Raw genomic sequence first — 40,701 nt, forward strand, 5'->3', positions numbered from 1 at the left:
CGATTTAGCAAAATCTCTTGAGTCAGACTTGTGATCAAGAGACAGCTTACTAAGCGCCTTTTTTGTTTATTTAGTTCTTTTATTTAGTCTTCGTGTTTGTTTTGCATGTTCACTAAGTTCAGTTAAACCTAATTGGTCGTAACTTTTTTCCATCATTTCAAGCGCTGGATCTAAGTAACTGCTTTGTGAGTAATGTTCAACAACAAATTTACCTCTATTAGCAGCAGCTAAATAAGCTTCACGCTCATAATAGTAAGTGGCTACTTTCAATTCATAACGAGCCATACGATTTAAAAGCCACACTAAACGACGCTTAGCTTCAGGTGCGTAATCACTTTTTGGAAAGCGTTTTACTAGTGTCGATAAATCGGTAAATGCAACACGAGTACGGTTAGCATCACGGTCAGCTCTATCTACACCAAAGTATTCTTGGAACGCATTTTTATCTGCTTTAATGTTCACTAAACCACGCATGTAATACATGTAATCAAGGTCTTTATGATTTGGGTTTAAGCGAATAAAGCGGTCAATGGTTGCAAGTGCTTGTTCGGTATTACCTGATTGGTAATGCGCATACACTAAGTCCATTTGTACTTGTTTAGAGAATGGGCCAAACGGGTAGCGAGAATCTATTGCGCTCAAAAGTTCAATTGCGCGAGCATATAAACCAGAATCTAATGTTTCTTTTGCATCTTCATATAAAGCGTGTGCAGACTTATTAGGTACACGTTGAATGTCTTCTTGGTCTGGAGCAGACGAACAAGCACCTAAACTAAGTACAGAAACTGAAAAAACAATGGCAAATGCACGTTTCCCTATTTTATTTATCATTTTATTTGTTACCTTCGATGTCTTCGGCTAGGCCAAGTCGGTAAAACCGAGTAAACTATGCGTATTATATTATGCTTTTATTAAAAGCGATTCTAACCCAGTCGAGCAAAGCTTGCACTGGTAAATTGGGTAAAGTTACTAATGTCAGAGCAAATTTCTCTTCAAGCCGACGTTCCAACCGAACTAGGTGGTAAACGTCTAGACCAAGTATTAGCACAATTGTTCCCTGATTATTCACGTTCTCGTATAAAAACGTGGATATTGGATGATAAAATCACCGTAGATGGTGAAATTTTCAACACTCCACGCGAAAAGCTACTAGGTGGTGAAGTTGTAAGTGTTGAGACAACAATTGAAGCTCCACGCGAATACGAAGCACAAGATATCAAATTAAACATTGTTTATGAAGACGATGATATTTTGGTAATTAATAAACCAATGGGCCTAGTGGTTCACCCTGGAGCGGGCAATCCTAATGGAACAGTGCTAAACGCATTACTACATTACTACCCTGAAATAATTAACGTGCCACGCGCAGGTATTGTGCATCGTTTAGATAAAGACACGACCGGTTTAATGGTTGTAGCTAAAACGATTCCAGCACAAACGCATTTAGTAACAGCGCTACAAAAGCGTGAAAACTTCACGCGTGAATATGAAGCACTGTGTAATGGTACTATGACTGCAGGTGGTATGGTTGAAAAAGCGATTGGCCGTCATCCTACTCAGCGTACGCATATGGCCGTACATGAACTGGGTAAACCGGCAATTACACATTATCGTGTTGCTGAAAAATTCCGTGCTCATACTCGTTTACGTCTGCGCTTAGAAACAGGTCGTACTCACCAGATTCGTGTGCATATGGCACATTTAAATCATCCGCTAATTGGCGACCAATCTTATGGCGGCCGTCCGCGTCCACCTAAAGGTGCAACACCTGAATTATTTGAGTTACTTCGTAGCTTTAGACGCCAAGCACTGCATGCTGTAAAATTGAGTATTGCGCACCCAATCACCGGTGAAATGATGACATGGCAAGCACCTATCCCAGACGATATGGTCGCGATGACACATGCACTACGTGAAGATACTAAAGCTAATCCTGATATCGATAGATAATGCACTTATTGTCAGCGACATGGCAAAACCTTCATAAAGTAGGAACGTTAAGTACTACTTGTGGAGGTGGTGTTTCAAAAATCCCATTTAAAAGTTTTAATTTGGGATTCCATGTTGGTGATAATCAAAATCATGTATCAAAAAACCGCTCATTATTAACAAACCTCCTACCTAAACCTGCCGTGTGGCTAAATCAAGTTCATAGCTCTAATGTTGTTATTGTTGATGAACATTTTGATTTTAATGAGTTACACGATGCTGATGCGCTTTATACTCAGTTATTAAATCAGCCTTTGGCTATCATGACCGCCGATTGCTTACCTATTTTATTAGTGAGTGATGATGAAAAAGAAGTTGCAGCTATACATGGCGGTTGGCGAGGGCTTGAACAGGGAATTATTAAAAATACTTTGGAATGTTTTAGCTCAAAGTATGAAAATATAAATGCGTGGCTAGGGCCTGCAATTGGGCCAACTCGATTTGAGGTTGGGGCTGAAGTGTTTGAGTTATTTCAAAAAAGATCCCCTTCATTTATTCAAGCATTTACACCACAAGCTAATGGCAAATATCTTGCTGATATTTATGGTATTGCGCGTACTTTACTTACCCAGCGAGGAGTTAAAGATATTACGGGTGGAAACTACTGCACAGTTTCCCAAAGTGACTTATTCTTTTCTTATCGACGAGATGGACAAACTGGGCGTATGGCTAGTTTGATCTGGCGCAAGTAATTAGTATCTTTAATCATTATATTTCCCCCTACACCTTGAACAAACACCTAAAGATACCCATTAATTAAGCAATTAGATTATTTAATAGGTAACACCATGCGTTTAGATAGATTTACAAGTAAATTTCAATCTGCGCTTTCTGATGCGCAATCGCTAGCCCTTGGTCGCGATCATCAATTTATTGAACCCGTACATTTAATGTATTCATTGCTAAAGCAAAGTGGCTCTAGTGTACGTGCATTATTTGCACAAACGGGTGTCAGCGTTGACGAACTCAACACCAAGCTTTCACAAGAAATAGAAAAATTATTTAAAGTCGAAGGTGTAGGTGGCGATGTCCAGCTATCAAACAATATGGCATCACTTATTAACCTATGTGATAAGTACGCGCAAAAACGCAAAGACAAATATATTTCAAGTGAATTATTTGTACTGGCGGCATGCGATGATAAAGGTCCACTAGGCGATATATTTAGGTCGTTAAATATTACCTCGACTAAAATTGAAACCGCAATTAAAGCGATTCGCGGTGGTCAAAAAGTTGATGACCCAAATGCCGAAGAAACACGTCAAGCGCTTGAAAAATTCACGATTGATCTAACTGAGCGAGCAGAGCAAGGTAAGCTTGACCCCGTTATTGGTCGCGATGACGAAATTCGCCGCACGATTCAGGTACTACAACGCCGCACTAAAAATAACCCTGTATTAATCGGTGAGCCAGGTGTTGGTAAAACAGCAATCGCCGAGGGGTTAGCACAGCGTATTATTAATGGTGAAGTACCTGAAGGATTAAAAAATAAACGCGTACTATCACTTGATTTAGGTGCGTTAGTTGCGGGTGCTAAATACCGTGGCGAATTTGAAGAACGTTTAAAATCAGTATTAAACGAATTGGCTAAAGAAGAAGGCCAAGTCATTTTATTTATTGATGAAATACATACTATTGTGGGGGCGGGCAAAAGTGACGGCGCCATGGATGCAGGCAATATGTTAAAGCCAGCATTAGCACGCGGTGAGTTACACTGCGTTGGCGCAACCACGCTTGATGAATATCGTAAATACATAGAAAAAGACGCAGCTCTTGAGCGTCGATTTCAAAAGGTGCTTATTGAAGAGCCATCTGTTGAAGATACCATCGCAATATTGCGAGGCTTAAAAGAGCGATATGAGCTACACCATTCAGTAGAAATTACTGATCCTGCGATTGTTGCTGCAGCGCAGTTATCCCACCGTTATATTAGCGATCGTCAGTTACCTGATAAAGCGATTGATTTAATAGACGAAGCAGGCTCTTCAATTCGATTACAAATTGATTCAAAACCAGAATCGTTAGATAAGCTTGAACGCCGTATTATCCAACTTAAGTTAGAAGATAACGCGCTAGCGAAAGAAAAAGACGAAGCAAGCCAAAAACGCCGAGCTGAAATGCAAGAGTTGATCACCGATCTTGATGGGCAATACCGTGAGCTAGACGAGATATGGAATGCTGAAAAAGCATCACTTCAAGGCACGCAAGTAATTAAAGCCGAGCTTGAACAGGCAAGATTAGATTTAGATGTAGCGCGAAGAGCAAGTGATTTACAGCGTATGTCAGAGTTGCAATATGGACGAATTCCTGAGCTTGAGCGCAAGCTCGATTTAGCCTCACAAGCCGAAATGCAAGAAATGACTCTGCTTAAAAACCAAGTAGGTGAGGATGAAATTGCTGAAATACTGTCTCGCTGGACAGGTATTCCTGTGGCAAGAATGCTACAAGGTGAGCGTGAAAAGCTGCTGCAAATGGAAGATAAGTTACATAGTAAAGTAATAGGGCAAGATGAGGCGGTTGTTGCTGTTTCTAACGCAATACGACGCTCACGTGCCGGGCTTGCAGATCCTAACCGTCCTATTGGTTCTTTCTTATTTTTAGGCCCAACAGGTGTGGGTAAAACAGAGCTGACAAAAGCACTGGCTGGTTTTATGTTTGATACCGAAGATGCCATGGTGCGTATCGACATGTCTGAGTTTATGGAAAAACATTCAGTTGCACGCTTAGTAGGGGCACCTCCAGGCTATGTAGGTTACGAAGAGGGCGGGTATTTAACAGAGGCCGTACGTCGTAAACCTTACTCAGTGATATTGCTTGATGAAATAGAAAAAGCACATCCTGATGTGTTTAATATTTTACTGCAAGTATTAGATGATGGCCGATTAACTGACGGACAAGGTAGAACGGTTGATTTTAAAAATACCGTTATTATTATGACCTCAAATTTAGGTTCAGATATTATCCAAGAGCAAGCGGGTAATAATGACTATACGACTCTTAAAGCTAAAGTAATGGAAGTATTAATTAATGAGTTTAGGCCTGAGTTTATTAACCGTATAGACGAGACGGTCGTGTTCCATCCATTAGCTAACGAGCACATAAAAGAAATAGCTGATATTCAGTTAATGAAATTACGTGAGCGTTTAACAGAGATGGGGTATCTGCTTGAAATAAGTGATGCGGCTCTTGAGCGAATTGCAGAAAGTGGGTTTGATCCTGTGTACGGTGCACGTCCGCTTAAGCGGGCTATCCAACAAACGATAGAAAACCCACTGGCTCAAAAGCTACTTAATGGGGACTACATACCTGGTTGCGTGATTGTTATTGATGCAAATGACGACGCTTTGGTATTTACCAAACGCTAATTGTAAATAATTAAACTCTAAAGCCGCTAAAATAGCGGCTTTTTTATGTTTGTTAAACTTTAAAAGTTAGTAATAAATCGTTCACTCTACGTGAGCCTTCAACAAGCTCAGCTGCACCTTTTGCCACATTAAAGCTTAAACTTAAGTTGTTATCGCCAAAGTCTTTAATTTGCGAAACATTATTACTAATGTCGTTACTAACCATTTGTTGCTCTTCTGCAGCGGATGATATTTGTATTGCTAAGTGAGATATTTCACTGATTTGGATAAAAATCCCCTCAAGTTCAACTTGGGTTTTATCGGTTGTCAAAACACAGTTATCGGCTTGTGCTTTAGTGCTTTGCATTACTTTGGACCAGCTAAATAAAGTGTCTTGTATTTCTTTAATAGAACTGTGGATTTGTGTTGTAGCATTTTGAGTACGTGACGAAAGAGTCCTTACCTCATCGGCGACTACAGCAAAGCCTCGCCCATGTTCTCCCGCTCTAGCTGCTTCAATCGCTGCATTAAGAGCAAGTAAGTTAGTTTGATCGGCAATTCCTTCTATTTCACTCATTACCTTACCAATTTTATCTGCTTCAGAGGCTAAGCTGGTGGCTGTATTTGCTGCTTGTTCCACTTGAAAAGCTAAATCAGATACCATTTTACTATTATCTGCAATGTGGTCTTTTATCTCTGAGCAACTTTGATGGGTGTTATTCACTTTATCAGCTGTTTGAGCTGTATTTACTGATATTTCACCAATGGTAGAACTCATTTGAGTCATCGCTGATGCAATTTGTTCTAAACGCTCACCTTGAGAAGAAATCCCTTTTTCGGTGAGTGTTGATTGTTTGTCTAAATCAGTTGCGATGCCATTAAAGCTTAATGTTGAGTCTTTCATACGGCCAAGGACTGTGCGCAATTTTGCACTTAGCATTTGCTCTCTATAATCACTTACACTGTGCGGTGTATGGCCGCTGTAAATATAACGAGAGATTGAATCGGCTTTTGCTTTTTGTTCGCGTAATATTTTAGGGGTAACAATGAGTTCGTCATAATTTAGCACAATAACTAAAGCACAAATAAATAGGCTAATTGCAGCAATGGTGATTGATGCCGCAACAGCAATAAAAATCAGCCAAAATAATAGGCTTATAAAAGTAAGGCTTTGTCGTATTGTGGTGTGTTCTCGTAGTTTAAATAATGACTTGTTGGTATTTATTTTGTTGTAAAGTGTTTGTGCACGTTGCTTAAGTTGAGAGCTTGCTTTGGTTCTTACAGATTGATAACCAACAAGTCGGCCATGTTCAAAAATGGGGGTTACAAAGGCATCTACCCAGTAATAGCGGCCATCTTTACAGCGGTTTTTAACCATACCGCGCCACGAGTGTTCTTGTTTTAATGTTGCCCACATTTCTTTAAAGGCTGCTTTTGGCATATCAGGGTGGCGCACGATATTATGATGCTGACCGATAAGCTCTTGTGCGCTATATCCGGCTATAGAACAAAACGCTTGATTGACGTATGTTATTACACCTTTAAGATCAGTAGTGGAAACCAGCTCTTGTGATTCATCAAAGTATACTTCTTCATTTTTTAAGCTTTTATCATTGTGCATTGTATTTATTATCATCCTTTATTGTTGCAGTCATTATATTGCTTACACACTACAAAGCAAAAAATAGCGTCTTTCCTTCTATGCTCATAAGACAAATGATTGTATTTATTGATCTAGATCAAGTTTAAATACCAGACAGCTAAATTGAACTGATTTTGTATAAGTTCCGGTCTATTACTATAGGCTGATATTTTACTTATTTGATTTATAATTAAATACGTATATAAAGCATTTGTATAATGCACATAGCAATGGCAATATTACGACTTAATATAATGATGTTGGTCATATTAAGCGCATGTATAAAGTGGGCAAATAATTATTAGATTTGAAAAGTTATATTGTTCTTAGCAATTTATTCCAGTTGCATTAAATGAATGATCTATTATAGCGCCAAGAAAATAGCACAATAACAAGGCGAAAATTATGACATATAGTTGTTCTATATGAATAATTTTTAACGCAGTGAGGGCGTTATTTAACGCGATATAATGATCATATTTTCAATAAAATTGGTATTCATCTTGAGTCTAAGTAATTAGCCCCCATAACCTTATGATTAAGCCACGTGGCCCGAGGAAAGATTTTTTGACAACACATGATTTAGCTAACGCACTTGAAGCGTTATCAGTAGATGAGCACCAACATGCAGTTAAAGGCATTAAACGTGGCATAGAGCGAGAGTCACTAAGAATACAAGAGAATGGTGCTATATCACCTAAAGGCCATCCAAAAGGGGTGGGCAGTGCGTTAACTAATGGCCATATCACAACTGATTTTTCTGAATCTTTACTTGAATTTATTACTCCAGTTAGTGAGTCGTCAACGCAAACTCTTAAACAATTAAAGGACCTTCAAAAGTTCACTCTAGAAAAGATGGACGATGAAGTGCTTTGGCCTATCAGTATGCCATGCTTTATTGAACACCAAGATGATATTGTTTTAGCTCAATTTGGTAGTTCTAATACAGGCAAAATGAAAACACTATACCGTGAAGGATTAAAAAATCGCTACGGTAGTATGATGCAAGCAATTGCAGGCGTTCACTTTAATATTTCATTTCCAGATACGCTTTGGCAGTCGCTTCACTCGTTACAACAAAGTAATGCAAGCCTTCAAGATTTTATTTCAGAGGGTTATTTAGCGCTTATTCGTAACTTTAAACGCGAACTATGGCTAATAAGTTACATGTTTGGTGCATCACCAGCATTATGTAACTCATTTTTACAAGGTCGAAAAACCGATTTACCATTTAAAAAACTAGGTAAAGGTACGCTTTACTTAGAAGTTGGTACGGCACTGCGTTTAGGCAATTTAGGTTATACAAATAGCGCCCAGTCGTCACTACGCGTAATGTATAACTCGTTAGATGAATATGTAGCAGGCCTTAAAAAAGCAATCAACACACCATCAGAAATTTATGGTGATCTTGATGACTATAAGAGTGAAAACCCTAAGCAGTTAAATAAAAATATTCTGCAGATTGAAAACGAATTTTACTCGCCAATTCGTCCTAAGCGTAATGCTAAAAGTGGCGAAACGCCAACGGATGCACTGCTTCGAGCAGGCATTGAATACGTAGAAATTCGCGCATTAGACGTTAATCCGTTTAGCGAAGTTGGTATTGATATTGAGCAAATTCACTTTTTAGATGTGTTTTTAACGTATTGTTTATTAAAAGATTCAGCTCCAATGGATTGGAAAGAACAAGCGCGTAGTACTGAAAATCTCGACACAGTAGTAAACCAAGGTCGAGAAGAAGGGCTAATGCTTAACTTTAATAACACACAACGTAGTCTTCAGTTGTGGGGCGATGAAATATTTACCCAGCTTACTGATGTCGCTAAATGGATGGATAATGCTTATGGTGTTAACTATTACTCAGATACTATAAAGCGCATGGCAACGTGGATACATAATCCAGAGCTTACTTACTCTGGACGTTACGTGTCACAGTTAAAAGAGTCTGGCTTAGACAACGGCCACTTTGCACTAGCACTGGCTAATAAATACAAACAAAGTCACGCAGACACTGATTACAGTGAGTTTTTAAAACCTTGGCTGGAACAACAAGTTGTAGAGTCTAACGAAGCACAAGCTGCAATTGAGCAAGCAGATACCCAGTCATTTACCGCATTTTTAGATGCGTATTTTGACGGTAAATAATCTTAATACTTAGTAAAATTTAAGCAAAAAAAACGCAGCCTAAGTTGGCTGCGTAAATATATTCAGGGATGAATTAATGCTGTACTGCTGCATTCATTGAGTCAGACCCACACTTTTTAAAAAAGTTCTGTGAGATCTTAGAAAAATGAAAAAAAATGCAATTATCCTATCTCTCGCCATTACTTTAGCTGGTTGTGCTACAGCGCCTCCAAAGCAACCTAACGATCTATGTAAAATCTTTGAAGAAAAACCTGATTGGTATTTTGACGCAAAAGATGCGCAAGAAAAATGGGGTTCTCCTAAGCATGTACTCATGAGTATGATGTACCAGGAAAGCTCCTTTAAGCATGATGCCGCTCCGCCTATGGAGTACTTCTTATGGATAATTCCAACCGGTCGCGCAAGTGATGCTTATGGTTACTCACAGGCTAAAACACCAACATGGTCAGATTATATTCGTGAAACAGGCAACAATGGTGCTGATAGAGACGACTTTGACGATGCAATCGACTTTATGGCGTGGTTTGTTTATAAAACGCATAAAGTAAATAAAATCTCTAAATGGGATGCTTACGCACAATACCTTAATTATCATGAAGGTTGGGGTGGCTATAAGCGTGGCACGTATAAAAAGAAAAAATGGTTAATGGGTGTAGCAAACAAAGTTAAACACAGAGCGAGCCGTTATGGCGCACAATTAAAGCGCTGTGAAGACGAGCTTGATAAAGGTTGGTTTGAACGTCTTATATTTGGCTAGAGAGTTATTAATGGATGTATAAAAGGAGCCAATCGGCTCCTTTTTTACTTAGCGAGAACGCTTATTAGGCAGTATCTTCACTTGTTTTATCATATTTTCTTTTACTTCGAGTACTTCAATAGGGTAGCCCGCAATACGTAGACTAATATTTGCATCGGGAATATCTTCTAAGTATTCAACAATTAAACCACTCAAAGTTTTTGGGCCGTCTAGTGGGAAATCCCAACCCATCTCTTTATTTAAATCGCGTACGTTAGCGCCGCCATCTACAATGCAAGAGCCATCAGTTTGAGTTTCTACTTCTTCGCTTGGCGTACGAGTTTGTGTAGTTGTAAAATCGCCAACAACTTCTTCTAAAATATCTTCAAGCGTTACTAAACCTTGAATATCGCCATACTCGTCTACTACTAAGCCAATACGCTCTTTAGACTGCTGAAACTTTAACAGCTGAGTGTTAAGTGATGTTCCCTCTGGGATAAAGTAAATTTCGCGTACAGCACGCAGCAAAGATGGTTTATCAAATTGCTCTTTTGTAAGTAGACGTAGTGCATCTCGAGAGTGAATAAAGCCTACTGCGTCATCTATATTGTCGCGATACAACAACACGCGAGTATGTTGTGCATGGGTAAGCTGGCGACTAATTAGTTTCCAATCATCATTAATATCAATAGCCACAATTTCGTTACGTGGGATCATGATATCTTCAACGGTTACTTGCTCTAAATCTAAAATTGAGGTCAGCATACTTTGATGGCGAGCAGGGATAAGTGCGCCTGACTCATTGAGCACTGTTTTTAATTCTTCTTTGCTCATGCTGTGCTCGTCGATTTGAGCGGCACTAATACCAAATAATCGCAATATCCCGTTGGTCATCCAGTTAACGATAACAACAAAAGGAAAAAGAATTTTTAGTAACCCTTTAAGTATTATTGAGCTTGGAAAAGCAACTTTTTCAGGATAAAGGGCAGCAAGAGTTTTAGGTGTTACTTCGGCAAATATAAGCACGACTAAAGTTAACACACCCGTAGCGATAGCAATACCAAGGTCACCGTAAAGGCGAATACCTATAATGGTAGCAACTTGAGCAGCAGCTATATTGACAAGATTATTGCCAATTAAGATTAAACCGATGAGCCTATCTGGACGGCTAAGTAATTTACTGACTCGTTTAGCTGCACGATGATCCTCTTTAGCGAGGTGTCGCAGGCGTATACGATTGATTGACATAATTCCGGTTTCTGAACCAGAAAAATAAGCAGAAAAAAGCACCAAAAAACCTAAAATGATAAATAGGGTACTTGTCGATATGTCGTCCAACGATGGATCCTTTTCTTATAAATCAATGCGTATTAAGCTAGAGTGAGCAAGCAGAGTCAAGTTAAAACTTATTTAGTATCACTTCTTGTATGAAACGGCTGCCAAAATATGCGAGTGTGAGGACAAATGCAGCGACCATGATCGTAATAACCACAGGTTTACCGCGCCAACCCTTTTTCATATGCCCGATGGCTACAATGGCAAAAATAGCCCACGCAACTAACGACAATATCGTTTTATGAATGAACTCTTTAGCAAACATCCCATCAAGAAATACAAACCCCGAGAGTAATGCGAACGTGAGTAATATGGTGCCTAAATTAAGGAGTTGGTAAAGCTGGCGCTCAACAACCATTAAAGGCGGAAGGTGACTATGCACAATTGCTAAATCTTTACGTTTTAAACGTTTATCAATAAAGTAGAACTGTACACCATATAAAGTAGCAATAATTAAAACACAGTAGGCCAATAGGGATAAGGAAATGTGTGTTACTAAGCCAACCTCAATATTAATGCTTTGCAGTAAAATATGATGAGGAATAAATAAACTGGCAATTGTAAGTAAAGCACCAAAACCATAAACAACGGGCAATAATAAAGTGGCAGGGAACTTTAGCGACACAGCTGTTACTGAAACTACAATAACCCAGCATGTTAAAAGGGAGACGTTTACAATACTTAAGTCTTGACCGTCGGATCTAAAAACAGAGTTAACTAACAGCAGCATATGCGCCACTATAGCAACCGTGCTCAATATGACGGTTACCTTTTGGCTAGGGCCTTGTTGATGAAACAGGCGTGAGAGCACGTGAGACGTTGCTAACACATAAAATAAACTGGCAATAATAGTTAAACTAATAATCAGCATTGTGCTTGGGCCACTTAATTTGAGACAAAATAATCCTTGTTGTTATGTAGCCATTGTATTTTATAGCAAAGCAAATGCATAGACCTTAAAAAAAGAAACTCAACAAGGTGCACTTGAACACTGTATTGTAAGACGCCATATACGGTATACTACTTTTAATTGAAACTTAATAAGTCAATCCTGGTTAATTGAAAATCAAACTAACCGTAAAATTTTAATGGATTGATATAAACGTCTTATCGGAACCGTTACATGTTTGAGAACCTCCAAGAACGATTAGGTAAAACCTTAAAAAATATCAGTGGCCGTGGCCGTCTGACTGAAGACAACATAAAAGACACACTTCGCGAAGTGCGTATGGCATTTTTAGAAGCCGATGTGGCATTGCCTGTTGTTCGCGAGTTTGTAAAACAAGTTAAAGAACGTGCAGTTGGGGTTGAAGTTACAAAAAGCTTAAGCCCGGGCCAAGTATTTATAAAAATAGTGCGTGAAGAACTAGAAAAAGCAATGGGTGAGGCTAATGAAGAGCTAAGTCTAAATGCGCAACCGCCAGCCGTTGTAATGGTAGCGGGTCTACAAGGTGCGGGTAAAACCACCAGTGTAGCTAAGCTTGCTAAGTTTTTAAAAGAGCGAAAAAAGAAATCAGTACTTGTAGTAAGTGCCGATGTTTATCGTCCTGCGGCTATTAAACAGCTAGAAACGCTTGCAGCAGAAGTTGATGTTGATTTTTTCCCAAGTGATATTTCGCAAAAACCAGTTGATATTGCAACCGCTGCAATTTCACATGCTAAAAAGAAATTTATAGATGTAGTACTTGTTGATACTGCAGGTCGTCTACATGTTGATAGCAACATGATGGATGAAATTAAAGATCTTCATAAAGCAATCAATCCAATTGAAACCTTGTTCGTTGTTGATGCAATGACAGGTCAAGATGCGGCGAATACAGCTAAAGCATTCGACGAAGCATTACCACTTACCGGTGTTATATTAACAAAAACCGATGGTGATGCACGTGGTGGCGCAGCTTTATCGATTCGTCATATCACTGGCAAGCCTATTAAGTTTATGGGTGTGGGTGAGCGAACTGACGCACTTGAGCCTTTCCATCCAGACCGTATAGCGTCGCGTATTTTAGGCATGGGTGATGTACTTTCATTAATCGAAGAAGTCGAAATGAAAGTAGATAAAGAGCAAGCTGCTAAAGTTGCTGAAAAAGTATTTAAAGGTGCCGGTTTTACCCTTGATGACTTTGCTGATCAATTAAAGCAAATGAAAAACATGGGTGGCATGATGTCGATGCTTGATAAGCTCCCTGGTATGTCTAACTTACCAGATGCTGTTAAAGGCCAAATGGGTGACAAAACATTTATCCAAATGGAAGCTATTATTAGCTCAATGACTAAAAAAGAGCGTGCACGTCCAGAAATCATCAAAGGTTCGCGTAAAAAACGTATAGCAGCAGGCTCTGGTACACAAGTACAAGAGATTAATAAGTTGCTTAAGCAGTTTACGCAAATGCAAAAAATGATGAAAAAGATGAAAGGTAAAGGCGGCATGACTAAAATGATGCGCGGTATGAAAGGCATGTTACCACCTGGGATGATGGGTGGCGGTGGTCCTAAGTTTTAAAAAATACTTTTGAGTTATTTTTTAAAACAATAGCGAATCATATTTAAAGGAGCAAATAGCTCCTTTTTTGTTGAATAAATTATGCATGTAATACACCTTTAACCCTAATTTGTCGTTGAGATCACGGTTTAACCTACTAAACTGTCTTTTTGCTTCACTTCTTACTTGCGTTATTGCCAAAAACTCGTACAATTCCCCAGCTCCCCATTCTGGGGAGTAAATCTTATTAATGAAAACAGTCAATCTTTATAGAGGACGGTATGGTAACTATTCGTTTGCAACGTGGTGGCGCTAAAAAACGCCCTTTCTATCAAATTGTGGTTGCGGATAGCCGTTTCTCGCGTGACGGTCGCTTCATCGAGAAAGTAGGCTTTTTTAACCCAATTGCTTCAGGTCAAGAAGAAAAAATTCGTTTAGATTTACCACGTGTTGAACACTGGGTAGGTCAGGGCGCATCTCTTTCAGATCGCGTAGCTAAGTTAGTAAAAGACGCTCGTAAAGCGGCTTAATAGGCGTAAGTGTAACCATGAGTCAAGAGAACACCTCATCAATAATTGTCGTAGGAAAGCTCGGTGCCCCATATGGTATAAAGGGCTGGCTTAAGGTACATTCATTTACTGATGATCCCGTAGGGATCTTCGATTTCAGCCCGTGGTTGATAGGGCAGCAAGGTAAATGGCAGTCCTTAGAAGTGGTCGACTGGCGTCGCCACAACAAAGGCTTTATCGCTAAATTTGCGCAGATAAACGACCGAGACGAAGCAATGGCTTATACCCATGCTGAAATCTCAATGGATGCAGCGCATTTACCAGAACTTCCGCAAGGTGAGTTCTATTGGCGAGATCTCATTGGCATGTCTGTTGTAACCGATAAAGGTTATAGCTTAGGCATTGTTGATGACCTTATGGAGACAGGGTCAAATGACGTACTAGTTGTGAAAGCAAACAGTAAAGACGCATTTGGTCAAGCTGAACGTTTGATTCCTTTTTTAACTGATTCAGTTATTAAAGAAGTTAAATACGACGCAAAAGAAATTACCGTAGATTGGGATCCAGGGTTTTAATGACGCAAACTAGTTCATTATGGGTAGGGGTGATAAGCCTTTTTCCAGACATGTTTGACGCTATTACAGACCAAGGTGTTACCGGTCGCGCAGTAAAAAATGGTTTAATTGATTTTAACTGTTGGAATCCGCGAGACTACGCTTTAGATAAGCATAGAACCGTAGATGACCGTCCTTACGGGGGCGGACCAGGTATGTTAATGATGGTTGAGCCATTAAAAAAAGCGATTGCCGAAGCTAAAAAAGCAGCTGGTGATGGCGCTAAAGTAATTTATATGTCTCCGCAAGGGCGCAAACTTGATCAGCAGGGCGCTAGCGAACTCGCTAACTCTAATAAACTGATTTTGATTGCCGGTCGCTATGAAGGTATAGATGAGAGAATAATAGAATCATATGTTGACGAAGAATGGTCAATTGGTGATTTTATTTTGAGTGGTGGTGAACTACCTGCCATGACATTAATTGACGCAGTAGCGCGATTAGTGCCAGGTGTGTTAGGTCATAACCAGTCAGCAGAACAAGATTCGTTTTCGGATGGCTTGTTAGATTGTCCACACTATACACGACCAGAAACATTGGACGACAAACAGGTTCCTGCTGTATTACTCAGCGGAAACCACCAAGAGATAGCAAAGTGGCGGCTTAAGCAGTCATTAGGTAGAACTTGGTTACGACGTCCTGACTTGTTGCATAACCTAGCTCTGACTGAGGAGCAAGCGGTATTACTCGCAGAATTTCAGCAAGAGTACCAAAAAGCTTGTGGCTAGAAGACAGTTACACCTAGGAAAGTGAGAAACATAATGGCAAAAGTAAACCAAAATATTATTAAAGCGCTTGAAGATGAGCAGCTTAAAACAGACGTACCTGCATTTGGCCCTGGTGATACAGTGGTTGTACAGGTAAAAGTAAAAGAAGGTGCTAAAGAGCGTCTACAGGCCTTTGAAGGTGTTGTAATCGCTAAGCGTAATCGTGGTCTTCACTCAGCATTCACAGTTCGTAAAATTTCGAACGGTGAAGGTGTTGAGCGTGTATTCCAAACGCACAGCCCTCTTATTGATAGCGTAGCAGTTAAGCGTCGCGGTGCAGTTCGCCGTGCTAAGCTTTACTACCTACGTGAGCGTTCTGGTAAATCTGCACGTATTAGAGAAAAACTTAACTAATACGCGCTGTTTATCAACGCAAAAAAACGGGTTGCATCCTTCGGGTTGCAACCCGTTTTGGTTTTAGAATATTATTTTCTCAATTCTCAATTCTCAATCCTCATTAGTAAAATTTAAGCTTTAGCCTTTTATCAGTTAGCTGATCCTGTTAGTATTTATCGTATTGATTAGTTTACTTTTATGTAAATTTATATTTACGTTATTTGTTTTTTAAGGTGGTATGAACGTGGCTGACATAAGTGATTTAGCACAGCTGAGAGAAGGTATAGATGAATGCGACGCACAACTTGTTGCCTTACTCGCTAAACGTAATGGTATTACGCAAAAAATTGGTGAGATAAAACAACAAACAGGCGCGCCTTTACATGCACCTAATCGTGAAGCAGAGCTATTAGCGGCAAGAAGACAAGAAGCAATAAATCAAAATGTAAGCCCCGATCTCGTTGAAGATATACTAAGACGCATGATGCGAGAAGCCTATCAAAACCAACAAGCAAAACTTGCATGTGCAGCGCCAGAACTTTCGCCAATTGTTATTGTAGGTGGCCAAGGTGCTATGGGGCAGCTATTTGCTCAGCAGTTTATTCGCTCAGGTTACGAAGTTAAAGTTTTAGATAAAGATCAGCAAAACGATGCGCAAAATATTTTAAAAGGTGCCAAGCTAGTAATGATTAGCGTACCAATTAATGCATTGGACGCAGTAGTTGCTAAGTTACCTAAACTAGATGATGACTGTTTACTAGTTGATATTACATCGGTAAAGCAATCGCCTATTAAAGCACTAAAAGCCGCGCATAGTGGCCCTGTGGTTGGTTTGCATCCTATGTTTGGCCCTGACATATCACACTGGGTAAAACAAACAGTCGTTGTATGTGAAGGGCGAGATCACCAAGCGGCAAAAGGCTTGTTACAGCAGTTACAAGTATGGGGTTGTCAGCTTGTTGAGCTTGATGCTAAAAAGCACGACGAAGCAATGCAAATTATTCAGGTAATGCGCCATTTAACAACATTTGTGTACGGACAGTTTTTAGCAAAACAAAGTCATACACTAGAAGAGTTACGTAGTTGCTCGTCACCTATATATCAACTAGAGCTAATGATGGTAGGGCGTTTATTTGCGCAGTCGCCGGAGTTGTACTCAGATATTATGTTAGCGCAATTCGATGATGTAGAGAGCCTACTCGCACAGTACCAAGACACTTTTGCAAGTACATTGGAAAAATTAAAAGCAGGAGATAAAGCAGCGCTTATTGATTCTTTTGCGCAGGCGAAAGTTTACTTTTCTGACTCAACAGAGCACTTTTTAACACAAAGCCGAAGCTTATTAAATAAAGCAAATGATTCAAAAGTGCTAGACTAATACTTATCACTTTTTACTAAAAAGGGCCGATATCGGCCCTTTTTAGTTTATGAAAGTGTGGATTAAGTATTAACGCTTACTGCCTGCAATGATTCGCTTTGGTAGCAGCCTAGAATACGCACATATTGAGTGTGTTCTTTAAGCTCTTCTAGCGCTTCTTTTACTTGGCTATCAGCTAAGTTTGCTTCAAGATCTACATAAAACACTTCTTCCCACGGATTGCCTGGAGTTGGGCGCGACTCAAGTTTTACTAAATTAATCTTATGTTGTTTAAAAATCATTAACGCATCGGCTAGTGAGCCCGCTTGCTGTTTTGTCGACATGATTAAACTAGTTTTAGTTGGAATTTGGTTAGACACTTGCAGAGGTTTACGCGCAACAACAATAAAGCGGCTATGGTTTTCGCTTTGATTAGCAAGATTTGATTTGATGACTTCGAGGCCGACATTTTTTCCTGCTTGAGCAGAGCCAATTGCAGCACTATTTGGTGTGTTCAGAGCTGATTGTAATGCACTTGATGTAGAGTCACATGTTTCGTGTTGTAAATCACCTAAGCCTTGTAAAAAGCGGCTGCACTGCGCAAATGGTTGTGGATGTGCAAATACTTTTGTCAGTTGGCTAAGTTCAGTATCAGGGTTTGCGAGTAAGCAATGCTCTACACTGTGAGTGACTTCTCCAACAATCGAGACTTGTGCGTGCTGTAATAAGTCAAATACCTCGTTAATACTACCAGAGCTTGTGTTTTCAATCGGTAATAAACCAAAATCAGCTTGGCCGTTTTCTACTTTACCTGTTATGTCGTCAAACGATGTACAGCCAATTTCAATTAATTTACCAGGGCGGCGACTAAAGTATTTATGACATGCAAGCTGGCTATAAGAACCCTGACCACCTAAGTAAGTAACACGATGTGTTTCACTCAGTGCATCTGGATTAAGGTTTTTTTGCAGCATTGCTTGTTGGTGTAAAACTGAATCTTCCAAAATAGTTTGAAACACATTATTTACGTAGTAAGCATCTAACCCCAGTGATTTACCATAACCAATCAATTTTTCTAGAAGCGCGAGTTCACGTGCTTCATCGCGAATTGGCTTATTGTTCGCGATTTTGTATTCAACCACGCCGTGGCTAATGCGACGGCGTTTAGCTAATAACACCAGTAAGTCGGAGTCTATTTCATTTATATCGTGTCTTAGTGCATTTAATACATCATTTGTCATTTTGGTATCCTCATTCCAAAAGTAGGCTGTTACTACACAGCAAAAACAAAAAAGCCTCCCAGTTGGGAGGCTTTACTATTCGATTGATTTTATCTCACAAACAGGGAAGCCTCTTTTATATAAAGAAGCTAAAAAACGAAAAAAAAGTGCGAGAGATAAATAGTTTCATGCAGTTAATGTATGGAGAGTTACTAACAATGTCAATAACGATACGTTGCTAAATAAGCGCAAAGCGCTATTTATTTGGTCATAATTAGTTTTTAGTGATATTTAACAAATAATTTATAAATATTAAGTCAGATCTGATATATTTCGTAAACTGGTTCAAATAATAACAATTATTAATAATTAAGGTTGACCTGTGGTTTACAGACGCCCTCCATCGCGTTTTGGATTTAATTCTTTAAGTGTAAAACTTTCACTACTTATATCTGCTATTTGTTTAATAGCAGGGGTGTGTGCGGCTGCTTTAATGCTTAAATCTGAAGAGAAGCAACTTGTTTTTGAAGAGCATGAGGTGTTAAAAAGCTCTACAGATTTATTAGTGAAGCAGTTTAATGAACGTATTAAAACAAAAATAAATATAGCTCAGCAAGCCAATAACGTAGTGACAGAGCAGCTATTTCAATCTAATTTACCAATTAATTTAAGTAATAAATCACAGTTACAGTTTAATAGCGATGGTACGATTCGAAGTGCCTCGGCTGATGGATTATCAGCAGCATTTTTACCACAGCAAAATTACTCTCCTTTTTATAAACGCCTATTTAATGATTCCGAAATGTTATGGCGTATAATTTCTCCGACTCTGGTACACGACTTTTTTAACTTTTATTTAATTACCGATGACGATTTCATTCGTGTTTCTCCTCCAAACTGGGCATTAAATGCGCCAGCCGAGTTTAGAGTTACTCAAGGGTCAACGTACAAATCTATTAAAAGTATGCTGGGGTCAGAGCGAGAGCCTGCATGGTCAAAAGTTTATTACGATACAGTATGGCGAAAGTGGGTTATTAGCTTACTAGTGCCGGTGTATGTTGATAACGAGTTTTTAGGTGTAACGGGAAGCGATATTTCCCTTAACAAACTTATTTCATTTTTACCTGTTGGCGATAAAGAAAAACACTTACTTGTATTTGATAGTAAAGGGCAATTGTTAGCCCATCCCAATCTAAACCCTGCATTATTAGCTGACTACGGTAGTGACAATAAAGCACTCGCTACTAACGAATTTGTAAACCCAGAACTGCAGTCAATTATTGACGATGCAATTGCGGTCAAGTTACCAGAGTATGCCAATTCATTTGAACAAAATGATGAAGCTCACATTATTAATATTCGTAAAATTGATGATTTAGATTGGTACATAGGGGTTTATAAAAAACGTTCATCAACGTTATCTGCGTTACAAGATTTAAAACTGAAGTTTTTTGGACTCTTTATTTTATACGCAATATTAGTTGCCTTATTGCTACATCAGGCGCTTTATCAACTAGTACTTCGCCGTTTACATACTTTAGTTTATGCAGTAACAAGCTTTGGTAAAGGTCAGTTAACAACTGAGTTTCCGCCAGAAAACAAAGATGAGATTGGTACCCTTAATGGCTCATTTAGAGACATGACGGTAGAAATCCGCAAGCTTATTGATGGTTTAAACCAAAGAATTACAGAAAAAGAAATTGCTGAAAAAGCAGCTAATCGTTTATCTAAAGCGGTAGCGTTCTCGGGCACTGGGGTTGTGATCACCGATGAAAATTTTGTCATTGAGTACGTAAACCCCAAAATGCTCGAAATGACTGGCTATCCAGAAAGTCATTTTAATAGAGCGCCATTACTTAGTATTATTGCCTCAGAAATGTCTATTTTAGTTGAAGATATAGACATAGATTTACGCAGTCGTAATTACTGGCGCGGGGACACATTAATAGCGGGTTTAAATAAAGAGCCAATTTGGGTGTCTTTAAGTGTTTCGCCAATTCGTGAAGAGGGCGGTGAAATAACCAGTTATGTAGCATCAGCACAAGATATTTCGTTTGTAAAAGAAAGCCAGCGTAAAATGGAACAACTAGCTTACTTTGACACCCTTACGGGCCTTGCCAACAGAACGTTTTTTAGAATGCAATTGCGTAAATCAATGGCATTAGCAGAGCGCGGGCATTATGCATTTTCTTTGTTTTATTTTGATTTAGACGAATTTAAGCGTATTAACGACACATTAGGCCACGATGCTGGCGATCAATTATTAATTGAAGTGGCAAACAGACTTAAAAAACGTTTACGAGCTGAGGACACCATAGCGCGCTTAGGTGGTGATGAATTTGCAGTATTGCTAAGTGGAATAGAAAGCCAAGCTCATGCGGCTGATGTTGCCAATACAATCCAAAAAACACTCAATGTGCCTATAAAATTAGGTAGTAATGAAGTTATTGTCAGTGCAAGTATTGGTATAACTATGGCTCCTTACGATAGCTTAGAGGAAGATCAGTTACTCAAACATGCTGATTTGGCAATGTATGAGGCAAAAGCAAAAGGGCGTAATACATTCCACTTTTATAGCCAAGAATTAAACGCAGCCGCAAATGAACGTTTATTTATCGAAAATGAGCTACGTATAGGGCTCAAAGAAAAGCAATTTGTAGTTTACTATCAACCTCAAGTTGATAGCCGTACTCATCAAGTTGTTGGCTATGAAGCGTTATTAAGATGGTTCCACCCAGCTGAAGGCGTAATCCCTCCAGATAAATTTATTCCTATTGCTGAGGCGACAGGCCTTATAGTTGAATTAGGCGAATGGGTGCTTCAAGAGTCCTGTGATTTTGCCGTAAGATTAGCAGAACAAGGTCTAGAAAATAATATATCGATAAACTTATCGGCCCGCCAGTTTAAAGACTCAAGCTTAGTTACAACGCTGAGCAAAATGATAATTAAGTCGGGTGTTTCAGCAAAGCGCCTTCACTTAGAGCTTACCGAAAGCATGCTAATGGGTAATGTAGAGGCAGCCATTACACAATTGCACGAGCTTAAAGCATTAGGTATATCTATTTCTATTGATGACTTTGGTACAGGTTATTCGTCGCTCAGTTACTTAAAACGATTCCCGGTTGATATATTGAAAATTGACCGTTCATTTGTAAAAGATATCCCAGAGGATACGAATGATATGGAAATCACTGCAGCTATTATTGCCATGGCGCAAAAGTTAAAGCTAGACGTGGTTGCAGAAGGGGTTGAGACAATAGAGCAGATGCAGTTTTTACAAAATAATAATTGCTTCATTGTGCAAGGTTATTATTTTAGTAAGCCAATTGCGGAACACGAACTACCGAATTTGTATGAAAGGTTAAATGAACTCGCAAATAGCGAAGTAATTAGTTAATAAAATTGCGGGTTAACCACCCGCAATTTTAACTTTAAATTTTAAAGCTTCTAAAATGCCTTTTAGTTTATCTCGGTCATCACCTTGTACTTCAATAATGCCTTCTTTTACTGCGCCGCCTTGGCCCATTTTGCTTTTTATAGTTTTAGCTAACTTTTTTAAATCGTGATCTTTTGGATCAATGCCAACAACTAGCATAACTCCTTTGCCTTTACGTCCTTTTGTTTGACGCTCAATGCGAATAAAACCATCTTTAAAAAGTTTAGCGTGTAACTCTTTTTCTGGTTTAGGCTGGTCAATGCGACCCGTACTAGTTGAATATACTAAGTGACTATCACTCATACCTTACCTTTGTGGATAAAAATGAATTAAATACTGGTGTAAATGATAGCAAATTTGAAGTTGTGTGTTTTTCTTTTTGCTAAATACTTTTAACAGGTTATATTTAGTTCAAAGGAAATATTATTGGAGTTTACTATGAGTTTAACTAAGAATGAATCTGTCGATGGCACTACATTAACAATACAAATTAAAGGTAAGTTTGATTTTAATTTAGTGCAATCTTTTCGCCAAGCCTATGCTCAAATGAGCGAAGAAACAGTAAAGGTAATTATCGATTTAAGAGAGACTGATTATATGGATAGTTCAGCACTTGGCATGTTACTTAATATGAAAAAAACCATTGATAGCCAAGTGCAAACCATCGAAATAAGTAATTGCCAACCTCAGCTTAGAAAAATCCTACAAATTTCACGTTTTGATAAAAAGTTTGATATTAGCTAATGATACATGTGTTGATTGTTGATGATCAGGCGCTCAATCGCATTTTACTAAGTAAAATGCTTGAGCAGGAAGGTTATAAAATCTCATTGGCTTACAATGGGCTAGATGCACTTAATGTACTTAAAAGAGAGCAAATAGACATTGTTCTACTTGATGTTTTAATGCCCGTAATGGATGGTTTTAAAACCGCTGAAAAGATAAAACAGCAGTATAGTGAAGTTTACTTACCGATTATTTTTATAACTTCCTTAGACGATCAAGCAAGTTTTGAGCGCTGCCTTGCGGTAGGTGGCGATGACTTTATTCATAAACCATTTGAAAAAGTTATTTTGTACGCAAAAATTAAAGCACATAGCCGCACCAGAGAGTTGAGTAAAAAATCAAATCAACAAAAAAAGCTGCTTGAATATCATCACAATCAAATTGAACGTGAACACGAAATAATTGAGCATATTTTTAATAACTCATTAGAGAATCAAGGCAAGTTTAAAGAGTACCTCGATTTTAATTTATCGCCGGCGTCTATGTTTAACGGCGATATGTTTTTAGTGGCACAAAGTCCAATAGGCAATCTGTATTGCATGTTGGGAGACTTTACCGGGCACGGTTTAGCGGCAGCTATTGGGGCATTACCTATCTCTCGTGTTTTTTATACTATGGTACAAAAAGGCATGGCGATTAATGACATTGCCTGTGAACTAAATACACTGCTTTACAACCTCCTGCCTGGACACATGTTTTGTGCTGCAACCATTATAGAGCTTAGTGCATCCGGTAAAAGTATTTCTGCATGGATGGGCGGCCTGCCAGATGCGTATCTAATAGATAAAGACGGTAATGTAAAACAAACATTAGAGTCGCAACATATGGCGCTGGGGATTTTAGACGACCAAGAGTTTGAATATGAAGTTATTCACTTTGAAACAAATAGTAATACACGCCTAGTACTAGCAACCGACGGTATTATAGAAACAGCAAACAAAGAAGATACATTTTTTGGGGAAGAGCGTTTTTTACAAACCTTAAAAAGTAAATCGATGATTAGTAGCGAAGATATAGTGGCTGACGTTACTAAGTTTGCTGATGGCACTAAACAGCAAGATGATTTAAGTATTGTTTTACTAAACTGTCTGCCTTTAGTTCCTGAGGAGCAAGAGCGAGAAGCATTCTCTACTTTAGCGTTTAATTTATCTTTGAGTTTAAACTCAGAACAAATAAAAAAAACAGACCCCGTTTACGACGTTGTTAATATTTTAAGCAGTGTTGAGGGGTTAAATGCTCACCGCTCTAATATATTTTTACTGTTGTCTGAGGCGTATAACAATGCGCTTGATCATGGTGTACTAGGGCTAGACTCAGAGATTAAAAAACAAGAAGACGGTTTTTTTCGATATTACGAATTAAGAGAGGCAGCTCTTGCTAAACTTACAGATGCTATGATTATTATTGATATGCGCTATTGCCCTGATACGCTCAGTTTATATTTCATTATTTGTGATTCAGGCCGAGGGTTTAGTAGTAAGCACGATGAGCTGGCAAAGGTTAATAATGAATTTGGTAGAGGGGTGTCTTTATTAGAAGAAATAGCCGAAAAAGTAACTTATAACGCCAGCGGTAACCAAGTTGAAATGTGCTACAAGTTGAGCTAGCTCTGCAAAAATATCCATGCTATTATTCTCGAAACTTTAGATGTATGGATGGCCAAATGATTTCTTCTTACCTAAAACAAGCACAACTAAGTGCTAATCCAGCTTTGATTTCAACAGAGCTTGAAAAGCTTGAGCTACATTTAGCAAACACAACTTTGCCTGATGTATGTTGGGAGTATCAAATACCTGAGCTTGGCGAGGGCGGTGCGTGTAGTTTATTTGGTTACCTACAAGATGAGCCATTCAAATTAACTGATTATCTTAAAAATGATGAGCAAACACAGTTCAAGCTAGCTAATTTACGAAGTATTGTGAGCTACATTGAGCAACAAACAAGTGTTGATTGGTATGGTATTTATCAATCAACTAATACTAGTGAAGGTAAGCAACTATTAAAATTAGCTTATCATGGTGCGCCTAGTCGTCCGTTGTTCCCTTTAACGCAAGCATTTGCGGCAGGTAGTAATAACGTGCAGGTTGCGCTATCTCACAAGGGCCGTATTATTAATAACGTTGAAGCGTATTTATCACAAGGTGGTGAATACTACACATGCGATCCTAAAGTTAAATCAGAAACCTGCTTACCTTTATTTAATACACAAAATGAATGTGTTGGTATTGTAGATGCTGAAGCCTTTAAAAATGATTTTTTTGATGAAAAGACGCTTGCCGTTTTAATTGCATGTTGTATTAAAATTCCTCACTTTCTAGTGTAAATAACGCTAGTCAACATGATGTGCTTTTATGTTAAGCTTAGCTTAACAGCTAACCCCTAAATAACGATAAGAGATAGCCAATGTTCTCAGTATTAAAACCATTACCAACAGATCCTATTCTTGGCCTTATGGCGGCCTATAAACAAGATACAAACCCTAATAAAATTGATTTAGGTGTAGGTGTCTACAAAGATGAGCAAGGCAATACACCGGTTCTTAAAGCGGTTAAAAAAGCTGAAGCGTTTCGTCTTGAAAACGAAATGAGCAAATCTTACATTGGTTTAGCGGGTAACTTAGATTACTGCCAAAAGATGGAGCAGTTACTACTAGGCGAACATCAAGCATTGCTAGCAAATCGCGTACGTACTGCGCAAGCGCCAGGTGGTACGGGCGCACTTCGCGTTGCAGCTGAATTTATTAAGCGTTGCAATGCAGATGCAACAGTATGGGTAACTAACCCAACATGGGCAAACCATATTAGCTTGTTTGAAGCTGCAGGCTTAACAGTAAAAGAATACCCGTATTACGATTACGAAAATAAAGACTTACTGTTTGATGAAATGATCAATACACTTAAACAAGTGCCTAAAGGTGATGTGGTTTTAGTGCATGCATGTTGTCATAACCCAAGCGGTATGGACTTAAACGAAACACAGTGGAACACAGTTGCCGAACTTGCAAAAGAAGTTGGCTTTACACCACTTGTTGATATTGCATACCAAGGCTTTGGTGCTTCACTTGAAGAAGATGCACGTGGCTTACGTATTTTAGCTGATGCAGTAGAAGAGCTAATTATTTGTTCTTCATGTTCTAAAAACTTTGGCTTATACCGCGAGCGTATTGGTGCATGTTCACTAATTGCAAAAGATAGCGCAACAGCAGATATTTCAAACTCTGTAATGCTAAGCGTTGTACGTAGTATTTACTCAATGCCGCCAGCGCATGGTGCTGATATTGTTAATACTATTTTAAGCAGTACAGAGCTTACACAATTATGGCACTCTGAGCTTGATGAAATGCGTAGCCGCATAAATGGCTTACGTAGCTTAATTAAGGAAAGCTTAGCAACTAAAGATATTGCGCAAGACTTCTCATTTATTGAACGCCAAAACGGTATGTTTTCTTTCTTAGGTATTAATAAAGAGCAAATTGCTCGCCTACAAAAAGAATATGGTATTTACATTGTTGGTTCTAGCCGTGTAAATGTTGCAGGTGTTAGCCAGTCAAATATTGAATACTTTTCAAATGCTGTAGCTGACGTTTGTAAATAAACGCAGTTAATATAAAAAAACCGCACATCTAATGATGTGCGGTTTTTTTATTATCTAAATTAAAACAAAAAGATTTAACCGATAGCAGGGATTAGCCCCGCCATTTGCATAAACTGCGCAGCAATAATCGTTATGCCACATATAGCTGCTATGCCAAGCCCAACATTCCCACTTTTAACTTTATAGCCTGTTTTACTTGATGTTGTACGCTGTTTATAAACCATTGCTACAGGCAAAAATATTGCAAGTACGACAAGTGCTATTGCAGCGTAACCTAAAGCCATAATAAAGCCTTGAGGATAAAATAATGCAAAGCCAAGCGGCGGAATAAACGTAATTAAGGCCGTTTTAATTCGGTCCGTTTTATTGTCACCTTTTTTAAATGTATCAGCAAAAAAATCAAATAACCCTAAACTCACCCCTAAAAATGATGTCGCAAGTGCTAAATCAGCAAATAACTTAACGGCCGTTGCTACACTTGGGTTATGCGCAATACTTGCCACGCTTGATACAAAGCCACTAAGGCCTTGGCTGTTGAGTAAGTCAGCTTGGCTCATAATACCTTGGCTAAGTAGTTGCCAAAAAATATAAATGACTAAAGGCAGGGCGGCTCCAGCAATCATTACTTTGCGCAGTACTTTTATTTCTACACCAACATATTTAACAATAGAAGGAATAGAGCCATGAAAGCCAAACGAAGTAAATATAACCGGTATAGCCGAAAGGATTAACCCTTGCTCTACAGGCATTTCTAATAAGTGCTTACCTTGTACATAAGGGGTTAGCATGTAAAACAAACTAGCTAATACAATAATTTTTATAGTAAATAACACTCTGTTTAGTTTATCTACCTTGCTAGTGCCCAGCGTTACCACACTTGCAATAATAACAGCGAGGATCACAGAGCCAAACTGTGGGGCTATATTTACATCAAAGCCTATATTTATACGCGCTTGAAGTTGTGCACCACCACCTGCAATATAAGCAGCGCATAAAGCGTAAAATAAAAAAACCATCGAAAAATTCGCAATGTATTGTCCGCGCTTTCCAAGCCATAATTTAGCCAACGTATTTAACGTTGCATCGCGTGGTGCATATTGATGTAGCTCTAGCATGAGTAGTGCGGTGTAGGTCATTAGTAACCAGCTAGCAATTATCAATGCAAGCGCGGTACTAAACCCAAGCCCGGCAGATGCAATTGGCAATGCCAACATACCTGCACCAATAGTTGTGCCTGCAACAATTAACATGCTTCCAGTTGTTTTATTTTTAAGCACTTAATTACCTTAATTATTATTAATATACATGCACGATATAACTAGTTACTCAAATCTCAAATAGTTTTGTAATAAAAGAACGGTATTAAAATGTAACCTACAATTTACAACTGTATTTATTAAGGACTTGTATGCATTTAAAAGTATTAAAATAGGGTGGTGAGGGTATAATTTTATGTACGTTGGATTGCGTTATAAAACGCTAAGGATTGGCATGTGCCGGTAAAAGTATCGTATTTTTTTATGGTTCTCATTTGGTCTACTACACCTCTGGGGATTGTGTGGAGCAGTGAAACAGTATCGCCAACGCTTGCTGTATTAATGCGTATGCTGGTGGGGTTGTTTTTAGGTGGTTTAATTGTTGCCATAACAAACATTAGAGTACCTTGGAGCAAAAATGCGTGCTTACTTTATTTTTATTCGAGTATAGGTATTTTTGGCGGTATGTTACTGAGCTATATGGCAGCTAAAACAGTCCCTTCGGGTATTATTTCGCTTATGTTTGGCCTTGCACCTATCTTGTCGGGGTTGCTTGCTCAGAAGTTATTAAATGAACCTAAATTTAGCCCGATTAAATTAGTGGCGTTAGCGTGCGCCTTAATCGGCTTATATTTTGTTAGTTATAACCAAGTACAAAACTCGCAAACTCAAGGGCTCGGGTTACTTTATGTGTTTATGGCTGTCTGCTTTTTTAGCTTAAGTGGTGTGATGATTAAGCGTGTACAGATTGCGATTCATCCTATGGCGACAACATTTGGTGCCTTAGTTTTTGTAACCCCACTCTTTTTTATTGCTTGGTGGTTATTAGATGGTCAGTTGCATATACAGAACTGGAGTGCAAAATCATTGTGGGCAATTGGTTATCTAGGTGTGTTTGGATCTTTAGTTGGGGCTTTGGCGTATTTTCATGTACTGCAAAACCTAAATGCGAGTACGGTATCACTTACTACGCTCATAACTCCTAGCTTTGCGTTAGGCTTAGGAGCTTGGCTAAACAATGAGCCATTAAGCCAGGAGCTAATAATTGGTGCGGTTATTATTTTAATTAGCCTAGGCTTTTTCCAATTTGGTGATAAATTTTTAAAGCGAAAGAGAGTAAGCTCAAATTAGTTTTACTACATTTTTCAATTTGGTGATAAATTTTTAAAGCGAAAGAGAGTAAGCGCAAATTAGTTTTACTGCATTTTTTCAATTTGTTGATAAGTTTTTAAAGCGAAAGAGAGTAAGCGCAAATTAGTTTTACTACATTTTCTCTATTTGAATAATTAAACGACGGTTTTTGTCTCGGCCTAAAATGTTATCGTTATTATCAACAAAGCGTTTTTCGCCTAAACCGGTGGTTTGTACTTTTGCTTCATCGACACCCAAGCTCACCATATAATCTTTTATAGTTTTGGCGCGCTTGCGCGATAAATCTAAGTTATTCCAGCGGCCGCCATAACTATCGGTGTATGAGTCAATACTAATGGACTCTATGCTTGCATCATTTTTTAAATACTCAGCAATTTTATCAAGGCGTTGTTGCGACGATTTAGTTAATTTACTGCTGTTAGATTGATAGTTCATTACAGTAAACGAAATATCTTCAAAGCTGTAAGGGAGTAGCTCATCACGGCATTGTAAAAAAGCCCAGTAAGCTTGTTTAAAGTTTACACTCGATATACCAACGGCAATTTTATCGGCACTGTTTTGCCAGTCTTGATAATAAAAAGTAGGGTAGTAGCCTTTTTCAAGCTCGCTAAGCATCTCCCATGCGGTTTTATTACCCAGCTCACCATCAAACTTTTTAAGTAATTTCATATTTGCAATATCACGGGCCGGTAAGCCTGCTCGCCAAGACGGTGGCACGGCTTTTAAACCAGCAATTGCGTAATTATCTGGGCGTACAACCATATCTAAATTAAACGTTAAGTTTTTATTTTTACTTGCTGAAGCTTTAAAAATAGCTTCCCCATAATAAGGAACTTCATGATTTAATTGGCATTGTAAGCGCGTTGTTTTAACGACTTCCCAGTTGGAGTTGTCTTGGGTTGCTGTGTATTGGCGCATAGCAGCTTGCGAGTGAGTACTGCAAAGCACTGCACTTATACTAAGGCTAATAAATAACAACTTATACTTCATGGTGCTCTCCAGCTATCCGGGAATGCCAATAATTTGGCAAATTAACGACTGCAATGATTAGTTTGTTCTCTACGTAACTAACTTATAAGTTAAAGCAAGTTATGTGCCTACAATTTTAAAGCAATAAATACTTAAATCCCCTAGCCTAGGGGGCATCAATTTTGACATAATAGTCAGCTTACACGTATAAACAAAGAAGACTATGGCAAATACTGAGCAAACACCTTTCGCAAAACGCTTTCGTGGATTTTTTCCTGTTGTTATTGATGTTGAAACTGCAGGTTTTAACAAAGAGACAGATGCCTTGTTAGAAATAGCAGCTTCTGTTTTAAAAATGGATGACGAAGGACTGCTCAGCATAGATCATACTGTTCATTTTCATGTTCAGCCATTCGAAGGCGCTAATATTGAACAAGCAGCCATCGACTTTAACGGTATAGACCCGTTTTCACCATTACGTGGCGCAGTACCTGAAGACGAAGTAATTAAAGAAATATGTAAAGTAGTACGCAAAGCGCAAAAGGCCGCTGGGTGCCAACGCTCAGTTATTGTGGCGCATAATGCCGCATTCGATCATGGCTTTTTAAATGCAGCAATAGAGCGTAATAACATTAAGCGTACGCCATTTCATCCATTTGTAAGCTTTGATACAACATCTTTAGCGGGTTTAGCGTTAGGGCAGACTGTATTAGCAAAAGCATGTAGAGCGGCTGGTATAGAGTTTGATAACAGCCAAGCACACTCAGCGCTTTACGACACAGAACGTACAGCTGAGCTTTATTGTTTAATAGTAAATCGCTGGCAGCAATTAGGTGGTTGGCCATTAGCGCCAACCGACGATTGCGACGCTAATGCCGAAGTTGAAACTGAGACACAAAATAACGAAGAAACTAAAACGTCTGAGTAATTTTACCCTCAGTTAACTTAACTAGGTGGGGCGGGTAAATACGCGAAAATTGTTTAGAATCTTTCGCTATTTTAAGCTCCACACCAGGGTGCATTAATTCATTTACTTTTAAACGACTACTGGCAAGTAATTGCACTATTTTTTGCTTAATAAGTAGTTTTTGACGATGAATATGCGCAGAGCGTATTTTTATATGCTTTTCATTTTCAGTTATCTTATTCATGAATTGCTGACGCTGAGCAGCCCCCGCAATTTTACTCGCTTTTTCACGAGCCTGTTGTAAAGCGGTTACTTTAGTCGCAAGTACTTTTTCAAAATCGGTTATTTGTGTTTGCTTTTGGCGAAGCTCAAACCAGAGTTGTGCTAAAAATACGCGTGTTTTAGTACCGGCTGGCGCGCCTAGCTCACCCGTTTCAATGCGCATAGCATCTAAAATATTACCGCCAATAATTTTACCTCGCGGATCATTTGCTTTGCCTACACGTATTAATCGCCTAGCGCTTAAATCACAATGTAGAGCTTGGCGTTCAATAAATAAATCTTGTTCTGATTTAATATTGCAGTACTGAGCATAACCAATAGAAATAGTTCGTTGAGCGGTTATAGAGCATGTAAATGCTTCCTCGCCTTCACGTTTTCTACCAATTGCGCCAAGCATAATGGTTACCGCACTTTTACTTTCAACAGCTCCTGATTCTACAAAACCCAGTACCGTAATATCACCATTGGCTTTTACACGCATGCCGTCTTTAATATCGCCAGTAATAATTACGCTACCATCAAAATCAACGTGGCCTGTACTTACATCTACATTATCAAAGCATAAAACGTCATCTACACGCATACCTCGGGGTAGGGCAACGGGCACACCTTTGCAGTCGGCAATAAGCATATTAGGATTATTAGGATCTACTTTTGTACCTTCGAAAGGCTGGAGTTGGTGATCTGTACCTGGTTTTGCACTAATTGAATCGCCAAATACCGTATAACCATCTTCTCCAGGGGTAGCGGCAATACGCTGCATTAAGGGAGTACCAGGTTTTACGGTGATAATAGCGCCAAGATTTTTCATATCAACCTTACCGCCTTCTTTAGCTTGTGGGCTAAGCACACGGTCTTGGGCTGTTGAGCATAAACGCACAAATTTAGCATCGCTGCCTTTTTTAGGATTACGCCCATGTGCAATTATGGCGCTATAAGAGCTTCCTGCTGGTTTTTCAAATTGCTGGCCTAAAAAGGTATCAGCGCGCGTGGGCTTATTCCTTTTTTAACACCTGCATTAGCAAGCGCTTTTTGTGCACCTTCCATAGACAAAAGCGCACCACCTTTAGCGGTAGTTAATGTTGCTTCTGCGACCATGTTTTTTTCATCAATATTAATGACAAGCGACGCATCTACCGCTTTAGCAACGACAAGTGATACTTCCTGATAGTTTTTAGTTGGCGCAAAAAGCTTTCCAATATTGGCAATGACAGCTTCGTACTCACTAAACTCAGATTGTTCGAGCATTTGCGTTAACTGAGTACTTGTAACAGGAAAGCCACTATCAATAGGGTGACTAACTAAAGAGACAAACCCTGTATTTTGATCTAATGAAAAAACCGACATTTATTAATTCCCTACTCTATGCCTGTTATTATTTTTTTTTACAACTAAAGGTTTAGAAATGACAAAAACCTTAACTCCTTATTTGAACACAGGTTAAACACATTGTTAAGCAAATGTTTAGATGGGCTTGCATAAACTAAATTTTGGTTACTTAATGCTCGGTTAGTGCACGCAATTAAAATAAAGCGTTACTAGGCCTTGAGTATCAGTACTTTACTCAGTTATACTGTTTGCACGCTCTGAATTGAGTTACTAATTCAGGGGCTGATTAGGATTCGACGGAATTCAAGAAGCCCAAGGTGCATGTCGAGGTGCGGTTTGCCTCGTTAAACAGCCGCAACCTAAAGTAATCGCAAACGACGATAACTACTCTCTAGCAGCTTAGGCTGGCTAGCGCTCCTTCCATGTATTCTTGTGGACTGGATTTTGGAGTGTCACCCTAACACCTGATCGCGACGGAAACCCTGGCCGGGGTTGAAGCGTTAAAACTAAGCGGCCTCGCCTTTATTTACCGTGTTTGTCCGGGACTTAAAGGTTAATTAAATGACAATACTAAACATGTAGTACCGACGGTCGAGGCTTTTCGGACGGGGGTTCAAATCCCCCCAGCTCCACCACTTTAAAACCGCTGAAAGCTAGTAAATACGTAGCTTTCAGCGGTTTTTTCACATCTACAACCCTCTATAACACTCTACAAAATACACAAACTCTACACACCAGTAAATACGGGCTATTTGGCTTAATTGTACATCTTATGTTTTCACTGCTATTTCACAAAAATACACAAAATATACACACGGTTTTTGTGTGATAAACCATTAAATAATTTTATATAACAGCCTTTTATTAGGTCTAGGTAGCACCATTTTAGATAGAATTTCGTACGAGCTAATAAATGAAGGTTTATTGATTGCCACCTCATCATTAATTTTGATTAGGGCGAGTTTTTGAAAATACTTAAAGTAATTAGGCTAAGAGTTTAAAACCCTAATTAATAAAGTAGTTAATTTTAAAGCTCAAAATTTATCGCTTATAAAGCCTCTTATAATCAAACATTATTAAGATTTGTACTGGAAATCCATCTTTGCTCACAATTATTAAGAAGAGAGCTGTTTGAAAACCTTTACTATGCTTAGAGTGAGATTTTAAGCTGCAGCTTAGTAGCTCTTGATGCCACTAAAGCGAACTTCTGCTTGGAGCGATAACCGGTCATTGAGATTTGCTTAATATCGTCGTTAATTGATTGGTTAAACTGCTCTTTGCGCATATATTCATGAAAAAGACCGCTGCGCGCATATTGGTTCATTTAACTCTACCTAAAAATTTTATAAAACTTAGTGATAGTAATGCCTTAGGTTATTTGTTAAAACATATAATGTGGATAAATTAGCGTGGAGTCGGTAGAAATATGCGCGACGAGCGCACTATTTAATTGTTAGGCATAAAAAATGGATTTCGAAGCATTATTCATCTCAGAGGTGAAACCGTATAAAGGTAAATCAAGAAAAGATAAGTTTCTTTCGCGAATATTCGGTATTTTCAATGAGGAAATAATTCGAATTTGGTGTGAAAACAAAAAATCTCCTTTCACTAATATCGGTCGACCAACCATTTATGATTCTAATGGAAAGTATTTCACTTTAGATTTTCTACTAAAAGATACTGAAAATCGATTGTTTGTAACTGAAATGAAGTGTGAAATTGAATATCAAAAATATAAATATTTAACCTTAAATGAATCCAAACAACTTAGACATCATTGCTCAAAACGTGCTTTTGAATTGTTTTTGGAACTATCGCATACACCGAAAAAATATGATGTAAAATGCAATAATAAAAACCAAAATATAGCTGGTACTGCTTTGGTTTGGGGCAGAACATCAACTTCCGGTGAAGTTGAAATTAAACAAAAATTTAAAATTAATCATGTAATTTCTACAGAAAAAGTAGTTGCTGATTTAATCGAGTGGGAAGATGAAGAGTTTAAAATATTTATAAATTCATATAAAGGTTGGGCTAATCAACTCTTTGATGGTTTATTAGGTAATTATGCCTAACAAGGGTTTTTAAATCGGACAAATTTCAGTTGGCTTTTTGTTCGTGCCTCACTTATTTTAGCCAACTGAAATTTGCCGTTTAAAACGGCGTTACCACTGTCCGCTTATGGCACTGAGCTGAACTTCGGCAAAGAGCGATAAACGGACCTGAGATTGGCTAAATATCGTCGTGAATTGATTGGTTAAGCTGCTCTTCGCGCATATAGTCATGAAAATGAGTGGCGCGCGCATATTGTTCCATACAACTTTTCTTTAAAGTTTTAGAAAACTTAGTGATAGTAATACCCTAGGTTATTTGTTAAAACATATATTATGTAGAAAAATGAGCGTAGCGTTGTCAGAAATATACGCGATGAGCGCACTTTTAAATTGTTATATTCACAAGGAGGTCACATGAAGTTTTTACCTATAATCCTAATTCTTATTTACCCTTTTAGTCTTTTTGCAAGCGTACCAAATGACAGGCATATTGTTGTAGAAGGTGAAGCTCAAATAACTGCCGCGCCAGATCTGGCGGTACTCACTTTTGAAACGGAATCAAAAAATGATTCAAGCTTAGCGGCTAAGAAAGATGTTGATAAGAGAATTAATGACTTTCTAAATGGGTTAAATAGATTTGGGATTGATGAAAAGAATGTTAGTGCGTCAAGTATTGTTACAAGTCCAAACTATTATTATACCGAGGAAGATAAGAAAGTATTAGACGGATACATTGCGAGCCGCACTATAAAAGTAACTCTCAATCAAATTAAACATCTCAACGAATTATTAAACTTTGCACTAGAGGTAAAGGTGAATGAAATTCAAAATATTGAGTTTCAATCTTCTCGTAAGGAAGCTTTAAAAGAAGAAGTTTTTGAAAATGCAGTAGAGAATGCAAAAAGAAAAGGGCGAACTATGGCCTCAGCATTTGATGCCAGATTAGGCAAAGTCTATAGCATAAATTCTGCCAACCAAAATCAACGTAATAGATATGGTTTTAATGACAATATAGAGAGGATAGAAGTCACTGGGTCACGAATTGAAGCAGAAGAGTTTGAACCAGGTCGATACCTTCAAGAAAATATCGTATTTTCCGCCTCCGTTGATGTTGTATTTGATCTTGAAGTAAAGTGAATATAACAAAAAAATTAAGTCACTCACTACGTTCGCTGGGACGCTAACACGCAGGGCCGCTTCGCTATTATGCCCTGCGTGCTATCGCCCCTTATTTAAAAGTTAAATTTCAGTCAATAAAGGAGCATTAAATGCCATCAAACTCTTTAGCTACAATCCAAAATTCATCCTTAGCTGCACAAGACTATTTCCTAAAAAGTTATGAGAGAGCTGCGATGTCAGTTGAATTACTATCTGAAAAGCTTCGAAATGTTGAAGGTGCGGAAGCTGATGCCGTTCGTTTAACATGTGTTCATTCAGGGAGAATTATTTTACTCGTTTTAGCAGACTCTAGACCTGGCGAAGTTGGTATATCTTTAGCTAATAAAGAAGATGAGGATGCACAATTTGTAGAGGCTGTTGATGAAAATATTGTTGACTCAGATTTCATTCTAAAACTACTTGAAGCAAATATGAGCAAAGGACCAAAAGAAATTTAACAAGACGTTAAATGCTAGGAGATTGAGTAAGCATGGAAGAGATATATCCAGTCGAAGAGTTACAAGAAAAGTTTGAAGCTGAAGTCAGCGTCGAATACTACTTCATGAAAGACATAGATACTATTGCCAAACTTGAACCGAGTTGCTTATGTGAAATCGGTGGTAACGCTTGGATGCATTATGTTGAGTCAGGAGCTAAAGTTAACCCACGCAAGTTAAGTGAGCACTTTGATAACGGGAACCCATTTCTTTTCAGAGAAGTTGAGAAGGTTATGAAAAAAAAAGTTCTTCAAGACATAGTGCTAGTGCATGCCAAGGTACAAGATCCTGAACTAGAAAATAAAATTTGTGGTCAATTTCTTCTTGCTAGAGTTTATCCAAATAACTTACATATCTCGGATGTTGAATTCAGTAATCCATATGAACCAGTACCAGAGAATGAGAAAAAGCATCATTTTCATGAATATCGTAGTCTTGGCCTGTTTGCTAAATTACTAAAGAATATCATTGTCTACGGTAAGAAGAATAGTATTGCGAAAATTACGCTGTCGGCCGCCTTAGATCATCAAATTAAATATTTTGAATCGCATGGCTTTAATATTGAGAACAACAATTTTTCAAAAGACGCTCTTGAACATGGTATGAGTATACCTATGGAGCGTAAATGCATTTAACAAGAAAAGGCAGTCGGACGCGTAAACGCGCCGCTGCTTTGGCCGTTGTTAGAGCTATTGGCAAAATTTAAAATTTGAGGTTTCTATACAAATGAAGATTGAATACGATGATAGATTTTCTATCGAAGAATCAGACAAATTAAAAAGCTTCGAAAATATTATAGAAAAGCATTGGCTATTAAATTCAAATAGCGACACTTCATTGATCTGGGAGATTGTTGTAAAGTCTGAAAACCCTCGATTATTTGCCTTACTCAAGGCTCAGGCTGGTTATAAGCAAGTTCACTTAGAATCTTGCTCATCAATATTGAAGAAAAGCCCTGAGACATTTCAGAGTGAATTTGTTGATGCAGCTATTGAGTTTTCACGGAAATAGCTCTAACAAGTTACTTAGACGGAATAAAAACAGTTGGTTATCGCTTCACGATTATAACCAACTATTCTTATCTGCTTAGCAAGGCGTTGAGGCTGTAGAATTACTTTTTTTAAGAAAAACAGCCTGTTTTATGGGTTCCAAATGCATTACCTAATGCTTTTAAAGCGCTTAGAGTTGATTTGAAGAACTCGTTTTTTAATTGAATTTGGCTGTTGGAGTTATTCTACAGCCTCGTTAGCACTGTCCGCTTATGGCACTTTCCTGAAGTTTGACTTGGGCTAAATAGCACTAATTAAGAGTAGGGGAGGGTTAGCTGAGTAGAATACGTATCAAGCCCATACACCACCCCCTTCAACTGTATTTAACTATGCATTGTGCTCTCTTTCATACTCATCGATAAAATTACCATAATGCTGATAGAGTGTATTGGGTGAAGAGTGCCCCATAAGTTTCGATACCTTCCAGTGGTTTGCACCTTCAGAAATCAACTGAGATGCAAACGTGTGTCTCATCTGGTAGGGGTAACGGTACTGTACACCACAAGAGTCTAGTAATTTTATCCATCTATTTTTTCTAAACGAATCTTGGTTCCAAACCCTTTGCCGAGAATTTAAAAATAGGTATTCAGAGTTATGTTTTTTCATTTCTATCGCTAATAGATCACAAACATCTTCTGAAATAGGAATTTTTCTTCGGCCGGCTTTTGTTTTGGTTGCCTTAACTATACCGTCAACAATAGCTTCGTAAATTGACACCTGTTTTGTTTTTAAACATACGTCAGCTTTTTTTAATGCAACCCACTCACTAGAGCGAATACCTGTGTTGAATACAAGGCTTACAATTGCTCGTATTGTCCCAGATGAACCGTTTATTATCCTAGCCTTTTCTTGAGGTGTGAATGGAATTACATTTTTATGTGCACCTCTTAAATCTATGTTGTTTATTTTAGGTAAATATTCCCCTATGCGGATATTTTTAACAGGGTTTGATTTTATTAATTTATCGATCACAGCTCGATCTAGGCAACAACGTAAAAGTGAAATCCGGTTTGATAATGTTTTTCTCGATACAGTTGATGTTTCGATTAAATTTACAACATCAATGCTCTCCAATTCGGAGACATTACAATCCCATAATGCTTTTAATCCGTTTTTAGCTTTCTTATACCCAGTAATTGTTGATTTTTCTAATCCCCTGACTATTCCCCTTTCAATATATAGGTCCATGTACTCAACAACTTTTGCGTCGTTTGGGGTAGTTGTAAACAGCTTTACTTTGTTAGATTTTGGAAAATGTGTGGAATAATCAAAAGTGTCATGCGCTATTTCATTTTTGATTTGGCCCAAAAAAAAACCTGCAGATTTTAGGCCTTGCTTATTAGGGATGAATGGTACTTTTTCTCTACATAAAACGCCTTTGTAGGTGAAGGTGAGTTGGAATGATGTAGCTTCACCTTTTGAGTTGTAACGAATTACTACGCCCGCTGGGGGCTTAATTTTTTGAGTTTTTAATAGCATTTTAGAGTTATCACTTTAATATTTTAATCTTATATATTTTATCCATAAAATACTGTATTTTAAGGATTCTTTGCTGCGAAGCTCAGCCCAAAATCCTTTAGTAACTAAATCAACCCCCTTGATTTTTAACCCATTCAGTTACATTATTTAGATCAACCCAACGTTCTCTAACGCCATCAACTTTATAAAAATGTTTGCCTTCTACCCAAGCCCCTCTCTGGATTCGAGATTCTACGGCTTTTTTACTTTCACCTGACTCTTCGCAATATTTGCTGATTAGTACTACATCTATCATTTAAACCTCTTAGAAATGTATTTGATTTTTTAAAAAATTCTCAACCTTTCTATCTACATATCGACATTTGAAAATTTTTTTTAAGTAGTTGAAGCAGTAAAAAACGAGGGAAAGTAAAAAAAGCAATAAAAATAAAAGAACAATCACTTTAAAATCAATGTATTGTATATTTTGAAAATATTTTAATTTTTTATCGACGCTATTAAAGTTTTCGGCGTTTCTAAGATCTATTGTGTGTAATTTGACCTTGATTAGAGTGTGTATAGTTTAAAATATAAATCTGAGAAGATGCGGGAGGGTATGGGAAAAAAGCTTATTATTGAGTTGAGTGTCTATGCAGTGGCATAGTTAATTTAGCCACCCATTAAGAAAGCAATATTGCTTTCTTACAATTGAATAGGGGATTATATGTATCCTATTTAACTTTCTTTATTGTGTGTGAGAACAAGTCTTATCAAAATTAGTGTCAGTACTATAGCTGGTATTATCCAAATAAAATCAGTCATATTGTTCATTCTCGAGGTTGTTCAGTCACTTCCCAACATTAATGATTTTTATTATTTTTGCAAATTTAGCCTACATAAACGTGATTTTCTATTTTTACCCACCGCTTGGCCCTAGTTAATTTCAGGACAATTAACGAGGACAAATAATGAAAAATACTAAATCTCAATTCATTCGCCAATACGTTCGAGCCAGTAGATCTCCGTGGGATGACTGCTCTACAATTTTATTGTTAGCAGATGTAGTTGACGAACAAAGTTTGGAGTTAAATTTCAATAATTACATATATTTACATAGAGATAGCGTTGGAAAAATACTTGGAATTAGTATTTCAAATAGTTTGTTAGAAAAAAATCCGAGTTTTGAAAATCGATATTTAGAAGGAGTTGATATGGTGCTTTTTTTACTTATCTACATAGAGCAAATAATACAGTTTTGTAAGCTGTTCTCTGAGGAGTTCCAGCAAATATTTATGCAAACGCCAACTACATTTTTTGCAGCAGCAGAGAATGATTGGGTCGATATTATCGACAATGCATAGCCCCCCTAAGCGAACATTTGTTCGCTTTTTTTATAATATTTTTTCGTAAACCGATTTAAATACCCATACCTGTTTATTAATTAATAATGAGTTATCGATTTTGATAACAAACCACACAAGGATAGTGAAAACATGAAACATGCATATGTATCAACATTGGATTTTTTAAATTTATTACACACATTTAGCCGAGTAATTACCACGAATGACCATCAGATAAACTTATTAGAATTACGCAGTGATAATGCGAATTTAGATGAGCTTTGGGAGGTTATTGGCTCTGAAATTACAGCGAATAAAACACTAAATGAGTTTGCCATGCGAAAACTCACCTACGAACTTATGCATGCTCTGATTAGCGACCCAGTAGAGCGTGTGGAGCTGCCGTGTGACTTCGAGGATGATGTTTATCCCTAGGGTCTAATTGAAAAAATTAACGATTGAAACTGAGGTCATAATGGTTATTTTCAAAATCAAAATAACAGCCTAATCATATCTCCCAAAATATGCCTGAATCATTATTTGCTGATTCGTTGCCCTAACTGCAATAGCGTTTAATAGGGCATTTTACTCAGTTACTGAGTATCAAACCTGGGAGGGGGTCCTGCGCAAATACAGGGTTTCGTTACGATGCCTCAAAAGCGCAGTCATTGTAATCATGTTTGGCAAGGTGGATAGGTCAAATGCACAAGGGAGGTAGATTTATGTCTATCTCCCTTTTGCGTATTTCAGTAAGTCAGTTCACTCAGTAGTTTTATTACAAATGATAGTGGCGGGGTAAAAAAATAAAAAATAAAAAATAAAAAAATAATTAATTCCTGGATTCAAATTGTAAGTGCATAACTTGTTTTGGGTAGATTAAGTGGTCAGTTGCTCATAAGCTAACTGCTTTTTCTCCGGCAAGAGATTTTACAATGAGACATTACAAACAACTGAC

General features: G+C 38.1%; 36 protein-coding genes, 1 other RNA gene and 1 pseudogene. 26 read left to right on the plus strand and 12 right to left on the minus strand.

Going from position 1 to position 40,701, the window contains the following annotated elements; translation table 11 throughout:
- Window positions 1-66: 66 nt before the first annotated feature.
- Window positions 67-831 carry an outer membrane protein assembly factor BamD gene (locus tag GQR53_RS13710; RefSeq protein WP_007581382.1) on the minus strand — a complete coding sequence of 255 codons (765 nt, stop codon included), beginning with the start codon at window positions 829-831 and terminating at the stop codon, window positions 67-69.
- A 141-nt stretch (window positions 832-972) separates the two neighbouring features.
- Between GQR53_RS13710 and rluD the strand changes: the two genes are divergently transcribed.
- The 3 genes from rluD (at window position 973) to clpB (ending at window position 5,354) form a co-directional block, all read left to right on the plus strand.
- Window positions 973-1,950, plus strand: coding sequence for a 23S rRNA pseudouridine(1911/1915/1917) synthase RluD (gene rluD, locus GQR53_RS13715; RefSeq protein ID WP_002962209.1), 978 nt, complete (start codon window positions 973-975; stop codon window positions 1,948-1,950).
- On the plus strand, window positions 1,950-2,681 hold the full coding sequence (gene pgeF / locus GQR53_RS13720) for a peptidoglycan editing factor PgeF (RefSeq protein ID WP_165744200.1): 732 nt from the start codon (window positions 1,950-1,952) through the stop codon (window positions 2,679-2,681). The genes rluD and pgeF overlap by 1 nt, the downstream gene beginning before the upstream one ends.
- 96 nt (window positions 2,682-2,777) lie before the next feature.
- Complete coding sequence (gene clpB / locus GQR53_RS13725) at window positions 2,778-5,354, plus strand: ATP-dependent chaperone ClpB (RefSeq protein WP_165744201.1); 2,577 nt, start codon at window positions 2,778-2,780, stop codon at window positions 5,352-5,354.
- Window positions 5,355-5,406: 52 nt separating this feature from the next.
- Here the strand turns inward: clpB and GQR53_RS13730 are convergent, their stop codons facing one another.
- Complete coding sequence (locus tag GQR53_RS13730; protein ID WP_024604444.1) at window positions 5,407-6,954, minus strand: PAS domain-containing methyl-accepting chemotaxis protein; 1,548 nt, start codon at window positions 6,952-6,954, stop codon at window positions 5,407-5,409.
- Window positions 6,955-7,542: 588 nt separating this feature from the next.
- On the opposite strand from GQR53_RS13730, the gene gshA reads away from it, so the two are divergent.
- Window positions 7,543-9,120 carry a glutamate--cysteine ligase gene (gene gshA, locus GQR53_RS13735; RefSeq protein ID WP_165744202.1) on the plus strand — a complete coding sequence of 526 codons (1,578 nt, stop codon included), beginning with the start codon at window positions 7,543-7,545 and terminating at the stop codon, window positions 9,118-9,120.
- 145 nt (window positions 9,121-9,265) lie between these two features.
- Window positions 9,266-9,877 (plus strand): transglycosylase SLT domain-containing protein, encoded by a 612-nt coding sequence (locus tag GQR53_RS13740; RefSeq protein WP_002962200.1) that lies wholly within the window; start codon window positions 9,266-9,268, stop codon window positions 9,875-9,877.
- A 48-nt stretch (window positions 9,878-9,925) separates the two neighbouring features.
- Here GQR53_RS13740 and GQR53_RS13745 read toward each other — a convergent pair whose 3' ends face one another.
- Together GQR53_RS13745 and ccsA are read right to left on the minus strand one after the other, a co-directional pair.
- Entirely contained in the window at window positions 9,926-11,194 is a 1,269-nt protein-coding gene (locus tag GQR53_RS13745; protein WP_165744203.1) for a CNNM domain-containing protein, read from the minus strand.
- A gap of 61 nt (window positions 11,195-11,255) precedes the next feature.
- Window positions 11,256-12,062, minus strand: coding sequence for a cytochrome c biogenesis protein CcsA (gene ccsA / locus GQR53_RS13750; protein ID WP_165744204.1), 807 nt, complete (start codon window positions 12,060-12,062; stop codon window positions 11,256-11,258).
- A 252-nt stretch (window positions 12,063-12,314) separates the two neighbouring features.
- On the opposite strand from ccsA, the gene ffh reads away from it, so the two are divergent.
- The 6 genes from ffh to tyrA all read left to right on the plus strand — a co-directional run bounded on the left by ffh (window position 12,315) and on the right by tyrA (window position 17,277).
- Window positions 12,315-13,694, plus strand: a complete 1,380-nt coding sequence (gene ffh, locus GQR53_RS13755) for a signal recognition particle protein (RefSeq protein ID WP_165744205.1) — start codon at window positions 12,315-12,317, stop codon at window positions 13,692-13,694.
- A gap of 260 nt (window positions 13,695-13,954) precedes the next feature.
- Window positions 13,955-14,203 carry a 30S ribosomal protein S16 gene (rpsP, locus tag GQR53_RS13760; protein ID WP_002962192.1) on the plus strand — a complete coding sequence of 83 codons (249 nt, stop codon included), beginning with the start codon at window positions 13,955-13,957 and terminating at the stop codon, window positions 14,201-14,203.
- Between the two features lie 17 nt (window positions 14,204-14,220).
- Window positions 14,221-14,757 carry a ribosome maturation factor RimM gene (rimM, locus tag GQR53_RS13765; protein ID WP_024604448.1) on the plus strand — a complete coding sequence of 179 codons (537 nt, stop codon included), beginning with the start codon at window positions 14,221-14,223 and terminating at the stop codon, window positions 14,755-14,757.
- On the plus strand, window positions 14,757-15,524 hold the full coding sequence (trmD, locus tag GQR53_RS13770) for a tRNA (guanosine(37)-N1)-methyltransferase TrmD (protein ID WP_002962190.1): 768 nt from the start codon (window positions 14,757-14,759) through the stop codon (window positions 15,522-15,524). Before rimM ends, trmD begins: the two co-directional genes overlap by 1 nt.
- Window positions 15,525-15,557: 33 nt before the next feature.
- On the plus strand, window positions 15,558-15,917 hold the full coding sequence (gene rplS, locus GQR53_RS13775) for a 50S ribosomal protein L19 (protein WP_002962189.1): 360 nt from the start codon (window positions 15,558-15,560) through the stop codon (window positions 15,915-15,917).
- A gap of 226 nt (window positions 15,918-16,143) precedes the next feature.
- The gene (gene tyrA / locus GQR53_RS13780; protein ID WP_024604449.1) at window positions 16,144-17,277 is read left to right on the plus strand and encodes a bifunctional chorismate mutase/prephenate dehydrogenase; all 1,134 of its coding nucleotides are present in this window, start codon (window positions 16,144-16,146) and stop codon (window positions 17,275-17,277) included.
- A 62-nt stretch (window positions 17,278-17,339) separates the two neighbouring features.
- Here tyrA and GQR53_RS13785 read toward each other — a convergent pair whose 3' ends face one another.
- A complete protein-coding gene (locus GQR53_RS13785) occupies window positions 17,340-18,497 on the minus strand; it encodes a chorismate mutase (RefSeq protein ID WP_024604450.1) in 1,158 nt (385 codons plus the stop codon).
- A gap of 361 nt (window positions 18,498-18,858) precedes the next feature.
- On the opposite strand from GQR53_RS13785, the gene GQR53_RS13790 reads away from it, so the two are divergent.
- Window positions 18,859-21,873, plus strand: coding sequence for an EAL domain-containing protein (locus tag GQR53_RS13790; RefSeq protein ID WP_165744206.1), 3,015 nt, complete (start codon window positions 18,859-18,861; stop codon window positions 21,871-21,873).
- 12 nt (window positions 21,874-21,885) lie between these two features.
- Here GQR53_RS13790 and GQR53_RS13795 read toward each other — a convergent pair whose 3' ends face one another.
- Window positions 21,886-22,215 (minus strand): translation initiation factor, encoded by a 330-nt coding sequence (locus GQR53_RS13795; RefSeq protein ID WP_002962947.1) that lies wholly within the window; start codon window positions 22,213-22,215, stop codon window positions 21,886-21,888.
- 135 nt (window positions 22,216-22,350) lie between these two features.
- Here GQR53_RS13795 and GQR53_RS13800 point away from each other — a divergent pair, with 135 nt between their 5' ends.
- From GQR53_RS13800 to GQR53_RS13815, 4 genes are all read left to right on the plus strand, one after another.
- Window positions 22,351-22,656, plus strand: a complete 306-nt coding sequence (locus GQR53_RS13800; protein ID WP_165744207.1) for an STAS domain-containing protein — start codon at window positions 22,351-22,353, stop codon at window positions 22,654-22,656.
- A complete protein-coding gene (locus tag GQR53_RS13805; RefSeq protein ID WP_165744208.1) occupies window positions 22,656-24,305 on the plus strand; it encodes a SpoIIE family protein phosphatase in 1,650 nt (549 codons plus the stop codon). The genes GQR53_RS13800 and GQR53_RS13805 overlap by 1 nt, the downstream gene beginning before the upstream one ends.
- A gap of 56 nt (window positions 24,306-24,361) precedes the next feature.
- Window positions 24,362-25,021 carry a GAF domain-containing protein gene (locus GQR53_RS13810; RefSeq protein ID WP_165744209.1) on the plus strand — a complete coding sequence of 220 codons (660 nt, stop codon included), beginning with the start codon at window positions 24,362-24,364 and terminating at the stop codon, window positions 25,019-25,021.
- Between the two features lie 80 nt (window positions 25,022-25,101).
- Window positions 25,102-26,292 carry an amino acid aminotransferase gene (locus GQR53_RS13815; RefSeq protein WP_002962951.1) on the plus strand — a complete coding sequence of 397 codons (1,191 nt, stop codon included), beginning with the start codon at window positions 25,102-25,104 and terminating at the stop codon, window positions 26,290-26,292.
- A gap of 74 nt (window positions 26,293-26,366) precedes the next feature.
- On the opposite strand, the gene GQR53_RS13820 is transcribed toward GQR53_RS13815, so the two are convergent.
- Window positions 26,367-27,569 carry an aromatic amino acid transport family protein gene (locus tag GQR53_RS13820; RefSeq protein ID WP_007581988.1) on the minus strand — a complete coding sequence of 401 codons (1,203 nt, stop codon included), beginning with the start codon at window positions 27,567-27,569 and terminating at the stop codon, window positions 26,367-26,369.
- Between the two features lie 216 nt (window positions 27,570-27,785).
- On the opposite strand from GQR53_RS13820, the gene GQR53_RS13825 reads away from it, so the two are divergent.
- A complete protein-coding gene (locus GQR53_RS13825; RefSeq protein ID WP_165744210.1) occupies window positions 27,786-28,679 on the plus strand; it encodes a DMT family transporter in 894 nt (297 codons plus the stop codon).
- Window positions 28,680-28,811: 132 nt separating this feature from the next.
- Here the strand turns inward: GQR53_RS13825 and GQR53_RS13830 are convergent, their stop codons facing one another.
- Window positions 28,812-29,690: an OmpA family protein gene (locus GQR53_RS13830; RefSeq protein ID WP_024595663.1), complete on the minus strand. Its 879-nt coding sequence runs from the start codon at window positions 29,688-29,690 to the stop codon at window positions 28,812-28,814.
- A 202-nt stretch (window positions 29,691-29,892) separates the two neighbouring features.
- On the opposite strand from GQR53_RS13830, the gene rnt reads away from it, so the two are divergent.
- The gene (gene rnt / locus GQR53_RS13835; protein WP_165744211.1) at window positions 29,893-30,597 is read left to right on the plus strand and encodes a ribonuclease T; all 705 of its coding nucleotides are present in this window, start codon (window positions 29,893-29,895) and stop codon (window positions 30,595-30,597) included.
- On the opposite strand, the pseudogene GQR53_RS13840 reads toward rnt, so the two are convergent.
- A pseudogene (locus GQR53_RS13840) lies at window positions 30,581-32,205 on the minus strand (FapA family protein). The gene rnt and the pseudogene GQR53_RS13840 overlap by 17 nt on opposite strands.
- Before the next feature lie 260 nt (window positions 32,206-32,465).
- Here GQR53_RS13840 and ssrA point away from each other — a divergent pair.
- Window positions 32,466-32,822: a transfer-messenger RNA gene (ssrA, locus tag GQR53_RS13845) on the plus strand.
- A gap of 515 nt (window positions 32,823-33,337) precedes the next feature.
- Here the strand turns inward: ssrA and GQR53_RS13850 are convergent.
- On the minus strand, window positions 33,338-33,511 hold the full coding sequence (locus GQR53_RS13850) for a hypothetical protein (RefSeq protein ID WP_165744212.1): 174 nt from the start codon (window positions 33,509-33,511) through the stop codon (window positions 33,338-33,340).
- Between the two features lie 142 nt (window positions 33,512-33,653).
- On the opposite strand from GQR53_RS13850, the gene GQR53_RS13855 reads away from it, so the two are divergent.
- The 5 genes from GQR53_RS13855 (at window position 33,654) to GQR53_RS13875 (ending at window position 36,907) form a co-directional block, all read left to right on the plus strand.
- Entirely contained in the window at window positions 33,654-34,262 is a 609-nt protein-coding gene (locus GQR53_RS13855) for a hypothetical protein (RefSeq protein ID WP_165744213.1), read from the plus strand.
- Between the two features lie 393 nt (window positions 34,263-34,655).
- Window positions 34,656-35,378, plus strand: a complete 723-nt coding sequence (locus GQR53_RS13860; RefSeq protein WP_165744214.1) for an SIMPL domain-containing protein — start codon at window positions 34,656-34,658, stop codon at window positions 35,376-35,378.
- Window positions 35,379-35,509: 131 nt separating this feature from the next.
- Complete coding sequence (locus GQR53_RS13865) at window positions 35,510-35,857, plus strand: hypothetical protein (RefSeq protein WP_165744215.1); 348 nt, start codon at window positions 35,510-35,512, stop codon at window positions 35,855-35,857.
- Between the two features lie 32 nt (window positions 35,858-35,889).
- The gene (locus GQR53_RS13870) at window positions 35,890-36,531 is read left to right on the plus strand and encodes a hypothetical protein (protein WP_165744216.1); all 642 of its coding nucleotides are present in this window, start codon (window positions 35,890-35,892) and stop codon (window positions 36,529-36,531) included.
- Between the two features lie 91 nt (window positions 36,532-36,622).
- Entirely contained in the window at window positions 36,623-36,907 is a 285-nt protein-coding gene (locus GQR53_RS13875) for a hypothetical protein (protein WP_010554008.1), read from the plus strand.
- Window positions 36,908-37,272: 365 nt separating this feature from the next.
- Here the strand turns inward: GQR53_RS13875 and GQR53_RS13880 are convergent, their stop codons facing one another.
- Window positions 37,273-38,424 (minus strand): site-specific integrase, encoded by a 1,152-nt coding sequence (locus GQR53_RS13880; RefSeq protein WP_165744217.1) that lies wholly within the window; start codon window positions 38,422-38,424, stop codon window positions 37,273-37,275.
- A 109-nt stretch (window positions 38,425-38,533) separates the two neighbouring features.
- On the minus strand, window positions 38,534-38,719 hold the full coding sequence (locus tag GQR53_RS13885; protein ID WP_165744218.1) for a hypothetical protein: 186 nt from the start codon (window positions 38,717-38,719) through the stop codon (window positions 38,534-38,536).
- 652 nt (window positions 38,720-39,371) lie between these two features.
- Between GQR53_RS13885 and GQR53_RS13890 the strand changes: the two genes are divergently transcribed.
- Together GQR53_RS13890 and GQR53_RS13895 are read left to right on the plus strand one after the other, a co-directional pair.
- Window positions 39,372-39,764: a hypothetical protein gene (locus tag GQR53_RS13890; protein WP_165744219.1), complete on the plus strand. Its 393-nt coding sequence runs from the start codon at window positions 39,372-39,374 to the stop codon at window positions 39,762-39,764.
- Window positions 39,765-39,896: 132 nt separating this feature from the next.
- Window positions 39,897-40,181 (plus strand): hypothetical protein, encoded by a 285-nt coding sequence (locus GQR53_RS13895; protein ID WP_165744220.1) that lies wholly within the window; start codon window positions 39,897-39,899, stop codon window positions 40,179-40,181.
- Window positions 40,182-40,701: the final 520 nt, after the last annotated feature.

Origin of the sequence: Pseudoalteromonas sp. Z9A6 (assembly GCF_011378805.1) — a bacterium.
Classification (GTDB): domain Bacteria; phylum Pseudomonadota; class Gammaproteobacteria; order Enterobacterales; family Alteromonadaceae; genus Pseudoalteromonas; species Pseudoalteromonas distincta.

What these genes read in the sequence shown, in the direction of transcription:
- GQR53_RS13710 (WP_007581382.1), bottom strand. Translation starts at nt 831, where the DNA reads ATGATAAATAAAATAGGGAAACGTGCATTTGCCATTGTTTTTTCAGTT.
- rluD (WP_002962209.1), top strand. Translation starts at nt 973, where the DNA reads ATGTCAGAGCAAATTTCTCTTCAAGCCGACGTTCCAACCGAACTAGGT.
- pgeF (WP_165744200.1), top strand. Translation starts at nt 1,950, where the DNA reads ATGCACTTATTGTCAGCGACATGGCAAAACCTTCATAAAGTAGGAACG.
- clpB (WP_165744201.1), top strand. Translation starts at nt 2,778, where the DNA reads ATGCGTTTAGATAGATTTACAAGTAAATTTCAATCTGCGCTTTCTGAT.
- GQR53_RS13730 (WP_024604444.1), bottom strand. Translation starts at nt 6,954, where the DNA reads ATGCACAATGATAAAAGCTTAAAAAATGAAGAAGTATACTTTGATGAA.
- GQR53_RS13740 (WP_002962200.1), top strand. Translation starts at nt 9,266, where the DNA reads ATGAAAAAAAATGCAATTATCCTATCTCTCGCCATTACTTTAGCTGGT.
- ccsA (WP_165744204.1), bottom strand. Translation starts at nt 12,062, where the DNA reads ATGCTGATTATTAGTTTAACTATTATTGCCAGTTTATTTTATGTGTTA.
- ffh (WP_165744205.1), top strand. Translation starts at nt 12,315, where the DNA reads ATGTTTGAGAACCTCCAAGAACGATTAGGTAAAACCTTAAAAAATATC.
- rpsP (WP_002962192.1), top strand. Translation starts at nt 13,955, where the DNA reads ATGGTAACTATTCGTTTGCAACGTGGTGGCGCTAAAAAACGCCCTTTC.
- rimM (WP_024604448.1), top strand. Translation starts at nt 14,221, where the DNA reads ATGAGTCAAGAGAACACCTCATCAATAATTGTCGTAGGAAAGCTCGGT.
- trmD (WP_002962190.1), top strand. Translation starts at nt 14,757, where the DNA reads ATGACGCAAACTAGTTCATTATGGGTAGGGGTGATAAGCCTTTTTCCA.
- rplS (WP_002962189.1), top strand. Translation starts at nt 15,558, where the DNA reads ATGGCAAAAGTAAACCAAAATATTATTAAAGCGCTTGAAGATGAGCAG.
- GQR53_RS13785 (WP_024604450.1), bottom strand. Translation starts at nt 18,497, where the DNA reads ATGACAAATGATGTATTAAATGCACTAAGACACGATATAAATGAAATA.
- GQR53_RS13795 (WP_002962947.1), bottom strand. Translation starts at nt 22,215, where the DNA reads ATGAGTGATAGTCACTTAGTATATTCAACTAGTACGGGTCGCATTGAC.
- GQR53_RS13800 (WP_165744207.1), top strand. Translation starts at nt 22,351, where the DNA reads ATGAGTTTAACTAAGAATGAATCTGTCGATGGCACTACATTAACAATA.
- GQR53_RS13805 (WP_165744208.1), top strand. Translation starts at nt 22,656, where the DNA reads ATGATACATGTGTTGATTGTTGATGATCAGGCGCTCAATCGCATTTTA.
- GQR53_RS13810 (WP_165744209.1), top strand. Translation starts at nt 24,362, where the DNA reads ATGATTTCTTCTTACCTAAAACAAGCACAACTAAGTGCTAATCCAGCT.
- GQR53_RS13815 (WP_002962951.1), top strand. Translation starts at nt 25,102, where the DNA reads ATGTTCTCAGTATTAAAACCATTACCAACAGATCCTATTCTTGGCCTT.
- GQR53_RS13830 (WP_024595663.1), bottom strand. Translation starts at nt 29,690, where the DNA reads ATGAAGTATAAGTTGTTATTTATTAGCCTTAGTATAAGTGCAGTGCTT.
- rnt (WP_165744211.1), top strand. Translation starts at nt 29,893, where the DNA reads ATGGCAAATACTGAGCAAACACCTTTCGCAAAACGCTTTCGTGGATTT.
- GQR53_RS13850 (WP_165744212.1), bottom strand. Translation starts at nt 33,511, where the DNA reads ATGAACCAATATGCGCGCAGCGGTCTTTTTCATGAATATATGCGCAAA.
- GQR53_RS13855 (WP_165744213.1), top strand. Translation starts at nt 33,654, where the DNA reads ATGGATTTCGAAGCATTATTCATCTCAGAGGTGAAACCGTATAAAGGT.
- GQR53_RS13860 (WP_165744214.1), top strand. Translation starts at nt 34,656, where the DNA reads ATGAAGTTTTTACCTATAATCCTAATTCTTATTTACCCTTTTAGTCTT.
- GQR53_RS13865 (WP_165744215.1), top strand. Translation starts at nt 35,510, where the DNA reads ATGCCATCAAACTCTTTAGCTACAATCCAAAATTCATCCTTAGCTGCA.
- GQR53_RS13870 (WP_165744216.1), top strand. Translation starts at nt 35,890, where the DNA reads ATGGAAGAGATATATCCAGTCGAAGAGTTACAAGAAAAGTTTGAAGCT.
- GQR53_RS13875 (WP_010554008.1), top strand. Translation starts at nt 36,623, where the DNA reads ATGAAGATTGAATACGATGATAGATTTTCTATCGAAGAATCAGACAAA.
- GQR53_RS13880 (WP_165744217.1), bottom strand. Translation starts at nt 38,424, where the DNA reads ATGCTATTAAAAACTCAAAAAATTAAGCCCCCAGCGGGCGTAGTAATT.
- GQR53_RS13885 (WP_165744218.1), bottom strand. Translation starts at nt 38,719, where the DNA reads ATGATAGATGTAGTACTAATCAGCAAATATTGCGAAGAGTCAGGTGAA.
- GQR53_RS13890 (WP_165744219.1), top strand. Translation starts at nt 39,372, where the DNA reads ATGAAAAATACTAAATCTCAATTCATTCGCCAATACGTTCGAGCCAGT.
- GQR53_RS13895 (WP_165744220.1), top strand. Translation starts at nt 39,897, where the DNA reads ATGAAACATGCATATGTATCAACATTGGATTTTTTAAATTTATTACAC.